Here is a 55,137-nt window from a genome sequence, read left to right as displayed (position 1 = left end):
CCACCAGTGACACCGGCAAGCCCATCGCCGGCAGCACGATCAGCGCCGCGAACGTCGCGCCGCCACCCACACCGGCAACACCCGCCGAACTCAAGGTCACAATCGCCACCAGCGTCGCAATCCACAGCGGATCCAGCGGGTTGATACCAACTGTCGGCGCAACCATCACCGCCAACATCGCCGGGTACAAACCGGCGCAACCGTTCTGGCCAATCGTCGCGCCGAACGATGCAGCAAAACTCGCCACCGACTGCGGAATCCCCAGACGCCGGGTCTGCGCTTCAATGCTCAGCGGAATGCTCGCCGCGCTGGAGCGGCTGGTGAACGCGAACGTCAGCACCGGCCAGATCTTGCGGAAGAAACGCAGCGGGTTGATCCCGGCCGCCGATACCAGCAAACCGTGCACGACAAACATCAGGCCCAGACCGAGGTACGAGACTACGACGAAACTGCCGAGTTTGATGATGTCTTGCAGGTTGGAACCGGCGACCACTTTGGTCATCAGCGCCAGCACGCCGTACGGGGTCAGTTTCATCACCAGACGCACCAGACGCATCACCCAGGCTTGCAGGGTGTCGATGGCGTTGATCACTTTCTGACCTTTCTCGACGTCATCCTTGAGCAGTTGCAGCGCTGCGACCCCGAGGAACGCGGCGAAAATCACCACGCTGATGATCGAGGTTGGCTTGGCCCGCGCCAGGTCGGCAAACGGGTTTTGCGGGATGAACGACAGCAGCAGTTGCGGCACATTCAGGTCGGCGACCTTGCCGGCGTAGTCGGTCTGAATGGTTTGCAGACGGGCCATTTCCTGGGTGCCGGCGACCAGACCTTCAGCGGTGAGGCCGAACAGGTTGGTCAGACCGATGCCGATCAGCGCCGCGATCGCAGTGGTGAACAGCAGGGTGCCGATGGTCAGGAAGCTGATCTTGCCCAGCGACGAAGCATTGTGCAGGCGTGCCACGGCGCTGAGGATCGAGGCGAACACCAACGGGATGACGATCATTTGCAGCAACTGCACGTAGCCGTTGCCGACCAGATCGAACCAGCCGATCGACGCTTTCAGCACCGGGTTGCCGGCACCGTAAACGGTGTGCAGGGCCACGCCGAACGCAACACCCAGCACCAGCGCGAGCAGGACTTTTTTCGCCAGGCTCCACGTGGTGTGGCGGGTTTGTGCCAGACCGAAGAGCAGGGCGAGGAACACCAGCAGGTTGAGAATCAACGGTAGATTCATGAGATCTCCAGGAAAGACTGTGCCAACAGCCTTCCGGGGCTGCTGCGAACCGGCAAGCCTAACAGCTTGATTTGCAATGATTTAATACCGAAATCTTAGGGCGTCCGTCGTTTTTGGAATAAGCCCGTGTCGCTCTCGGCAATGCATCTGGCGCAAACAGGGACGAGGGCGGTCGCTGACAGACGAGGACTGTCACACATATTTGTTAGCGTCGATCTCTTTGAATCAGGGAGAAGAGGCTTATGAAGTTCGCACCGAAATTTCTGGCTGTCGCACTGGCTGTGGGCATGGGCCTGGCCACTCAGGCGTTCGCCACCGACCTGAAACACTGGCCGGCCGATCAGGCCAAGGCGCTGGACGCGATGATCGCCGCCAACGCCAACAAGGGTAACTACGCGGTGTTCGACATGGACAACACCAGTTACCGCTACGACCTCGAAGAATCCTTGTTGCCGTTCATGGAAAACAAGGGCCTGATCACCCGCGACAAGCTTGATCCTTCCCTGAAACTGATGCCGTTCAAGGACACCGCCGACCACAAGGAAAGCCTGTTCAGTTACTACTACCGCCTCTGCGAAGTCGACGACATGGTCTGCTACCCGTGGGTGGCGCAGGTGTTCTCCGGTTTCACCCTCAAGGAACTCAAAGGCTACGTCGATGAGCTGATGGCTTCGGGCAAGCCGGTGCCAGCGACTTACTACGAAGGCGATGTGGTCAAGAAACTCGACGTCAATCCGCCGAAGATCTTCACCGGCCAGCAAGAGCTGTACAACAAGCTGATGGAGAACGGCATTGAGGTCTACGTGATGACCGCCGCCTCTGAAGAGCTGGTGCGCATGGTCGCGGCGGATCCGAAGTACGGCTACAACGTCAAACCGCAAAACGTCATCGGCGTGACCACCCTGCTGAAGAACCGCGAGACCAACGAACTGACCACGGCACGCAAGCAGATTACCGCCGGCAAATATGACGAGAAGGCCAACCTCGGCCTCGAACTGACCCCGTATCTGTGGACCCCGGCAACGTGGATGGCCGGCAAGCACGCGGYGATCCTCACTTACATCGACGAGTGGAAGAAACCGGTACTGGTTGGCGGCGATACCCCGACCAGCGACGGTTACATGCTGTTCCACGATGTCGATGTGGCCAAGGGCGGGATTCACTTGTGGGTCAACCGCAAGGACAAGTACATGACGCAGTTGAACGGCATGATGGCCAAGCACGCGGCGGCGCAGGCCAAGGAAGGTTTGCCGGTGACAGCGGACAAGAACTGGGTGATCGTCAAACCGGAGGAGATTCAGTAAGCCACACCGATCCAATGTGGGAGCGAGCCTGCTCGCGAAAGCGTAGTGTCAGTCACCTTCTTCGTTTCTGACATACCGCATTCGCGAGCAGGCTCGCACACAGTTTGATCTGCAGTGACTTTGGGATTTCGGCCAGACAAAAAAATGCCCCGCACTTGGCGGGGCATTTTCTTTTCGACAGCTGAGGCTTACAGCCCGTCGAGCATCGCTTTGTTACGCACAGCACCCTTGTCGGCACTGGTCGCCAGCAGGGCGTAGGCCTTGAGGGCGGTGGTCACTTTGCGTGGACGCACCTCGACCGGTTTCCAGCCTTTCTTGTCCTGCTCGGCGCGGCGTGCCGCCAGTTCTTCGTCGCTGACCAACAGGTTGATCGAGCGGTTCGGAATGTCGATCAGCACCTTGTCGCCGTCCTGCACCAGACCGATAGCGCCGCCGGCTGCTGCTTCTGGCGAAGCGTGGCCGATGGACAGACCCGACGTGCCGCCGGAGAAACGGCCGTCGGTGAGCAGCGCACAGGCTTTGCCCAGACCTTTGGATTTCAGGTACGACGTCGGGTAGAGCATTTCCTGCATGCCCGGGCCGCCTTTCGGGCCTTCGTAGCGAATGATGACGATGTCGCCTTCCTTCACTTCGTCAGCGAGGATGCCGCGTACGGCGCTGTCCTGGCTTTCAAAGATCTTCGCGTTGCCTTCGAAGACGTGGATCGACTCGTCAACACCGGCGGTTTTCACCACGCAGCCATCGAGCGCGATGTTGCCGTACAGCACGGCCAAACCACCTTCTTGCGAATAGGCGTGTTCGAAACTGCGGATGCAGCCGTTTTCACGGTCGTCATCGAGGGTTTCCCAACGGGTCGACTGGCTGAACGCCGTCTGCGTCGGAATGCCGGCAGGACCAGCCTTGAAGAAGTGGTGCACCGCTTCATCGTCGGTCTGGGTGATGTCCCACTTGGCGATGGCTTCTTCCATGCTGCGGCTGTGCACAGTCGGCAGGTCGGTGTGCAGCAGACCGCCACGGGCCAGCGAGCCGAGGATGCTGAAGATGCCGCCAGCGCGGTGCACGTCTTCCATGTGGTACTTCTGGATGTTCGGCGCCACTTTGCACAGTTGCGGGACGCTGCGCGAGAGACGATCGATGTCGCGCAGGTCGAAATCGATCTCGGCTTCCTGAGCGGCAGCGAGCAAGTGCAGGATGGTATTGGTCGAACCGCCCATGGCGATGTCGAGCATCATCGCGTTCTCGAACGCCTTGAAGTTGGCGATGTTGCGCGGCAATACCGACTCATCGTTCTCGCCGTAGTAGCGTTTGCACAGCTCGACGATGGTGCGGCCGGCCTGCAGGAACAGTTGTTCGCGGTCGCTGTGGGTGGCGAGGGTCGAACCATTGCCGGGCAATGCCAGACCCAGTGCTTCGGTCAGGCAGTTCATCGAGTTGGCGGTGAACATGCCGGAGCACGAACCGCAGGTCGGACAGGCGCTGCGCTCGTACTCAGCGACTTTCTCGTCAGAAGCGCTGGCGTCGGCGGCGATCACCATGGCATCGACAAGGTCGAGGCCGTGGGAAGCGAGTTTGGTCTTGCCGGCTTCCATCGGGCCGCCGGAAACGAAAATCACCGGAATGTTCAGGCGCAGGGCAGCCATCAGCATGCCCGGGGTGATCTTGTCGCAGTTGGAGATGCAGACGATGGCGTCGGCGCAGTGGGCGTTGACCATGTACTCGACGGAGTCGGCGATGATTTCGCGACTCGGCAGCGAATACAGCATGCCGTCGTGGCCCATGGCGATGCCGTCATCCACGGCGATGGTGTTGAATTCCTTGGCCACGCCACCGGCGCGTTCGATTTCACGGGCGACCAGTTGACCGAGGTCCTTCAGGTGCACGTGGCCCGGTACGAACTGGGTAAACGAGTTGGCAATGGCGATGATCGGCTTTTTGAAGTCGTCATCTTTCATCCCCGTGGCGCGCCACAGTGCGCGGGCACCGGCCATGTTGCGGCCGTGGGTGGATGTTTTCGAGCGGTAATCTGGCATGGAGCACTCCGGGCGGCTAATCACTTACTAATCAGGTGCAAAAGGGGAGTGAGCTTCTATTGACGTCTGGAACACTCAGAAATGGCCGTGTGTCCGTGAAGTTGCCGATGACGTTGCGGGATCGCCGCTGGTCTCAGCCTGAGCTCATAAACCCGCCGGGGGATGAATGGCGATGAATCAGCCGATTCTACACCGCTGGCGTCTGGAGGGAATGGCGCAAAGCGTTGTTCCAGTGCCGACGGCGTGTATGGGATGACGACCGGCGGGTTTAATCACCGCCGGTCTGCGCCATGACGTTGCCTTCAAGGTTTTTCGCGCGACGGCTGAGCCGGTTGTTGAGCACCAGCGCGATCGCGCTCAGCAGCACAAAGCTGTAGCCCAGCGTCAATTGCAGATTGGCCGGACTGAGGCTGATCAATGCGCTGATCAGGCCGCCACAAATAAAGATAATCGTACTGCCCGCCGAGGCCGATGTGCCGGCGTTCTCAGGAAACAGGCCCATGGCCCGAGAGGTGGCGGCAGGGCGGGCAATGGTGGTGCCGGCGGTGCAGATCAGCATCGGGATCAACACCGTGGCCGGCGCCAACACATGATTGGCTGCCAGGTACAGCATTGCCAGTCCCGAAAGCAGTATCAGGCTCAGCCCGGTGAAGATTTGCTGAACCGGCGTGATGCGTCGATTGAGTACCGCGGCGATGATCCCGCCGACAACATACGCCGCACCGTAAACCAGCAGGATCAGCGAAAAGTCGTAAGGCGCGAGTTGCAGTTGGTCCATGAAAATCAGCGGCGAAATCACGATGAACGAGAAGTGGCAGGCGAAGGCGAACGCTGAAACCAGCCAGTAGCCGACAAACTCGAAGTCCCCCAACACGCGTCGGTAGGATTGAATGAAGCCGGTCGGCGAACCACCTGAGGCCGGTCGGCTGCTCGGTAAAAACAGCCAGGCCTTGATCAGCACCGTGGCGGACAGTGCGCAAAAGATCCAGAAGCTGCCGCGCCAACCAAGTGTCGCCTGGAGAAAAGTCCCGGCCAGCGGCGATACCGAAATGAATATCCCGGTCGCCGTGACCATCAGGATCCGTAACCGGTCGCGCTCTTCACCTTCGAACAGATCCTGCACCAGTGCCTGCGACAGCACGAAACATCCACAGCCCAAGGCCTGCATCACCCGAAATATCAGGAATAGCGTGTAATCGGAGGTCATCACGCAACCGAACGCACCCAGCATCGATACGCTCATGCCGGCGAGTAACAGGCCCTTGCGCCCGATCACGTCCGAGAGGGGGCCGATCAAAAGCTGGGCAAACGCGATCCCCACGGCGAACAGGCTGATGGACAGTGCGATGTCTGCCGGTGAACGGAGAAAGTGCGTCGCCATTGCCGGAAAGGAGGGCAGCAGCACGTCCAGTGGAAACACACCCAGCAGCACCATGGCCAGCAACAGGCTGACAGCGGCGCGGCGCTGCCTGGTGGTTGCCACGGATTGTCCTTTATCCATCGATCAGTCCTGCCTTGGCGAAAAGTTTCTGGTTATGGGGAAGTGCGAAAAAACCGGCCTTGCCTAGTGCGTCCAGCGTTGCGATGGCGCCTGATCGTGCACGGGCCCGGTTGGCTTGCACCGTCGCCATGCCGCCGACGATTTGTTTCACGTCACTGTCGGCGATGCCTGCCCCTCGCAGGCTCTGTTGCAGCCAGCGTTCGTCGGCCTCGAAAAAAATCCCGATGATCTCCAGCAGTGTCCGGCTCACAAACGCACGCTGGCGGCTGTTCATCGACAGCCAGAAATAATGGAACACCTCGCTGAAGTAGCGGCTGTGGCGGGCTTCGTCAGTCAGGTGGTCGCGCAGCATGTCGTTGACGCTGGACACCAGGCTGTCGCGGCAGACGTCCAGCAGCTCGCGGGCAATGATGGTTTCCGAGACGAAACCGAGCAGAAACCATGCCAGTGGCCGGTTGTTTTCCGGGGTGCGGGCGATCAGTGCGTTGAGGCGGCTGATGCGCTTCGGAATCGTCGGACGTCCGGTGAACCCGTAAAACGCGGCGATCTGTTCGGCGAGACGATTGGAGAACAGCGCGTGATAACCCTCGTCGGTATAGAGCTGCAGCGCGGCGTGCTTCATCGGCAGAGGCACGTAAAGGGGCAGTTCCCGGTGCACGATGACTTCCACTGCACGATTGACGATGCGGTGTTCAAGCAAGGTGGTGTAATCGAGAAAATGCACCAGATGGTTGGCTGCCAGTCGATGCTGTACGTCGCGCCCCGCCGCCTGGATGGCCGGATGTGCCAGATAAGGCAGAAATGCCGGCGGGAACCAGTGGCGGGTTTGCAGTTGCAGCGGCACATCGGCGGGCAATTGATAGTCATGGGTACTGCTGCGCACCGAGGCCCGGCTTTCCCAGTCTCCCAAGGTAAATTTGAGCGCCCAGGACACCGGCGCTTGATCAGGGTCGGCCATCGACAGGGTCATGCCTGTCCCTCGCGCAACAGCTCGCGCATTTCGTGGCACATCACTTGCCCGTCGCTTTGTCCACAGCCAACAAAGAACAGCGGTTGTTCAGCGCTGCCCTCGAGATTGAGCAGTGCTTCGACCTGCTGGTCGGCAAATGCGCCGGTCAGCCAGGTGTTGAGGCCCAGTGCCGTGGCGACCAGTTGAAAGGTTTGCGACAAGTGGCCCGCTTCAACGAAGGCCATGCGATAGGCCCGCGAGTGTTCGTACTTCCACCAGAGCCGGTCAAAACGGGCGGTGATGAACAACCCCAGCGGCAGGTTGTTGATGAAGTGCTGACCGCCGAGCAATTGGCCCAGCGCTGGTTGAGGCAGCGGATTGATCCGGCTCAGGGTGTGGTCGGCCGGATGATAGGCATAGATGCCCGGTTCCAGGCCATCGACGTTCTGCACCAGGAGGAAGCCTTCGCAAGCGTTCAGGCCCCCCGCGGAAGGACTGCTTCGCCGTGCGCTTAGTCCTTGGGCGATGCTGTCGTCGCGATCATTGTCTCGTTCATGGAGATAACCGAGGGAAAGGTAAAGCAGGGTGCCGACGTCCTTCAGCGTTATCGCTGCACCTGTATAGGAGCGGCAGGTTTTGCGCTGGAGCAGAACATTTCCCAGACGGTCGTTATTCAAAGCGCCCGGCGCAGGCAGGGCGATACGCTGCTCGGGTGCTGGCGTCGGGCGGTCTGCTGCAGGCTGTGGGGTGGCCAGTACTTCGTTGCAGTGCGCCAGATATTGCCTGGACCACTCGTGAATATTCTGTGGGGTATGTTCGCAGGGAATATTTTGTGTGCCGATGTGATAAATCTTCGACAGCTCATCCCAGCCCCATGGCGGATTGTCTATTTTTGAAACGGTAAGAATATCTGCGCTCAATAGTTGTGTGTCTATTATGTTGTGCGCGTCGAACAGTTGAGGGTTGTTTATTAGTTGCGCAAGGCGAGTTGCATAGTTCAGATCAAGTTCGTGTTGTGTATGGTTTTTATAATTCCACACAACTTGTCCGGTCTGGCGCGGCAATATAAACAAGTAAGGATTGATGTGCATATTGATCGTTTCACTATGGAAGAAGTCAAAAGGACGCCGGGTTGCCGGCACTCCCCAGCGTCCTGACTTACTTAGCGGGCTTTAGGGGCAACCAGAAAAGCCAGGTTTGCGATTTTTTTACTTTCCAGAGAAATACTTTTCATGATGTGAACTCCTTGTTCATTGATAGTTGAAGTCACCTCGTGGTGACAACTTCATAATAGTTTGTAATGGATTATTGGCAAGGGGATATTAGGTAGGAAATTTCCAGTAATTTTGTCGGAGTAATCTTTAGCTGGAAATAAACTTGTAGGGCAAGTTTCAGTAATTAAAAGACGTAAGGAAATGTCCTGCATGTCTGCGGGAATATAATTGTAGGAAGTCCAGGAAGATAGTGAAGGGAAGGGCGATGCCAGAAACCAAAACGGGGAGCCTGCTGGCTCCCCGTTATCCGCAAAAAATCAGCTGTTGGGCAGCAGGCGGCAGGTGATGCTCTTGATGTAGCGTGTTTCGGCGATGGCAGGGTGCACCGGGTGATCCGGACCCTGGCCGCCCCGCTCGAGCAACTGGATGTTGCGATCCAGGTGACGGGCGCTGGTCAGCAGGATGTTCTGCAGGTCATCTTCCGGCAGGTGCATCGAGCACGACGCGCTGACCAGGATGCCGTCCTTGTTGAGCAGGCGCATGGCTTGCTCGTTCAGGCGACGGTAGGCGCCTTCGCCGTTTTTCATGTCTTTCTTGCGTTTGATGAACGCTGGCGGGTCGGCCACGATCACGTCGAAGCGCTCTTCGCTGGCTTTCAGCTCTTTCAAGGCTTCGAAGACGTCGCCTTCGATGCAGGTCATCTTGTCGGCGAAACCGTTCAGCGCGGCGTTGCGCTCAACGCCGTCGAGGGCGAAAGCCGAGGCGTCGACGCAGAACACTTCGCTGGCGCCGAACGCAGCAGCCTGCACGCCCCAGCCACCGATGTAGCTATAGAGGTCGAGGACGCGTTTGCCTTTGGCGTAAGGGGCCAGGCGTGCACGGTTCATGCGGTGGTCGTAGAACCAGCCGGTTTTCTGCCCCTGAATGACCGGGGCTTCGAACTTCACGCCGTTCTCTTCCAGCGCCACCCACTCCGGCACCAGGCCGAACACGGTTTCGACGTAGCGGTTGAGGCCTTCGGCATCACGGGCTGCGGAGTCGTTCTTGAACAGGATGCCGCTTGGCTTGAGCACTTGGGTCAGGGCCGCGATCACGTCATCTTTGTGCGCTTCCATGGTCGCCGAGGCGATCTGCACCACAAGGATGTCGCCGAAACGGTCAACGACCAAGCCTGGCAACAGGTCGGAGTCACCGTAGACCAGACGGTAGAACGGTTTGTCGAACAGGCGCTCGCGCAGTGACAGGGCCACGTTCAGACGGTGCACCAGCAGCGACTTGTCCAGCGCAACTTTAATATCGCGCGACAGCAGGCGGGCGCAGATCAGGTTGTTCGGGCTCATCGCCACGATGCCCAACGGCTTGCCGCCAGCGGCTTCGAGGATGGCCTGGTCGCCGGCATTGAAGCCGTGAAGCGGGGTGGCGGCTACATCGATTTCGTTGCTGTAGACCCACAGGTGACCGGCGCGCAGGCGACGGTCGGCGTTGGCTTTGAGGCGCAAGCTAGGCAGGGACATGACGTCGCTCCGGAAAAAAGAGCGGGAGTATAGCGTGTTGCGACTTGTGCCGGGTTTGATGAGCGATGAAACGCTGATGGCCTCTTCGCGAGCAGGCCCGCTCCCACAGGGACCTTGTGTCGATCCAGAATCTACTGTGTGAGCGAGCTTGCTCGCGAGACGGCCTCGAATACTACGCCGACAGCGCGGTGATCAACTCCTTGCTGAACGCCGGAATATCATCCGGCTGACGGCTGCTGATCAGGTGACCATCCTTGACCACTTCTTTATCGACCCAGTTGGCCCCGGCATTCACCAGATCATCCTTGAGTGTCTTGTAACTGGTCATGGTCTTGCCGTTGACCAGCCCGGCGGAAATCAGCAGCCATCCGCCATGGCAGATCACCGCAATCGGTTTGCCGGCAGAGGCGCCGGTCTTGACCAGGTGCTGGGCATCCTGATCGATGCGGATGGTGTCGGAGTTCTGCACGCCGCCCGGCAGGACGATCGCGTCGTACTGCTCGCTGCTGGCGCTCTGGAAAGTCTGGTCGACCTCGAAGTCGTCCGCTGGTTTATCGTGGTTCCAGCCTTTGACCTTGCCGGTCTCGGCGGAGAGGATGTCGACTTGCGCGCCCGCTTGCTCCAGTGCCTGCTTGGGACCGGTCAGTTCGACCTGCTCGAAACCGTCTGTTACCAAAATGGCGACGCGTTTGCCGTTGAGGGAAGTGGCCATCGATAAGCTCCTGAGTCTGTGGGAGTTTGCCGCCGCAATGGGCCGGTGTGACCCGTTGGGCATTACAGATTCCGAAGCCTGGACGTGAATGAAAGTTCCTGACAATTGCCCACTGGTGTGTCGTCGTGCGGTTTTTAGAGGTTAGAATCGCCGCCTGTCCCAGAGTGTGTACTTATGTCCCAAGAGCTGACCACCGAACAGATTCAACAATCGCTGCAAGGCATCAGCGTGCCTGCGCAACCGCAGATCATGGTGGATCTGCAAATGGAGCAGTACATGCCCGACCCGGACCTGGAGGTGATCGCCAAGCTGATCGCCCAGGATCCCGGGCTGTCCGGCTCGTTGCTGAAGATCGTCAACTCGCCGTATTACGGCTTGAGCAACAAAATCACCTCGATTCAGCGCGCGGTGAACCTGCTGGGTAGCCGCTCGATCATCAACCTGATCAACGCGCAGTCGATCAAGGGCGAGATGAACGACGACACCATCGTCACCCTTAACCGCTTCTGGGACACCGCCCAGGATGTGGCGATGACCTGCCTGACGCTGGCCAAGCGTATCGGCACTCAGGCCGGTGACGAGGCTTACGCCTTGGGCCTGTTCCACGATTGTGGTGTGCCGTTGATGCTGCAACGGTTTCCCAATTACATGACGGTGCTGGAAAAGGCTTACGCCAATGCCAGCGCCGAATGTCGGGTGGTCGACACCGAGAACAGCGAGTTCAACACCAACCACGCGGTGGTCGGCTACTACACCGCCAAGTCGTGGCGCCTGCCGGAGCATGTCAGTGCGGCGATCGCCAATCACCACAACGCCCTGGCGATCTTCAGCGATGAATCGTCGCGCAACAGTCAGCTGAAAAACCTCCTGGCGATCCTGAAGATGGCCGAGCATATTTGTGCGTCATACCGTGTGCTGGGCAACCAGACCGAAGATTCCGAATGGAACGCCGTCGGCCCGCTGGTACTCGACTATGTAGGACTGTCGGATTACGACTTCGAAACTCTCAAACAAACAATCCGCGACCTCGGCGCGCATTGATCCGAGAACGCCATGCCTGAACTGCCAGAAGTCGAAACCACCCGTCGCGGGATTGCCCCGCACCTGGAAGGCCAGCGCGTCAGTCGGGTGATCGTGCGTGACCGGCGGTTGCGCTGGCCGATCCCCGAAGACCTCGATGTGCGCCTGTCGGGGCAGCGCATCGTGCTGGTCGAGCGTCGCGCCAAGTATCTGCTGATCAACGCCGAAGTCGGCACGCTGATCAGCCACTTGGGCATGTCGGGTAATTTGCGTCTGGTTGAAGCCGGATTGCCGGCGCTTAAGCACGAACACGTCGATATCGAGCTGGAGTCAGGGCTGGCGCTGCGCTACACCGATCCGCGCCGGTTCGGCGCGATGTTGTGGAGCAACGACCCGCTCAATCATGAACTGCTGATTCGCTTGGGGCCTGAGCCACTGACCGATCTGTTCGACGGCGAGCGCTTGTTTCAGCTATCACGCGGGCGGTCGATGGCGGTCAAGCCGTTCATCATGGACAACGCAGTGGTGGTCGGGGTCGGCAATATTTACGCGACCGAAGCGCTGTTCGCCGCCGGGATTGACCCGCGCCGCGAGGCCGGGGGCATTTCCCGGGGGCGCTATCTGAAGCTGGCGATAGAGATCAAACGCATTCTGGCCGCTGCCATCGAGCGCGGAGGTACGACGCTGCGCGATTTCATTGGCGGCGACGGTCAGCCGGGGTATTTCCAGCAGGAACTGTTTGTCTATGGCCGTGGCGGTGAACACTGCAAGGTCTGCGGTACCGGTTTGCGTGAAGTGAAGCTCGGCCAGCGTGCCAGTGTGTTCTGCCCGCGCTGCCAGACCTGAGACAACAGGCTGAAAAAGTCTTACGGTCTATAGTGAGTGGTCTCACTGTTCAGCCCGAAGGATCGTGCCATGAAATCCTTGCAAACCCTCGTTATTACGCTGCTGCTGTGTTCCAGTCTGGCGGTTCAGGCCACGGAAAACGGCAGCGGTGACCCGCGCTACACCATCCAGAATCCACCGGCCTACGCGATGATCGGCGACTTGCTGATTGCCCGACCTTTATTGGTGGTGGCGACGGTCATCGGTGCGGGGGCGTTCGTCGTGTCGTTGCCGTTCACCGCACTGGGCGGCGGGGTGGGCGATGCCGGGCAGGCGCTGGTAGTTGATCCGGCTAAAGCCGCTTTTGTGCGGTGCCTGGGGTGTATCGGGGAGGGGTTTGAGCAGCGCGAGTAAGCTGAGCAGGGATTTCCTGTGTGGCTGACGGCCCTTTCGCGAGCAAGCTCGCTCCCACATTGGAACGCATTTTAAATGTGGGAGCGAGCTTGCTCGCGAAGAGGCCCGAAAGAGCGCTACAAATCCGGCGGATCAAGCCTTGCCAGTGATCTTGCGGTATTTCTCCATCAACTGTTCTTCAGTCTCCGGATGCGCTTCGTCCAGCGGAATGCAATCCACCGGGCAGACCTGCTGGCATTGTGGTTCGTCGTAGTGGCCGACGCACTGGGTGCACAGGTTCGGGTCGATCACGTAGATCTCTTCGCCTTGGGAGATGGCGGCGTTCGGGCACTCGGGTTCGCAGACGTCGCAGTTGATGCAATCGTCGGTGATGATCAGGGACATGCTAACTCCAGCCGGGGCGGCAGGCCCGGGCGCTATAAATCAATGCGCGCAATTGTGCCGCATTGGCGAGCGCAGTGCACGCGGCTGCGATCAAGGGCACGAGACTGCAATCTTTTAAAAGCAAAAGATCACAGCCTTCGGCAGCTCCTACTTCTTGAAGCGCAGGGTCAACGCATCAGCCACGGCCGGGTGGACGAACTTGCTGATATCGCCGCCCAGCGCGGCAATTTCCCGCACCAGCGTCGAGGAAATGAACGAATAACGCTCGGACGGCGTGAGAAACAGGCTCTCCACATCCGGGGCCAACTGACGGTTCATGTTGGCCAGCTGGAATTCGTATTCGAAGTCCGACACCGCACGCAGGCCGCGCAGGAACACGTTGGCGTTCTGCTCTTTGGCGAAATGCGCCAGCAGTGTCGAGAAACCGACCACTTCCACGTTCGGCAGGTGTTTGGTCACTTCGCGAGCCAGTTCTACCCGTTGTTCCAGCGGGAACAGCGGGTTTTTCTTCGGGCTGGCAGCGACTGCAATAATCACGTGGTCGAACAGGCGCGAGGCGCGTTCGACCAGATCGCCATGGCCCTTGGTAATAGGGTCGAAGGTACCTGGGTACAACACTCGGTTCATCGCGTCGTCCTGGCGGGAGTCCGTTGGGGAGTCGGATGGTATCGCAGCCGTCCCGGTCGGCCAAGTCGCCTGTTGGGTAAGAAAGCACTATAGACGAGGCGATTAATCGGTTTTTTCACGGGTTTCTCAGCCGATCGGCGAGGGAAGTCGCCAGTTGCGCGGTCAGGCCATACACCGATAGCTGCGGGTTGGCGCCGATGCTGGTAGGGAACAGCGAGCCGTCGTGAATCGACAGATTAGCCAGTTGATGATGCCGGCCGAGACTGTCGGTGACTGCGCTTTTCGGCTCTTCGCCCATCGCGCAACCGCCCATGACGTGCGCGCTGCCCAGACGCGTGCGGTACAGCTCAAGGCTCAAACCATCGATCAACGTGCGGGCCTCGGCCAGGGTTTTCACGTAACGGGCGTCGGCGTGCATCGGCATCACCGCTTTCGCGCCGCCGGCGAACTGGATTTCGGCCATGACGTGAAAAGCCCGGCGCAAGCCTTCCCAGGCGTAGGGTGACACCTGATAGTCGAGCACCGGCGAACCATCGCCACGCAGCTCGACGGTGCCGCCCGTGCTGTCCGGGTGAAAACCGTCACGCAGCAAGGCCAGCATGGCGTGGGTGTGCGGCAGGTCCGCCATGTGTTGCGCGCTCTCTGCGCCAAAGCCGCCGAGCAGGGTGGCAGCCAAGGCCGGATGCAACGGCGGCACTTCGAGTTTGAAGGCCATCGGCCCGCTGGTGCCGTCCTTCCACTGGAAATGGTCGGAGTAGATCGACTGCGGCGCCCCGTAAAACGGGTTGATGACTTCGTCGAAGCGCGCTGCGGACATGTTCACCGGGTGCAGGAAGGTACGTTTTCCCAGGGTTTTATGTGGGTCCGCAGCATCCGAACGCAGCAGCAGCGCCGGGCTGTTGATGCCGCCGCCGGCGAGCACGTAATGCCGCGCCTTGACCGTGATCTTGCGCCCGGTCGGCGTGACGCAACGTTCGTCCATCGCCACGCATTGCAGGCCAGTGACCTTGTCGCCGTTGATCAGCAGCTTCTCCGCGCGGGCCAGATAAAGCAGTTCGCCGCCCTTTTCCAGAGTCGCCGGAATGGTCGTGACCATCATCGATTGTTTGGCATTGGTCGGACAGCCCATGCCGCAATAGCCGAGGTTCCAGCAGCCGCGCACGTTACGTGGGATCACGTGCCAGCTATAGCCAAGTTGCTCGCAGCCTTTACGGATCACGTCGTTGTTGGCATTGGGTGGCACCCTCCACGGGGCGACGCCGAGGCGCTGCTCCATTTTCTCGAACCACGGCGCCATCTCGGCAGGGCTGTGACCTTTGACGTTGTGTTCCTTGGCCCAGTGCTCGAGGGTCGGCTCCGGGGTGCGAAAGCTCGAGGTCCAGTTGATCAGCGTCGTGCCGCCGACCGCGCGGCCCTGAAGAATGGTGATCGCGCCGTCCTTGCTCATGCGCCCGATGCCTTCCTGATAAAGGCTGCTGTAGGCCTTGTCTTCGAGCATTTTGAAATCTGAACTGGTTTTCAGCGGGCCTTCTTCGATCAGCAGAACTTTGTAGCCGGCAGCGCTGAGGATTTCTGCCGTGGTGCCGCCACCGGCGCCGCTGCCGATGATGGCCACGTCGGCTTCAAGGCTGAGATCGTCGCTCAGTTGTGCGCCGTTGTAGGTTTTCCAGCCTCGGGCGAGGCCTTCGCGGAACGGGTCGGGTACGGGCATCGATCAGGTTCTCTTGTTTTTGTTGTTCTGGCGGGCCTCATCGCGAGCAGGCTCACTCCTACAGGGAATGCATTTCAAATGTGGGAGCGAGCTTGCTCGCGAAGGGAGCGACACGGTTTCAGACGCTAGGCGGCCCTGGATAACCGCAATGCACCCACGATTCTGCGCGGGTATACCAGGCCATCATCACCATCTGCTGCAACGAGCTACGCCCCATGCGCAGTAGGTTCAGCGAACTGTTTTCCCAGCGATCAAGGAAATGCCGCATGGCCTCGGCACTGGCGTTCTCCCAACTGCCCCAGATCCCGGTGAGTGGCCCGCGCGTCACGGCCATGCCGAGTACGTCGAACAGTTGCCGGGTGAGCTTGAGCATTTCCGGCGACAGGTGATCAAGGCTGTAGTCCAGCGACTTGAGCGTGCCATCAACCGCGCTCGGCATCTTCTCGGCTGCCACTGCGCCGTCGAGCATCACCGGAATCAGCGCGCGCAGAAACAGCAGGTCGCCGTCACGCAACGAGACAAAACCGTTGGCCGCGACGCTCGATGAACAGCCACTGAGGCTGGCGCCGAGTCCGGCGGTGGCGAGAAACGCCGTGGCGCCGAGGCTGAATTTCAGCAGGCCACGGCGCGACAGTGCAGGTGTTTCGGTCAGGCTTGGGTGCATTGTTTTTATTACCCGGCGGTGACAAAGGTTTAGCGAATGAACAGCTTCTGGATCAGTTTCTGAATCGATGTGCCGTAGGGCGGGTAAATCAGTCGGGCTGCGTTGAAGCGCTGTTTAATCAGCACGCCCTTGGCTTTGCTGAAGGTCAGGAAGCCTTCGTGACCGTGGTAGTGGCCCATGCCCGAAGCGCCGATGCCACCGAATGGCATATCGTCCTGAGCCACATGCAGCAAGGTGTCGTTCAGGCACACACCGCCGGAATGAGTTTCGTGTAGCACCCGGTTCTGTTCGCGTTTGTCGTAGCCAAAGTAGTAAAGAGCCAGAGGACGTGGCCGCTGATTGATGTAAGCAAATGCCTGCTCCAGGTCCTGATACGGCACGATCGGCAGCAGCGGGCCGAAGATTTCGTCCTGCATCACCGTCATCTCATCGCTGACATTCAGCAGCACACTGTGTGGCATGCGTCGGCCCTGGCCCTGCTCGAACAGCGGAATCAACAGCGCGCCCTTGCTGGTGGCGTCGCTTACATAACCGTTGAGCCGCGCCAGTTGGCGTTCGTTGATGATCGCCGTGTAGTCCGGATTGTCGGTGAGTGTCGGGTAAAAACCCTGCACCGCCTGGCGATAGGCTTCGACAAAAGCACCGACCCGGTCTTCCGGCACCAGCACGTAATCCGGGGCAACGCAGGTCTGGCCGGCGTTGAGGGTTTTACCGAAGGCTATGCGCTCGGCGGCATCTTTGAGCGGTACATCGCGGGAGACGATGGCCGGCGACTTGCCGCCCAGTTCCAGGGTGACCGGGGTGAGGTTTTCGGCGGCGGCGCGCATCACGTGTTTGCCGATGCTGGTGGCGCCGGTAAACAGCAAGTGGTCGAAGCGCAAGCGCGAGAACGCCACGCCGATGTCGGCTTCACCGAGCACCACGCAGACCAGGTCTTCGGGGAAGATCCGCGCCAGCAATTCCTTGAGCAATAGGCCGGTGGCGGGGGTTGATTCACTGAGTTTGAGCATCACCCGGTTACCCGCCGCCAAGGCGCCAACCAGCGGGCCAACCGCCAGATACAACGGGTAATTCCACGGCACAATGACGCCGACTACGCCCAGAGGCTGATACACCACTTTTGCCGAAGCGGGCTGAAACGCGATGCCGACCTTGCGCCGCGAAGCTTTCATCCAGCCTTTGAGATGGCGGCTGGCGTAATGAATGCCGTGCAGGCTCGGCATCAGTTCGGCGAGCAAGGTTTCGTCGCCACTGCGATGGCTGAAATCGGAGCTGATCGCCTCGATCAAGGCCTGACGCTCGTTGCTGAGCAAATCACTCAGGGCCTTGAGCCATTGCTGGCGCTGGGCGGCGGGCGGCATCGGATTGGCGGCATACGCAGCCCGCTGCGCCTCGAACAACCGGTCCAGTTCGGCCAGCGGTTGTTGCAGCGTTTGCAGGTAAGCAACGTCGGCAGTCATGGTCTGCTCCGGATTTATTGTAGTGATGAACTTTTTAGAGTCTATGCTCTAGAAAGTCAAATGACTTCCTTGCACGGCAGTGTTTTATCCATTTCCGGTTAGGTCGTAAGATGCTCCCCAACGCACTCTGAATTAAAGCTCAAGCCATGGCCCCACGAATAAAAACCAGCGAGCGTATCGTGCTGAACAGCCTTGAACTGTTCAATCAGCAGGGTGAGCGCAGCATCAGCACCAATCATATTGCCGCCCACATGGAGATTTCTCCGGGCAACCTGTACTACCACTTCCCCAACAAGCAGGCGATCATCGCCGTGTTGTTCAGTGAGTACGAAAGCCTCGTGGACAGCTTTCTGCGTCCGCCGCAGGGGCGCGCGGCGACGGTCGAGGACAAGCGTTTCTATCTCAAGGAATTGCTCTCGGCGATGTGGCGCTACCGCTTTCTGCACCGCGATCTGGAGCATCTGCTCGACAGCGATCCGGAACTGGCCGCCCGCTATCGGCGCTTTTCCCAGCGCTGCGTGATTCAGGGCGCGGCGATCTACGAAGGTTTTGTTTCCGCCGGGATCCTTGATATGGATCGCGTGCAGATCGAATCCCTGACCCTCAATGCCTGGATCATCCTGACGTCCTGGGTGCGCTTCCTGTGCACTACGCGCGAAAACTCCAACCACCTCAGTGAACAAGCTATTAAACGTGGCGTGTATCAGGTACTGGTGCTTGAAGCCGGGTTTGTCACCGAGCAGGCGCGTGACGAGGTCAATGCGTTGTTCGAGGAGTTCTACGTGCCGCTGGCCCAGGCCCTCGAAGACGTGAAATAAACCGTTCTGTTGAAATCCCTCAGGGAGCCCGTTATGCCGATTGCGCAACTGATCAGCCCCGAAGCACTGGACGCCCGCAAGGTGCAGCCGGGACTGGTGATTCTCGATTGTCGTTTTGCCCTCGAAGACCCGGACTACGGTCAGCGCAGCTATGCCGAAGGGCACATTGCCGGGGCGAGCTTTGCCGACCTTGAGCGTGACCTCAGCGGTAAAGTGGTCAAAGGCGTGACTGGCCGTCACCCGTTGCCCGAGCCGGCGGCGTTGATCGAGCGGCTGCAGGCGTGGGGCATCAACAAGGACAGCGACGTGGTTTTGTACGACGACGGTCCCGGTGCCTACGCGGCACGGGCGTGGTGGTTGCTGGCGTGGCTGGGCAAGCGCGATGGCGTGTTCATTCTCGATGGCGGGCTCAAGGCGTGGCATGCGGCGGGGCTCCCGCTGAGCCTGGATGCGCCGACGGTTACCCGTGGCAATTTCAGTGGCCAGCCGGACACCCGCCTGCTGCTCAGCGCCGAGCAACTGCAACAGCGCCTTGGTCAACCGGCGCTGACGTTGATCGATGCCCGGGCTTTGCCGCGTTTCAAAGGTGAGGTCGAGCCGATTGATCCGGTTGCCGGGCATATTCCCGGTGCGCAATGCGCGGCGTTCACCGACAACCTCGGCAGCGATGGACAATTCCTGCCGGCGGATCAACTCAAGCAGCGTTTTGCCGCGAAGCTCGGTGAGCGTTCGCCAGCGGATCTGGTTGCGTATTGCGGGTCCGGCGTGACGGCGTGTCACAACCTGTTTGCCTTGTGTCTGGCGGGTTATCCGTTGGGATCGTTGTATGCCGGATCGTGGAGTGAGTGGATCAACGAGCCTTCGCGCGGTATCACCACCGGCGAATAACCAACACCTGTGGGAGCGAGCCTGCTCGCGAAGGCGTCGGATCAGTCGACATTAATGTTGAATGAACAACCGCTTTCGAGAGCAGGCTCGCTCCCACTTTGGTTATTCGTTGTCTGAAGGAAGCTGTCGGGCGCTGCGGTAAGCGGCGGGCCCGACACCATAAGCCTGCTTGAACTGTCGACTCAGATGGCTCTGGTCGGCAAAGCCCAGTTGCGTGGCGACTTCAACCGGCAAGCAGCCGTGCTGCAGGAGTGCGCGGGCCTGTGCGATGCGCTGCTGCATCAGCCAGGTGTGCGGCGGCATGCCGGTGGCGCGACGGAATACTCGGGCGAAATGGAAGGGTGACAGATTGACCGCCGCCGCGAGCTCTTCCAGCGATGGCGGCGCCGCCAGTTGCGCGCGCAGCAGTTCTTTGCCCAACAGCACCGCGCGGTGTTCCTTGCCGGCTCGGCCGGGCACGGGCACTGCCGCATGGCGCTGCAACAGCCGCAACATCATCTCGCGCCACACCGTCTGCTGTTGCAGCGCGGTGGTCGGGCTTTCGAGCAGACGGTGCAACTGCGCAAAGCCGTTGACCAGATCCGCATCGCGATACAACGTGGCGCCGAACGCCGGCAGGTTGCTGGTGGACAGCTCCAGCTCATCCAGCAGCGAAACGATTTGCGCGGTATCGGGATAAAACGCCCGGTACAGCCAGCCGTCCTCGGTGCCCTTGTGCCCGGTATGCAGCTCGTCCGGATTGATCAGTACCAGCGTGCCGCTGCCCGCCAGATGCTCGGCGCCGCGATAGCGATAACGCTGGGCGCCGGCCATGATCATGCCGATCACATAGCCGTCATGCACATGCGGGGCGAAGCGATGCTCGATGTAGCGCGCCGACAGCAACTCGACCCCGGCCAGCGGCGCGGTTTGCCAGAAGCGGATCGACTCGCCCTGATCGCTCATGCGGACACGCGAGCCAGCCACTGCGGGATGCGCCGCTCCAGGTAGTAACCGGGCTGACGCAGCGAGCCTTCGACAAAGCCGACATGCCCACCGCGTGCCTGCAATTCGAAGACGGTTGACGCCGATAGCTCATTGGCCTGCGGCAAACTGTGCGGGAACACGAAAGGATCGTCCGCCGCCTGAATGATCAGGGTCGGCGTGCGGATCTCGCCGAGGAAATAGCGGCTAGAAGCGCGGCGATAGTAATCCTCGGCATCCTCGAACCCGTGCAACGGCGCGGTTACCCGGCCATCGAAATCCCAGAAGGTGCGCATGTTTTCCAGCGAGCCGAGGGCGGCCAGCGCGGCGAGTCCTTCTTCACGCCCGTCGTGTTGAAACTGCCGCTGCTTGTTCTTGATATAGGCGACCATCTCGCGCATGAAGTGCGCCTGATAGACCTTGGAAAACCCCTGGCCGATGCGGTCGGCGCATTGGTCGAGGCGAAACGGCACTGATACCGCTACGGCGCCGAGCACGCCGCTGGCGCTGCCGGTTTCCCCGAGGTGTTTGAGCAGCACGTTGCCGCCCAGGGAGTAGCCGACGGCATACAGCGGTGCCAGCGGTCGTTTGGCGCGCAGATGTCTGATGGTTTCGGCGAGGTCTTCGCTGGCGCCGGAGTGATAGCTGCGCGGCAGCAGATTCGGTTCGCCAGAGCAGCCGCGCCAGTTCAACGCAACACTGGCCCAGCCTTGATCAGCCAGTGACTTCTGGATGCCCGCTACATAAGGTGAATTGGAGGAGCCGGTCAGGCCGTGCAATACCAGCACCAGTGGTGCATCGGCGGTGTGCGGGCCGTGCCAGTCGAGATCGAGAAAGTCGCCATCCTCAAGCCACAGGCGTTCGCGGTCACGCTCGATATGTACGGTTTTGCGCCACAGCGGCCCCCACAATGTTTGCAGGTGCGGATTGCCGAGGCCGAAGGCGGGGTTGAAGCGTTCTGAAGAGGCGGACACGATGGTTCTCGATGCAGAGCGGCGACCCTGTTGGAAGGGGCGCCGCTTATTCAGACCGGTCGGTTAACCGGCGATCTCTGCCGTACGTTGCCACAACGCGTAATAAACCCGGCCGGATTTCTGCTCGCGATGCAGGCGCCAGTTGCCCGGCAGGCCCAGCGTCGATGGCGCCGTTTCGCTTTCAGTGTAGATCCACGAGTCCGGCGCCAGCCACTGGCGCTCTTCGAGCAAGGTGCAGACGGCAGGCAGCAGGTTCTGGTTGAACGGCGGGTCGAGGAATACCAGATCGAACGGAGTTGCGGTCTGGGTTTCCAGATAACGCAGGGCGTCGGCGGTCTGTACCTGGCCGTTGGTGCAGCGCAGCGTGCCGAGGTGTTCTTTCAGGCTGGACACTGCAATGTTGCTGGCATCCAGCGCCTGACCCATGGCCGCGCCACGGGACAGCGCTTCGAGAAACAGCGCGCCACTGCCGGCGAACGGATCAAGCACCTTGGCCCCTTCAACGTACGGTGCGAGCCAGTTGAACAAGGTTTCACGCACGCGATCCGGCGTCGGGCGCAGGCCCGGTGCGTCGGGGAAGCTCAGCTTGCGGCTGCGCCATTGGCCGCCAATGATGCGCAACTGGTTCACACCGTTGTGAACATTTTGCGCAGGTTTCTTGGGTGCTCGAGTCGCCATTAATGCTCCGGAACCCCGAGCGGTTGCTCGGCAGGTTTATCAGATGGGGCCGGTAACGGCTTTTGCGGCACGGTCGGGCCAGCGGTGACGATGACCATTTTGTCCGTGCTCAGGTGTTTGTTCAGAGCGTCGCGGACTTGCTCCACGGTCAGGCTTTGCGACTGACGCATGAAGTCATCCAGGTAGCTCAGCGGCAGATTATAGAAGCCCATCGCGCCGAGTTGGCCGACGATATCGGCATTGCTCGCGGTGGACAGCGGGAAGCTGCCGGCCAGTTCGCGTTTGGCGTCGTCGAGTTCCTTCTGCGTCGGCCCGGTTTTCAGGTAGTCAGCGAGCACGTCCTGCACCAGTTTCAGGGTGCCCTCGCTCATTTCTGCGCGGGTTTGCAGGTTGATCATGAACGGGCCACGTACCTGCATCGGGCTGAACGCCGAGTACACGCCGTAGGTCAGGCCGCGCTTCTCGCGCACTTCACTCATCAGGCGCGTGCCGAAACCGCCGCCACCGAGGATCTGGTTGCCCATCGACAGCGCGGCGTAATCCGGATCGTCACGGTCGATACCCAGTTGCGCGATCATCAGATTGGTCTGCTTCGACGGGAACTCGATATGGCCTGTGCTGGCCTTCGGTTCCTGTGGCTGGGCGATCTTCGCCAGCGCCGGGCCTTTCGGCAGGGCAGAAGAGACCTGATTGGCAATTGCTTCGGCGTCCGCCCGCGACAGGTCGCCGACCAGCGCGATCACCACGTTGCCAGCGGCGTAGGCCTTGGCGTGGAACTCACGCAACTGCGCGAGGGTGATCTTCGGCACGCTCTGCGGGTTACCGTCACTCGAATGCGCGTACGGATGATCGCCGTACAAGCGCTTCATCAGCTCAAGGCTGGCGAGTTTGCCGGGGTTCTGTTTCTGGTATTCGAAACCGGCGAGCAGCTGGTTCTTGATGCGTGCGAACGAATCGGCCGGGAAGGTCGGTTTGCCAACCACTTCCGCAAACAGCTTCAGCGCCGGTTCACGCTTGTCGGTGGCACTCAAGCTGCGTAGCGAAGCCAGCGCCATGTCCTTGAAAGCACCGTTGCCGAAATCCGCACCGAGGCCTTCGAAGCCTTGCGCGATGGCGCCGACGTCTTTACCGGCGACACCTTCGTTGAGCATTGCGTTGGTCAGCACCGCCAGACCCGACGCGCTGCCGTCCTGGCTGCTGCCGGCGGCGAAGATCAGGCGCATGTCGAACATCGGCAGCTCATGGGCTTCGACGAACAATACTTTGGCGCCTTCGGCGGTGTTCCAGGTTTGCACGTCGAGTTTGCGGCTGGCCGGGGCCTTGCCGTCGAGTTCGGTCAGTGATTGCAGCTTCTGGCTGGTCTTGGCGTTGTCGAGGGCTTCGCTGGCATTGCTGTCAGCGCCAGGCGACAGGTACAGCGCGGCAGAGCCGATCACCGCCACGGCGATCAGGCCGAGCAGCAGGCGTGGGGATTTGCGCTTACTCATGAGTCGTCTCCAGTGGCAGGACGTGGGCGACGCTGAGACGTTCGCGGGTGAAATACAGCTTGGCGGCGTTCTGGATGTCTTGCGGGGTCACGCTTTCCAGATCGGCGAGTTCGGTGTCCATCAGTTTCCACGACAGACCGACGGTTTCCAGTTGGCCAATAGCGGTGGCCTGGCTGGTGATCGAATCACGTTCGAAGACCAGACCGGCAATCACTTGTGCTCGCACGCGCTCCAGTTCTTCAGCGGACGGCGCGGTGGTTTTCAGCTGTTCCAACAGCTTCCACAGACCTGCCTCGGCTTGCGCGATGGTCTTTTTCTTCTGGGTGTTCGGGGTTGCCGCCAGGGTGAACAGACTGTCGCCACGGGTATAGGCGTCGTAGCTCGACGAACCGCCGGAGACCAGCTCTTCGCCGCGCTCCAGTTGCGTCGGGATGCGCCCGCTGTAACCGCCGTCGAGCAGGGCCGAGATCAGGCGCAGGGCGTTGACCGAGCGCTTGTCTTCAGCCGTGGCGATGCTTGGCACGTTGAAACCGAGCATCAGGCTAGGCAATTGCGTCTGCACGTGCAGGGTGATCTGGCGTTCGCCGGGTTCGGCCAGCTCCAGCGGTTTTTTCGCTGGCGGCACGTCGCGTTTGGCGATTGGGCCGAAGTAGCGTTGAGCGAGGGTTTTCACTTCGTCCGGAGTAACGTCACCGACTACGACCAGCGTGGCGTTGTTCGGCACGTACCAGGATTGGTACCAGTGGCGCAGCTCCTCGACTTTCATCCGGTCGAGGTCGGCCATCCAGCCGATGGTCGGCGTATGGTAACCGCTGGCCGGGTAGGCCATGGCCTTGTAGCGCTCGTAAGCCTTGGACATCGGCTTGTCATCGGTGCGCAAACGGCGCTCTTCCTTGATGACTTCGATTTCCTTGGCGAACTCGTCGGCCGGCAGGCGCAGATTGGCCATGCGGTCGGCTTCCAGTTCGAACGCTACACCCAGACGGTCGCGGGCCAGCACCTGGTAATAGGCAGTGAAGTCGTCGCTGGTGAAGGCGTTCTCTTCGGCGCCGAGGTCACGCAGGATCAGCGAGGCTTCGCCGGGACCGACTTTTTCACTGCCCTTGAACATCATGTGCTCAAGCGCGTGGGACAGACCGGTCTGGCCCGGGGTTTCGTAGCTGGAGCCGACCTTGTACCAGACCTGCGAGACCACCACCGGCGCGCGATGGTCTTCGCGCACGACGACCTTGAGGCCGTTGTCGAGGGTGAATTCGTGAGTCGGTTGCGGGTCGGCCGCCAGGGCCGAAAGGGGCAGGCAGACTGTGCTGAGCAGCAGGCCTGCAGCGCGGCGGGCTAGAGCATTCATTCGTTTTTTAACCTGTTGGGCTGCCCGCTTGGTCTTAGCGTCGGCGGGCGAGAGGGTGCTAGGATACTGATCCGTTTTACCGGCGACCACGCCTATCAGGTTTTCAGACCTGATCTGGCTGAATGGGTTTGCGGCAGAAAGCTACGGTTTATCGACTAAACTTCGCTTTTTCGCCGAATTTGCCGGTTTAGTCCTTCGTTTATACGATTCTTTGAGGTGCCGCTGGCGCCTCGACAAAATGTTGCGCGTGAACAAGCTGGATGAAACACAGTCTGTTCTGCATCGAATATTTATTTGCCGGGGCGCCCTTATGGCGCGTCGCTACCGTGAGATAGCCGTCCTCCATGTTTGGTTCCAACGACGACAAGAAGACCCCAGCTGCGGCTGGCGAGAAGAAAAGCCTGTTCGGATGGCTGCGTAAGAAACCGCAGGAACCCGTCGTCGAACAGCCGCCGGTGACTCCTGAGCCAGCGCCTGCGCCGGCGCCAGTCATAGAAGAAGAGCCGGCACCGATTGTGCTGCCGATTGCCGAGCCGGTGTTGCAACCGGTTGAGCCTGAGCCTGAAGCGCCTGTGGCGGCTGAGCTACCACTGACTCCTGCGGCTGAACCGTGGCTGACCTTGCCGGTGGCGGAAGAGCCGGTGGCGTTGGTTGAAGAGGCTGCGCCGCATATCACCCCGATGATTCCTGCGCCTGCTGCGTTCGTTCCAGAGGTTGCTCCGGCGCCGGTGGTTGAGCCGGTTGTCGAGCCTGTTGCGCCCGTGTTTGTTGCGCCAGTTGTTCAACAGCCTGCACCTGCACCTGCACCGGTCGTCGCTGCTCCAGTTGTGCCGGTTGAAGTGGTTACCGAGGCCCCAGTCGAAGCCCCGCGCACCGAAGAAGCCAAAGCCGGTTTCTTCGCCCGCCTCAAGCAAGGCCTGTCGAAAACCAGCGCCAGCATCGGCGAGGGCATGGCCAGCCTGTTCCTCGGCCGCAAAACCATCGATGACGATCTGCTCGATGACCTCGAAACCCGTCTGCTCACCGCCGACGTCGGCGTCGAAGCCACCACGCAGATCATCCAGCGCCTGACCCAGAAGGTCGCCCGCAAAGAGCTGGCCGACGCCGACGCGCTGTACAAATCCCTGCAGGCCGAACTGGCGGCGATGCTCAAGCCGGTCGAACAACCGCTGAAAATCGTTTCGCAGAACAAGCCGTTCGTGATTCTGGTGGTGGGCGTCAACGGCGCCGGCAAAACCACCACCATCGGCAAACTGGCGAAGAAGCTGCAACTGGAAGGCAAGAAAGTCATGCTCGCCGCCGGTGACACCTTCCGCGCCGCTGCCGTGGAACAGCTGCAAGTCTGGGGCGAGCGCAACAAGATCCCGGTCATCGCCCAGCACACCGGCGCCGACTCGGCTTCGGTGATCTTCGACGCCGTGCAGGCCGCCAAGGCCCGTGGTATCGATGTATTGATCGCCGACACCGCCGGTCGCCTGCACACCAAAGACAACCTGATGGAAGAACTGAAAAAAGTTCGCCGGGTGATCGGCAAGCTCGACGCCGACGCGCCGCACGAAGTGCTGCTGGTGCTCGACGCCGGCACCGGCCAGAACGCCATCAACCAGGCCAAGCAATTCAACCAGACCGTCGAACTGACCGGCCTGGCGCTGACCAAGCTCGACGGTACCGCCAAGGGCGGGGTGATTTTCGCCCTGGCCAAGCAGTTCGGCTTACCGATCCGCTACATCGGCGTCGGTGAAGGCATCGACGATTTGCGTACCTTTGAAGCCGAACCCTTTGTCCAGGCACTGTTTGCCGAGCGGGAGCGTTCATGATTCGTTTCGAACAGGTCGGTAAACGCTACCCGAACGGTCACGTCGGCTTGCATGAGCTGAGCTTTCGAGTCCGTCGTGGCGAGTTCTTGTTTGTCACCGGCCACTCCGGCGCCGGTAAATCCACGTTGTTGCGCCTGTTGCTGGCGATGGAGCGTCCGACCAGCGGCAAACTGCTGCTGGCCGGGCAAGACCTGAGCACCATCAGCAACGCGCAGATTCCGTTCCTGCGTCGGCAGATCGGCGTGGTGTTCCAGAATCACCAACTGCTGTTCGATCGCACGGTGTTCAACAACGTCGCCTTGCCGCTGCAGATTCTTGGCTTGTCCAAGGCCGAAATCGCCAAGCGTGTCGACTCGGCGCTGGAGCGCGTGGCGCTGTCGGATAAAACCGATCTGTACCCGGGCGACCTGTCCACCGGTCAGCAACAGCGCGTCGGCATCGCCCGCGCCATCGTGCACCGCCCGGCCTTGCTGCTGGCGGACGAACCGACCGGTAACCTCGACCCGCGTCTGGCGGCGGAAATCATGGGCGTATTCGAAGACATCAACCGTCTGGGCACCAGCGTGCTGATCGCCAGTCACGACCTGGCACTGATCGCGCGCATGCGTCACCGCATGCTGACCCTCCAACGCGGCCGATTGATTGGCGACGGGGAGGCCGGAGAATGAGTGCCACACGCAGTCCGAAGGTTTCCGAACGCGTGGCCCCGAAAGCCGCCGATCCGCAGCCACCGAAGAAGAAAAAACACGACGAAGACGATGGCCCGGACTTCGCCACGCTGTTCCGTGCCTGGGTCGAAAGCCATCGCGCCAGTCTGCTCGACAGCCTGCGTCGTCTCGGCAAGCAGCCGATCGGCAGCTTCTTCACCTGCATGGTGATGGCGGTCGCGCTGAGTCTGCCAATGGGCTTGTCCCTGTTGCTCAACAACGTCGAGCGTCTTGGCGGTTCGTGGCAGCGTGCGGCGCAGATTTCGCTGTATCTGCAACTCGACGCCAGCCCGGAGCAGGGCGAGTCGTTGCGCGAGCAGATCAAAGGCATGCCCGGCGTAGCGGATGCTGAATATGTCGGCCGCGATCAGGCGCTGGAAGAGTTTCAGCAGCAATCCGGGTTGGGCGAAGCCCTGCGCGAGCTGCCGGAGAACCCGTTGCCGGGCGTGGTGCTGGTCACCCCGAACGAGGTCGACAAGCCGACGCTGGAAGCATTAAGACAAAAACTTTCCGAATTGCCCAAGGTACAACAGGCGCAACTTGATCTAGTCTGGGTCGAGCGTTTGGCCGCGATCCTCAAGCTTGGCGATCGTTTTGTCTTCGGTCTGACGGTGCTGCTGGTTTCTGCATTACTTTTGGTGATAGGCAATACCATTCGTCTTCATATTGAAAACCGCCGCACCGAGATAGAAGTGATTAAACTCGTCGGCGGCACTGACAGTTATGTGCGTCGCCCTTTCCTTTATATGGGCGCGTTGTATGGCTTCGGTGCGGGGCTACTGTCCTGGGGTGTATTGGCGTTCGGCCTGAACTGGCTGAACGATGCGGTGGTTGGACTGGCCGGCTTGTACGGCAGTGATTTCGCGCTGGCCGGAGTGCCAGTTGCCGACGGTCTGTCGCTCTTGCTTGGCGCGGTGCTGTTGGGTTATATCGGTGCATGGATTGCAGTCGCACGCCATCTCAGGGAGCTGGCGCCGAAGTAGAATCTTTTTTGCGCGTGATTGACCTCGCGGTTTTTTTGGGAACTTGCACTTGAATTCCCGGTCAATTTTTCGCAGTGCCGAGAGGCACGAGTATGTAAGTGGGAGGTTTTTTCGTATGACCAATTCTTTGCAACCTGCGTATGCGTTGGTTCCGGGTGCGAACCTGGAAGCCTACGTGCACACCGTCAACAGCATTCCATTGCTGACGCCGGAGCAGGAGCGTGAACTGGCCGAGAGTCTCTACTATGAGCAGGATTTGGGGGCGGCTCGGCAGATGGTGCTCGCCCACCTGCGTTTTGTCGTACACATTGCCCGTAGCTATTCCGGCTACGGTCTGGCTCAGGCTGACCTGATCCAGGAAGGTAACGTCGGCCTGATGAAGGCTGTGAAGCGCTTCAACCCGGAAATGGGCGTGCGTCTGGTGTCGTTCGCCGTGCACTGGATCAAGGCGGAAATTCACGAGTTCATCCTGCGCAACTGGCGCATTGTGAAAGTCGCGACCACCAAGGCCCAGCGCAAGCTGTTCTTCAACCTGCGCAGCCAGAAAAAACGTCTGGCGTGGCTGAACAACGAGGAAGTCCACCGTGTGGCGGAAAGCCTCGGCGTCGAGCCGCGTGAAGTGCGCGAAATGGAAAGTCGCCTGACCGGCCATGACATGGCTTTCGACCCGGCTGCTGAAGCCGACGACGACAGCGCTTTCCAGTCGCCGGCCAACTACCTGGAAGACCACCGGTACGACCCGGCGCGTCAACTGGAAGATGCCGATTGGAGCGACAACTCCAACCACAACCTGCACGAAGCGCTGGAAGTGCTGGACGAACGTAGCCGCGACATCCTTTACCAGCGCTGGCTGGCCGAAGAGAAAGCCACGCTGCACGACCTGGCGCAGAAGTACAACGTGTCGGCCGAGCGGATCCGTCAGCTCGAGAAGAGCGCGATGAACAAGCTCAAGTTGTCGATCGCCGCATAACCGGCGAGCAGGCAATAAAAAAACGCCCCGATCAGCGATGATCGGGGCGTTTTCATTTCAGGCTTCACACAAAATCCATATGGGAGCGAGCTTGCTCGCGAAAGCGGAGAGTCAGTCACCGCCACTGCTGAATGATCCACCGCATTCGCGAGCAAGCTCGCTCCCACAGGGGATCTTCAGCGTTATTCAGACCAAGGTGCGCGGCGCGAATCGTTGAGCCCCAACAGATAACTATCCCCACCCAGTTGACTCATCTGCTGACGAATCCACCCGGCCCGGCGCGAGACATAAGCGGTCGGATGGCTAGCGCTCCACACCCGAGGGTTGGGCAGAACAGCCGCCAGATAACTCGCCTGCTGCCGCGACAACGACTTTGCGCTCACACCAAAGTGATGGCGGGCTGCGGCTTCGGCGCCAAACACCCCGTCATCCCACTCGACGCTGTTGAGATACACCTCAAGAATCCGCTGCTTGGGCCAGAACACCTCGATCAGCGCGGTAAACCACGCCTCCAGGCCTTTACGCAGATAGCTGCGGCCGGCCCACAGAAACAGGTTTTTCGACACCTGCTGGCTCAAGGTGCTGGCGCCGCGAATCGACCCGCCAAGCTCGTTGTGGGCCAACGCTGCCTGGATCGCACTGAAATCAAAGCCCCAATGCTCGGGAAACTTCTGATCCTCACCGGCCATGACCGCGACTTTGAGGTCATCGGAGATCTCGTCCCATGGCTTCCAGGTACGTTGCAGGTCAATCGGCTCGCCATCGACCCAGGATTCGACTTTGCGCTCGACCATCAACGCCGTGCCCGGCGGTGGCACGAAGCGAAACACCAGCACCAGCAAAATGCTGCCGCCCGCGAACCAGAGCAGGGCCTTCGTGAGACGACGGAAAATAGTACGCAGCATAGAGATGGCTTGGCCGAACCGGTGGAGCGGGCCATTATACAGACCCTGCCGATCGCGTCTGACTGGAGTTCCCAATGCTGCGTGGCTTTTTGATGCTGGCCGCTTTTTTCGGTTTCACCGGGGTCGCCTTGGGTGCATTCGCCGCCCATGGCCTGAAAAACCGCCTGACACCCGAGTATCTGGCGATCTTCCATACCGGCGTCACCTATCAATTGGTGCACACCTTGGCGCTGTTTGGTGTGGCGCTGTTGGCCACGCGGATTCAGGGCCGACTGGTCACTTGGGCCGGCGTGTCATTCACCATTGGCATCCTGTTGTTCTCTGGCAGTCTGTATGTGCTGACCATGACCGGCATCAGCAAGCTCGGCATCATCACCCCATTTGGTGGCCTGGCGTTCCTGATTGGCTGGCTATGCCTGGGCCTCGCCGCCTGGCGCTTGCAACCAACCGCTTGACGCTTGGTGCTGACCTTTAGGTCATGATCGGGCTAGAATGCCAGCCCCTAAAAATGATGGCGGCGTTACGCATGCGCATTCAGTTGAACGGCGAATCCCTTGAACTGCCCGACGGCGAGACCGTTGCGGCCCTGATCACTCGTCTGGAACTGACCGGACGTCGAGTGGCAGTCGAACTCAATCTGGATATCGTCCCGCGCAGCCAGCATGCCGACACCACCCTCAATGATGGTGACAACGTCGAAGTGGTGCACGCCATCGGCGGCGGCTGATCGCCAGGTCTGCAAGGGCACAGAATTCTGCAAGACCCTCACTCCTAAAGAGGATTCCCCATGAGCATCGTTCGTAGCGACAAGCCTTTTGTGCTGGCCGGTCGTACTTACCAGTCGCGTTTGCTGGTCGGTACCGGCAAGTACCGTGACATGGAAGAAACCCGTCAGGCCATCGAAGCCTCGGGTGCCGAGATCGTCACCTTCGCCGTGCGCCGCACCAACCTGGGCCAGATCGAAGGCGAACCGAACCTGCTCGACGTGCTGTCGCCGGAGCGCTACACCTTCCTGCCGAACACCGCTGGATGCTACGACGCCATCGAAGCCGTGCGCACCTGCCGCCTGGCCCGTGAGCTGCTCGATGGCCACAATCTGGTGAAGCTGGAAGTGCTGGCCGACCAGAAGACCCTGTTCCCTAACGTCATCGAAACCCTTAAGGCCGCAGAAACGCTGGTCAAGGAAGGCTTCGACGTGATGGTGTACACCAGCGATGACCCGATCATCGCCCGCCAACTGGCGGAAATCGGCTGCATCGCGGTCATGCCGCTGGCCGGTTTGATTGGTTCCGGTCTGGGGATCTGCAACCCGTACAACCTGCAGATCATCCTCGAAGAAGCCAAAATCCCTGTGCTGGTCGATGCCGGTGTCGGCACTGCGTCCGATGCGACCATCGCCATGGAACTGGGTTGCGATGCGGTGCTGATGAACTCGGCCATCGCCCACGCCCAGCAGCCGGTGATGATGGCTGAAGCCATGAAACACGCCATCGTTGCAGGCCGTCTGGCCTACCTCGCTGGCCGTATGCCGAAAAAACTCTATGCCAGCGCCTCCTCGCCGCTGGATGGTCTGATCAAGTAAGAGCCATTGATGACTGAATCGAACGACACGCCTATCCAGACGGAAGAAGGCGACGAGCGCCAACACCGCCGCATCAAGAGTTTCGTGATGCGCGCCGGGCGCATGACCGAAGGCCAGCAGAAAGGTCTGGATCAAGGCACGCCGCTGTACGTGCTGCCGCTGGCCGACGCGCCGGTGGATTACGATCAAGTGTTCGGCCGTTCGGCACCGCGCTCGCTGGAGATCGGTTTCGGCATGGGCCACTCGCTGCTGGAAATGGCAGCGGCCGCACCAGATCAGGATTTCATCGGCGTTGAAGTGCACCGTCCGGGTGTCGGTGCGCTGCTCAATGGCGTGCTGACGCAAGGCCTGACCAACCTGCGCGTCTACGATTGCGACGCGATCGAAGTGCTCAACCGCTGCATCGCCGACAACAGCCTCGATCGCCTGATGCTGTTCTTCCCGGATCCGTGGCACAAGAGCCGTCACCACAAGCGTCGCATCGTTCAGGCCTCGTTCGCTGAACTGGTGCGCAGCAAGTTGAAGGTTGGCGGCATTCTGCACATGGCCACCGACTGGGAACCGTACGCCGAGTACATGCTGGAAGTGATGAACGTCGCCCCGGGCTACCGCAATCTCGCCGAAGACGGCAAGTGCGTACCACGCCCGGCCGAACGCCCGATCACCAAGTTCGAACGCCGCGGCGAACGACTGGGCCATGGCGTGTGGGACCTGAAGTTCGAAAAACAGTCCTGAGCATCACGCGGTAAAAATGTAGGAGTGAGCCTRCTCGCGATTGCGGGCTGACAGTCACCGAAGAGGTTGAATGTCAGACCGCAATCGCGAGCAGGCTCACTCCTACAGTCGTTTTGGGTGTGCTGAAAGATCAGCGGCGGTCGGCGACGACGCCGATCAGCACCAGCACCACCAGCAGGACTGGCGCCAGGCTGTAGTTGTTGAACTGGCTCAAACCCTTGATAACCCAAGGCGTTGCATAGATCAGCGCCGCACCGCTGCCGATCACGCAGAGCAGCGCCATCAATGGCACGCGCAGGGCGCCGGCGATGCTGCCCAGGCGTTGCTCAACCCAGCCTTTGAAGTCGGCGCCGAACAGCACCAGCAGGCAGCCGACCAGCGCCAGGGCGATTTCCGAGAGGTTGCTGCGGCTCCAGCGGGAGACGGTGGCGAGCAGGTCGAGTATCAAATCCATGCGTTTTCCCTTGGGACTGAAGTCAGGTCAGAAATTGTTGCAGCAAGTCGTTGAGAAACAGCTGTCCGCGCTCGGTGGCCGCCAGACGTGACGGTTCGACCTGCAACAGACCGCTTTGTTCTGCCGCTGCCCGGCCTTCAGCGAGGCTTTCCAGCGACAGCCCGGTGCGCTCAGGATACAGGCGCGATTCGACGCCTGCGGTCAGGCGCAAAGCGTTCATCAGAAACTCGAACGGCATCTCGTCGTTGGTCAGTGCTTTCTCGCCGGCCTGAAAGCTTTTTGCCGGATTGAGATAGTCCTTCGGCAGACGCGTCTTCCAGGTACGGACGATGCGTCCGTCCGGATGACTCAGCTTGCCGTGGGCTCCCGCGCCAATGCCGATGAAGTCGCCGAAACTCCAGTAATTGAGGTTGTGCCGCGCGGGCCGACCCGCCTGGGCATAAGCCGACACTTCGTATTGCGCATAACCGTGTTCCGCCAGCAGCGCTTGCCCGGCCTCTTGAATGTCCCACAGCGTGTCATCTTCCGGCAGCACCGGCGGCTGGTTCCAGAACACGGTGTTCGGCTCCAGCGTCAGCTGATACCAGGAAATGTGCGTTGGATTCAGCGCGATGGCCTGGCGCAGATCGCTGAGGGCATCGTCCAGCGACTGATCGGGCAAACCGTGCATCAAGTCGAGGTTGAAGTTATCGAACCCGGCCTGCCGCGCCATACCGGCCGCGCGTACCGCTTCGTCACCGTTGTGAATCCGCCCCAGCGCTTTGAGCTTTTCCTGCTGGAAGCTCTGGATACCGATCGACAGGCGATTGATCCCCAACTTGCGATAGGCGACGAACTTCTCTTGCTCGAAGGTGCCGGGATTGGCTTCCAGAGTGATTTCGATGTCGTGGGCAAACGGAATCCGCTGTTCGACGCCTTCCAGCAGCCGCCCGAGGGCTTCGGCGCTGAACAGGCTCGGCGTGCCGCCACCAAAGAAGATCGAACTGATTTCACGACCGTACACGGCGTGCAGATCCTGATCGAGATCGGCCAGCAGCGCATCAACGTATTCCTGCTCAGGCAACACCGGGCTGGCAGTGTGCGAGTTGAAGTCGCAATACGGGCATTTGCGCACACACCACGGGATGTGGATGTACAGCGCCAGGGGCGGCAGCGTTGGCAACGGTGCCCGAGGCGAAGAAGCGGCGCCGCCGACAATCAGCGACGGCGCAGAAGAGTCACGGGTCATTTCAGGCCCAGACGCTGGCGCAGCAGATCCATTGCACGGGCGCGGTGGCTGATCTGGTTCTTGTCGGCCGGACTCAGTTCGGCGCTGGACACATCACGCTCCGGCACCCAGAACAGCGGGTCATAACCGAAACCGTGCTCGCCGCTGGCGGCCGTCAGGATGCGTCCGTGCCACAGGCCTTCGCAGAGGATCGGCAACGGATCATCGGCGTGACGCACCAATGCCAGCACGCAGACGAACTGCGCACCGCGCTCGGCTTCCGGCACATCTTTCAGTGCATCGAGCAATTTGGCATTGTTCGCCGCATCGCCCTTGCCGTCGGCATAACGCGCCGAATAGATGCCCGGTGCACCGCCAAGGAAATCCACCGCCAGACCGGAGTCGTCGGCCAGTGCCGGCAACCCGGAAATGCGTGCGGCGTTGCGTGCCTTGAGGATCGCATTCTCGACGAACGACAGACCGGTTTCTTCCGGCTCGACCTTGCTCCACTCGCCAATCGAGCGCAGTTGCACCGATTCGCCGAGCATGGCCTGGAGTTCTTTGAGTTTGCCGGCGTTATGGCTGGCCAGTACGAGCTGCTTGATGTTCATCATTCGCCGGGAAAGAGTTCTTGGTTGAAATTGATGGTGTTGATCTTGTCGCCGTTCTGCACCTTGATCTCAAAGGTGCGGGTTTCCTGCTGAGGCACCGGGTATTGGGCGATGTAATAGATCGCGCCCTGTTCGGTGATCTGGCGGAAATTCAGCGGCACGCTCTGGCTGGTCAGGTCTTTGACCATGCCGGTGACGTTGGCGATCAGTGGTTTGCCGTCCTTGATCACCGAGACATTGATCACGCCCTGATTTTTGCTGCGGATCAGCTCCGCTGCCTTGGCGATGTCCGGCGTCAGAAACGTCGAGTTGAAAGTGTTGTAGTGCACCGTGACGTCGCCAAAGGTTTCCTTGCGCTCGCCCTTGATGACGTCGGCCGCCATGGCGCTGGCGCTCAGGCAGGCAGTCAATAACAACAACGCTAAACGACCCATGATCGTGCTCCTCGAAATGACGGGATTCAGACCGCGACTTTGTGGTCTGCAAGCTGCGGGCTGCTGACGCGGTAGATACCGATCTCACCTAACAGATTAGGCCATAGCTTACTGGCCCACCCGTGACGGTGCTGTTGATCCACGGCAAGCCGATCAATGACCTTCGCATCACGTTCGCGGCAAAGTTCTTCAAAGTCTTCGAAGGTGCAGAAGTGAATGTTCGGTGTGTTGTACCAGGTGTACGGCAGAAATTCCGACACCGGCATGCGCCCCTTGCTTGCCAGGTACCAGCGGCAGCGCCAGTGACCGAAATTCGGGAAGGTGATGATGCATTGGCGACCGACCCGGAGCATTTCGTCGAGGATCTTGTCCGGGTAGTGCACGGCTTGCAGGGCCTGGGTCATGACGACGATGTCGAAACTGTTGCTGGCGAAGTTGCCCAGCCCCTTGTCCAGATCCTGCTCGATGACGTTGATGCCCTTGGCCAAGCACTCGGCGATGTTGTCGGCGTCGTTTTCCAGGCCATAACCGGTGACATTCTTGTTGTCGCGCAGCCAGGTCAGCAGCTCGCCGTCACCGCAACCGAGGTCGAGGACGCGGCTGCCGGCGGGGATCCATTCCTGGATGATTTCCAGATCAGCTCTCATGGCTTTCTCACAACGTGATGCGGTTCATGTAATTGCCGAACGCCTGCAAGTAGCGCGGGATCGGAATCAGGAAGGCGTCGTGGCCCTGCGGTGCGTCGATTTCCAGATAACTGACGTCTTTGCGTGCCGCCATCAGCGCATCCACCAGTTCCCGCGAGCGGGCCGGGGAGAAGCGCCAGTCGGTGGTGAACGACATTACGCAGAACTTGGCCGTGGCGTTTTCAAAGGTTTTCGCCAGGTTATCGTCGAAGTTCGCCGCCGGATCGAAGTAATCCAGTGCCTTGGTCATCAACAGATAGGTGTTGGCGTCGAAGCGTCCGGAGAACTCTTCGCCCTGATAACGCAGGTAGCTTTCGACCTGAAACTCGACGCTGTGGAAGTCGTAGTTGAGCTTCTCGCTCTTCAGGCCGCGGCCGAATTTCTCGCCCATCGAATCGTCGGACAGGTAAGTAATGTGGCCGACCATCCGCGCCAGCATCAGCCCGCGCTTGGGGATTACACCTGCTTCCTGGAACGAACCGCCGTGGAATTCCGGGTCGGTGAGGATCGCCTGACGCGCCACTTCGTTGAAGGCGATGTTCTGCGCCGACAGCTTCGGTGCCGAGGCGATGGCCAGGCAGTGACGCACACGATCCGGGTAAGTGATGGTCCATTGCAGCGCCTGCATGCCGCCGAGGCTGCCGCCGATCACGGCTGCCCACTGGCCGATGCCGAGCAGGTCGGCCAGCCGCGCCTGGCTGTGCACCCAGTCTTCCACGGTGAGCACCGGGAAATCGGCACCGAACGGTTTGCCGGTCTCCGGGTTGATGCTGCTCGGGCCGGTGGAGCCGTTGCAGCCGCCGAGGTTATTCAGGCTGACCACGAAGAACTTGTTGGTGTCGATCGGCTTGCCCGGGCCGATGCAGCTGTCCCACCAACCGGGTTTGCGGTCGTCGACGCTGTGATAGCCGGCAGCGTGGTGATGGCCGGACAAGGCATGGCAAATCAGCACGGCGTTGCTCGCCTGCGCGTTCAGCGTGCCGTAGGTTTCGTAGATCAGGTCATAGGCGGCCAGCGAACGGCCACAGGCCAGCGCCAGCGGATCGCTGAAGTGCGCGGTTTGCGGCGTCACCAGACCAACAGAATCGGGGGGAAAGGCAGTTGGCATCGACCCTGCTCTCGTTGAAATGAGGCGTAAGTCTAAAGACCGGGGGGGTTAGCGGCAAGCAGCCCTCACCCTAGCCCTCTCCCAGAGGGAGAGGGGACTGACCGAGGTGTTCTTTTGAGCTGCACCGACCTGATCTATCGAGTCGAACTCAGGCCTTGAAAACCACCAAAATCGGCTCCCTCTCCTGGAGGGAGAGGGGACTGACCGAGGTGTTCTTTTGAACTACGCCGACCTGAGCTATGGAGTCGAACTCAAGTTTTGAAAACACCATAGATCGGCTCCCTCTCCAGGGGGAGAGGGCTGGGGTGAGGGGTACAGACGCCGCGAAACTCAAGACAAGCGCCCAACCAACCCAGGCAAATCCGGCAACTTCTTCGGCGAGCAGATCTTCACCCGCTTCTGCCGGTTCAGCTCACCACTGAGCAAACTGACCTGGCTCTTGGAAACGCCAAACGCCTTGGCTAGAAAGCCCATCAGATAAGCATTGGCCTTACCCTCGACCGGCGGCGCAGTCAGGCGAATCTTCAAACGATCACCGTGCAGCCCGGCGAAGTCATCGCTGCGGGCTGCCGGTTGCAGGTGACACTCGAGGATCAAGTCGTCACCGTCCCAACGGAACCAGCTCACATCAGCAAGCGCAGGATTTCCGGCATCATCGTCATCGCCGCCAGATTGTTGATCACCAGCATGTCGATCAGTTTCAGCGCGAGGAAGGCGAAGATCGGCGACAGGTCCAGACCGCCAAGATTCGGCAGGAACTTGCGGAACGGCGCCAGCGCCGGCTCGCAGATCTGGTTGACCAGTTCAGCGCCGGGATTGTGGCTGCCCGGCGCAACCCACGACAGAATCACGCTGATGATCAGGGCGAAGAAGAAGATCTTCAGGAACAGTGCGGTCACGCCGATGATCGACCAGATAAACAGTTGCAGCGGGTTGCCGGTGGTGCCGTAAGTCAGCAGCAGGGTCAACGCCATCAGCGCCAGTTGCACCAGAATCGCCAGCACCAGCGACGACATGTCCAGACCAAACAGGCTCGGAATGATCCGGCGCAGTGGCTTGAGCAGCGGCTGGGTCGCCTTGACCACGAACTGGCACAGCGGGTTGTAGAAGTTCGCCCGTACCAGTTGCAGGACGAAGCGCAGCAGCACGATCAGCAGGTACAGACTGCCGAGGGTTTGCAGCACGTAAACCGCTGCGGTGTTCAATCCAATCATGTAAGGCTCCTTATTTGCCCAGTTGTTCGGCCATTTCGGCCGAGCGGTGCGCGGCGGCGCCGAGTGCGGTTTCGACCAGGGCTTCGAAGCCATTGGCCTGGAATGATTTGATTGCAGCTTCCGTAGTGCCATTTGGCGAGGTCACACGGCGGCGCAGTTCAGCAGCGTCAACGTCGCTGGAGACGGCCATGTGTGCGGCGCCGAGTGCGGTCTGCAGAGTCAGTTGTTCAGCGATGTCCTTCGGCAAGCCGAGTTTGACGCCAGCAGCAGTCATGGCTTCGATCAGCAGGAAGAAGTACGCCGGGCCGGAGCCGGAGACGGCGGTGACCGCATCGAGTTGCTGCTCTTCGTTCAGCCACAGGGCAATGCCGACGGCGGACAGCAGCTCTTCGGCTTGCTGACGCTGCTCGGCGGTCACTTCGCTGGTCGCGTACAAACCGCTGACGCCCTGTCGCAGCAGTGCCGGGGTGTTGGGCATGCAGCGCACGATTGGCTGCTCGCCAAGCCAGGCGGTCATGCTGGCGCAAGTGATGCCAGCGGCAATGGAGACCACCAGTTGATTCGGTTTCAGGCTTGGGCGAATCGCCTCGCACACGGCTTTCATCGCCTGTGGCTTGACTGCCAGCACAATCACATCGACGCCGTCGATGGCCTGGGCGTTGTCGGCGAAAGTTTCGATGCCGTGTTCGGCACTGACTTTGGCGCGGGTTTCTTCACCCGGGTCGCTGGCGCGGATCTGTGCGGCTTCCAGGCCCTTGGCGCGCAGGCCGCCGATCAGGCTGGCCGCCATGTTGCCCGCACCGATAAACGCAATACGTGTGTTGCTCATGTGTGGTCCTTATCTGGAATCGTTCAAGACTGGGAATAATCTCTGGCACCAAACAGGGCCGTACCGATACGCACCCAAGTGGCGCCTTGGGCAATGGCCGACTCGAGGTCGTGGCTCATGCCCATGGACAGTGTGTCGAGCGGCAGATCGAGGCTGGCCTGCAATTTCTGCACGGCGGCGAAGGCCGCGTCTTGCTCGGCGCGATCTTCGGTCGGCTCGGGAATTGCCATCAAGCCGCGCAGTTTCAAGCGTGGCAAGGCGTTGATGGCCGCGGCCAATGCCGGCAGGTCGGCCGGGGTGCAGCCGGACTTGCTCGCCTCGCCGCTGACGTTGACCTGAATGCAGATGTTCAGCGGCGGCAACTCGGCCGGGCGCTGTTCGGACAGGCGTTGAGCGATTTTCAGGCGATCCACGGAGTGCACCCAGTCGAAATGCTCGGCGATGGCGCGAGTCTTGTTCGATTGAATGGGGCCGATGAAGTGCCAGATCAAGGGCAGGTCGGCCAGTTCGAGCTGTTTGCCCAGGGCTTCCTGCAGGTAGTTCTCGCCAAAGTCGCGCAGGCCGGCGGCATATGCTTCGCGCAGGGCCTGGGCGGGTTTGGTCTTGCTGACCGCGAGCAGCTGGACGCTGTTTTCAGCGCGGTTTGCAGCTGTTACCGCTGCCTGGATGCGCGAACTAACCAGTTGGATGTTGTCTGCTATCGTGGACATCAAGAGGCGCCAGCGGTCGGAAGGTTCGCGGCATTCTACTGGAATTGAGGAGCGCTATGGATATCACTGAACTGCTGGCCTTCAGCGCCAAACAGGGAGCTTCCGACCTGCACCTGTCGGCCGGTCTGCCGCCGATGATCCGCGTCGATGGCGACGTGCGGCGGATCAATCTGCCGGCGCTGGATCACAAGCAAGTGCACGAACTGATCTACGACATCATGAACGACACCCAGCGGGTCGACTTCGAGAAACATCTGGAAACCGACTTTTCTTTCGAAGTGCCGGGTGTGGCGCGTTTCCGGGTTAACGCCTTTAACCAGAACCGTGGCGCCGGCGCCGTATTCCGTACGATTCCGTCGAAAGTGCTGAGCATGGAAGACCTCGCCATGGGCGACGTCTTCCGCAAGATCACCGATGCGCCGCGCGGTCTGGTGCTGGTCACCGGGCCGACCGGTTCCGGCAAATCGACCACGCTGGCGGCGATGATCGATTACCTCAATACCCACCGGCATCACCACATCCTGACTATCGAAGATCCGATCGAGTTTGTTCACGAATCGCGCAAATGCCTGATCAATCAGCGTGAAGTCCACCGTGATACCCGCAGTTTCGCCACTGCGTTGCGCTCGGCACTGCGTGAAGACCCGGATGTAATTTTGGTCGGTGAGATGCGTGACCTGGAAACCATTCGCCTGGCGCTGACCGCAGCCGAAACCGGGCACTTGGTGTTCGGCACGCTGCACACCACCTCGGCGGCGAAAACCATCGACCGCGTGGTCGACGTGTTCCCCGGTGACGAGAAGTCGATGGTGCGCTCGATGCTTTCCGAGTCGCTGCTGGCGGTGGTCTCGCAGACGTTGATCAAGAAGATCGGCGGCGGGCGGGTGGCGGCGCACGAGATTATGTTGGGGACGTCGGCGATCCGTAACCTGATCCGCGAGGACAAGGTCGCGCAAATGTATTCGGCGATTCAGACGGGTGGGTCGTTGGGCATGCAGACACTGGACATGTGCCTGAAGGAACTGGTGACCAAGGGCTTGATCAGCCGCGAACATGCGCGGGAGAAGGCGCGCACGCCGGATAATTTCTGAGGGAGTGATCGTTCCCACGCTCTGCGTGGGAATGCAGCCCGGGACGCTCTGCGTCCCTGCCGAAGCGGACGCGGAGCGTCCATTGAGGCATTCCCACGCGGAGCATGGGAACGATCGGTATGGTGTTAGCGCTGAACCACGCGCATCTGGTTTTGCTCTTTCGGCAACACACGCTTGGCAACCACGTAATGCTGCTGCCAATACGGCTTGTTCAACGTATCGATGCTCACCGCTTTGCCACGACGCGGAGCGTGGATGAAGCGATCGTTGCCCAGGTAGATGGCAACGTGGTTGACCCGACGGCTCTTGATGTTGAAGAAAATCAGGTCGCCCGGCTTCAGATCCTTGCGCTCGACTTTCTCGCCGTGACCGCTGGCCATGGCGTTGGAGGTGCGTGGCAGGTCGAACGTAGCGTCGTTGAACGCGTATTTCACCAGACCGCTGCAATCGAAGCCTTTACTTGGGCTGCTGCCGCCCCAACGATAAGGGGTACCGAGGACGTTCACCGCACGGCTCAGCACATTGCTGCTTTCCTTGCTCGCCATCGGTGGCACCAGCTTGCTGTGGCTTTTGCTGCTCAGCGTGGTGGTTCTGCTTTTGCTGCTTTTGCTCGAAGGAGCCGAAGCATGGGATTTAGGGGTAAAGCCGTTAACGTTAGGAAGACGTTGCTCACGATTGGTGGCGTGGGCGGCCAGTGGCATTAATAGGCAGATGGTTAGCCATGTCTTGAAAAATGGTCGCATTAGGCGTGGCTCTTTAGTGATAGCGCGCAACTTTATAACAGAGTTTTTTTTCATTCCGAGTCCGTTGGTCGATTCAGTTGGAGGCCAACGGAACCAAATAAGCGGCAAATGGACGCAATTGTCGGACAGAAGTCAGGTGCTATAAGGCTTTGACGGTAGCAACGGTAACATTTGCCGTACGTCGGCTACCTGTAAAAAAGTCACAAAGAATTCAAGAATATTTATCTATCGTGTGAATCGAGGTCTTCATGAACCCCTATCAACAATTTGTTCAGCAGCAAGATACGCACAGCAAAATCATTGGCTATTTGCTGTGGATTTTCGGTTTTACCGGTGCTCACCGCTTCTATTACGGCAAACCGGTGACCGGGACGATCTGGTTCTTCACCTTCGGTTTGCTGGGTATTGGCTGGCTGATCGACCTGTTTCTGATCCCGGCGATGGATCGCGAGGCGGATCTGCGTTTTACCGCAGGGCCGATCGAGTACAACGTGGCGTGGATTCTGCTGACGTTCCTTGGCGCACTCGGCGTGCACCGGATGTACCAAGGCAAGTGGATCAGTGGGCTGATCTATCTGCTGACAGGCGGGTTGTTCTTTCTGGGGGTGCTGTATGACTTCTGGACGCTGAATGATCAGGTCTCGGTGCGTAACGCCGAAGGCAGAGGCGCCTTCCAGTAAAGCTTCGCGAGCAGGCTCGCTCCCACAGGGGATTTGTGTCGTTCACAGATCCAATGTGGGAGCGAGCCTGCTCGCGAATGGGGCGACGCGGTATCAAGCCTGGTGACTGATCCGCCCATCCACCAGCGTATAGCGAACCACACCCGGCAAAGTGTGCCCAATGAACGGGCAGTTCTCACCCTTCGACAACCAGCCTTCACCGGCCACCGTCGAAGCCTGCGGATCGAACAGCACGATATCCGCCGCACCACCCACTGCCAGTTTGCCCGCCGGCAGACGCAGCGCTTCAGCCGGGCCAGCGCTCAAACGCGCCAGCAAGGTAGGCAGATCCAGCAACCCATCCTCAACCAACGTCATCGCCAGCGGCAACAGCAACTCAACACTGCTGATGCCCGGCTCGGTCGCGCCGAATGGCGCCAGTTTGGCGTCGCGTTCGTGCGGCTGGTGATGGCTGGAAATCGCCGTGACCACACCGGATTTCACTGCCTCACGCAGACCATCGCGATCCGCACGGGTGCGCAGCGGCGGTTGCACGTGGTACAGGCTGCTGAAGTCGATCAGCGCTTCGTCGGTCAGAATCAGCTGATACAACGCCACGTCCGCCGTCACCTTCAGGCCACGGGCCTGAGCCTGAGCAATCAGGGCAACACCGCGAGCGCTGGTCAATTGGCTGAAGTGCGCACGTACGCCGGTCTGCTCGACCAGCAGCAGGTCACGGGCAAGGGCCACGGTTTCAGCGGTTTCCGGAATCCCCGGTAAGCCGAGGAAACTGGCCACCGCGCCTTCGTGAGCCAAGCCACCTTCAGCCAAGTCGTGATCCTGCGAGTTGAAGATCACCGTCAGATCGAAGGTCGCCGCGTATTCCAGCGCCCGGCACAGGGTGCGGGTGTTGCGGAAGCTCTCCAGACCGTTGCCGAACGCCACACAACCGGCGTCGCGCAGCGCCACCAGTTCGGCCAGTTGCTCGCCGTCCAGACCTTTGCTCAAGGCGCCAATCGGGAAGACTTTGGTGTTGCCGGCCTCGCGGGCACGATCGAGGATCAGCTCGGCCACGGCGGAGGTGTCGAGCACCGGTTTGGTTTTCGGCGGGCAGCACAGGCTGGTCACGCCACCGGCGGCGGCCGCGCGGGTTTCGCTGATGATCGAGCCTTTACGGCTGTAACCCGGCTCGCGCAGGGCAACGTTGAGGTCGACGAGGCCCGGAGCAGCGACAAGGCCTTGGGCGTCGATGGTTTCTACTGCCGTGAAACCCGCTGGAGCGGCGCCGAGGGCGACGATCTTGCAGGCTTCAACGTGAATGTCGGTGACTTGATCCAGGCCGCTGCTTGGGTCGATGACGCGTGCGCCGAGAATGCTGAGCTTCACTGGGCGTTCTCCTGCTCGAATTGACGCTGCGCGGTTTGCCCGCTCATGGCCATGGACAACACGGCCATACGAATGGCGATGCCGTAGGTGACCTGGTTGAGGATCACCGAGTGCGGGCCGTCGGCCACTGCGGACTCGATCTCCACCCCCCGGTTGATCGGCCCCGGGTGCATGACGATGCAATCCGGTTTCGCCCCGGCCAGACGCGCAGTGGTCAGGCCGAACAGGCGGTAGAACTCGCCTTCGCTCGGCAGCAGGCCGCCGGTCATGCGTTCACGCTGCAGGCGCAGCATGATCACCACGTCGACGTCTTTCAGGCCTTCGGTCATGTCGGTGTAAACCTTCACGCCGTATTGCTCGATGCCGATCGGCAGCAGGGTTTTCGGCGCGATCACGCGGATATCCGGGCAGCCGAGGGTTTTCAGCGCGAGCATGTTCGAACGTGCAACCCGCGAGTGCAGGATGTCGCCGACGATGGCCACCGAGAGGTTTTCGAAACCGCCCTTGTGCCGACGAATGGTGAGCATGTCGAGCATGCCCTGCGTCGGGTGGGCGTGACGGCCATCGCCGCCGTTGATGATTGCCACTTGCGGGCAGACATGTTCGGCGATGAAGTGCGCGGCGCCGGAATCACCGTGGCGCACGACAAACATATCGGCGGCCATGGCTTCGAGGTTGCGCAGGGTGTCGAGCAGCGTTTCGCCCTTGCTTGCCGACGAGGTCGACACGTTCAGGGTGATCACGTCCGCCGACAATCGCTGGGCCGCCAGTTCGAAGGTGGTGCGGGTGCGCGTGGAGTTTTCGAAGAACACGTTGCACACGGTTTTGCCGCGCAGCAACGGGACTTTCTTCACCGCCCGGGCACCGACTTCGAGGAACGAGTCGGCGGTGTCGAGGATTTCCGTCAGCAACTCACGGCGCAGGCCGTCGAGCGAGAGGAAGTGGCGCAGCTGGCCCTGATCATTGAGCTGCAGCGGGCGCTTGGTATCTAGAGGCGTCATCGCGAAGGGGACTCTCAATAGGGCGGATTAAAGGTTGAAGTCTTGCAGTTCGAGCGTCAGCGGCTCGGGGCCGGACAGCTTCACCCGTTCATGTGCGGCCAGCGACAGCGTCGCGCCAACCACGTTCGGGCGGATCGGCAGCTCACCGGCGTCGAGGTCCAGCAGGCAGACCAGGGTCACGCTGGCCGGGCGGCCGTAGTCGAACAATTCGTTCATGGCGGCACGGATGGTACGGCCGCTCATCAGTACGTCGTCGATCAGCACCAGATGCTGGCCTTCGATCTCAAAGGGCAGGGCGGACGGGCGCACTTGCGGGTGCAGGCCGTTCTGGCTGAAGTCGTCGCGGTAAAAGGACACATCCAGCGTGCCCAGTGGCGCATCGCTGCCCAGTTCCTTGAGCAAGGCCTGCGCGACCCAGATGCCGCCGGTGCGGATGCCGATGTAACGCGGTTCAGTGATTTCACGCTGGGCAAGGTGCGCCTTGAGGCGGGTCGCCATCTGGCTGATCAGATCGGCGGGATTTGGCAGGCTCATGGTTGCTCCTTGTTGGGGGCGAGTCGGATCCTTGGACGCGACTCGGTTTTTCACTCAAAAGAAAAGCGCCGAAGCGCTTGTCAGGACTCAAACAATGCAGTGTTTTCATCGAGCCAGCCCTGCAACAGCAGAGCGGCGGCGATGGCGTCCACCGGGTTGTCGCGGTAACTGCCTTTTTGACCGCCACGGGCCAGTCGCTCGCCTTTGGCTTCAAACGTGGTCAGGCGTTCGTCGTGGGTATAGAAGGGCAGATTGAAGCGGCCATTGAGGCGGCGGGCAAACTTTTCCGCGCGTACGCACATGTCGCTCGGGGTGCCGTCCATGTTCAGCGGCAGTCCGACAACAACGGCGTCGGGTTTCCATTCTTTTATAAGGGCTTCGACCTGGTTCCAGTCCGGCACGCCGTTCTGTGCCTTCAAGGTGCACAGTTCACGAGCCTGGCCGGTAATCACCTGGCCGACCGCGACGCCGATCTGTTTGGTGCCGTAGTCGAAGCCGAGAATCAGGCGCAGGGCCATCAGGCGTGACCTGCCTGGCTGGTCAGCAGGCTGAGGTTGATCCCCAAGTGCCGGGCCGCCGCTTCCAGACGCAGTTCGCTGCTGGTGTTGAACAGGATGTCGGCGTCGTACGGGCAGTTCAGCCAGGCGTTGTCGGCGAGTTCGGCTTCCAGTTGCCCGGCTTCCCAACCGGCGTAACCGAGGGCAATCAGGCTTTTTGCCGGGCCGACGCCGTCAGCGATGGCGAACAGCACGTCCTGCGAGGTCGAGAGGGCCAGATCACCGTCCAATTGCGCGGTGGCCTGGAAGGTCTTGCCCGCCGGATGCAGAACAAAACCGCGATCGGTCTGCACCGGGCCGCCAATGAAGATCGGCACATGCTGGCAGAGTGCTGGCGGGTCGATGTCCGGACGTAATTGCTCAAGGATGTCGGCCAGATTCAGCTCTTGCGGCCGGTTGACCACAATCCCCATAGCGCCATTGGCCGTGTGCTCGACGATGTAGGTCAAGGTGTGGGCAAAGTTCGGGTCGGCCATGTGTGGCATGGCGATCAGGAATTGATGCTTGAGGTAGCTGGGGCTGACGTTTTTCATGTGCGCTAGTGTGGCGTCGAAGGGGCAAACTGACAAGCTGAGGATCAGAGAACAACGCAGATCAAATGTGGGAGCGAGCTTGCTCGCGAAGGCGCCAGGTCAGGCAATATCAATGGTGCATGTCCCGGCCTCTTCGCGAGCAAGCTCGCTCCCACAAGGTTTCTGTGGTGTGTCAGTTGCTCGAGAGTTTGTCGCCGCGAGCAAATTTCCAGGTGCGAATGATTTCCAGACGATCGATATCCGACAAGTCCCCGGTAAACGGCGCAAACGGTGCTGCCAACCGGACGATGCGCTGCGCCGCCTGATCCAGCAGCGGCTGGCCGGACGATTCCAGCACCAGCACTTCATACAGCGAGCCGTCGCGGTTGATCGAGACCATCAGGCGCAAATTGCCGTAGATCTGCTTGCGCCGTGCTTCTTCGGGATAATTGAGGTTGCCGATGCGCTCGACCTTCTTGCGCCAGTCGTCTTTGTACCAGGCACCCTTGTCGCGCATGGTCGACGCCGCGCTCAAACGGTGGATGCGTGGGCGTTTGGCGTACAACTGCTGTTCCTTGGCCAGTTCGGCTTCGAGGCTGGCGATGTCGCTGGACAGCTGTGAGCTGTCGAATTCTGGCGCGTCGACTGTCGGTTTGACTTCGGTTTTGGCTTCTTCTTTCTTGGTCGGCGCTTTTTTAGGTTTCGGCGCGACGGTGGTCACCGCAGCTTTGGGTGCGGCTTCCTGCACTTGCGGTTTGGCGGCCGGTGGCGGGGTGACTTTTCTGACCTGATTGTCCTGGAACGGCGCCACCTCAGTGGTCTTCGGAATCGCCTTCTTGTCCAGCGTGCCGCTGCCTTCCTGATGCTGTTGAGCGAGAAAGTCAGCCTTCTCCGGCTTCTTTTCGCTCTTGAAGGTGGCGAGGGTGATTTCCAGGGTTTTGCTGATTTGCTTGGGCTCGACCATCGTGAAGCCGACGCCGAGCAGCAGCGCCAAATGGATCAGCGCCGCGAGAAACAGGGTAAAACCGAGGCGATCGGCCGGGCGCACGCCACGGTGGGCGAGTTCTGCGGGCAGATCGGACGGGAGGGTCATGACAAGAAAACCAACATCGCGTTTTTCAGAGGCTGCGCATGATAACGCAATGTTGGTTTCACGCCTTGGGCTTCACGCTTCAAGCGACAGACTGCATGTGACGTGCATCAAGCTTGTGGCATTTTGCCGGCGGCTTGCAGCTTCTTGGCGATGGCATCCATCAACATGCCGCCGATATCGGTGCCGAAAGCATTGTCGATTTCACGGATGCAGGTCGGGCTGGTGACGTTGATTTCGGTGAGGTTTTCGCCGATCACATCGAGGCCAACGAACAGCAGGCCTTTCTCACGCAGGGTCGGGCCGACTTGGGCGGCGATCCAGCGATCCTTTTCAGTCAGCGGGCGCGCCTCACCACGACCACCGGCCGCGAGGTTGCCACGGGTTTCGCCCTGCGCCGGAATCCGCGCCAGGCAGTAATCCACCGGCTCGCCGTCGATCATCAGAATGCGTTTGTCGCCGTCCTTGATCGCCGGCAGGTAAGCCTGGCCCATGATCTGCTGGCCACCGAGGGCGGTCAGGGTTTCGAGAATCACCGACAGGTTCGGATCACCGGCACGGTGACGGAAAATCGAAGTACCGCCCATGCCGTCCAGCGGCTTGAGGATCACGTCACCGTGTTTCGCGGCAAATTCACGCAGCACATCGGCGCGACGGCTGACGATGGTGGGCGGGGTGCACTGCGGGAACAGCGTGGCGAACAGTTTTTCATTGCAGTCGCGCAGGCTCTGCGGTTTGTTCACCACCAGCACGCCAGCGGTTTCAGCCTGTTCGAGCAGGTAGGTGGAGTAAACGAACTCCATGTCGAACGGTGGATCCTTGCGCATCAGGATCACGTCGAGATCGCTCAGCAGGTTGTCCTGCTCGGCGTCCAGTTCGAACCATTTTTCCGGGTTGGCGAAGACTTTCAGCGGCTTCATGCGCGCCCGGGCCTGACCTTCACCCTGATACAGGTCGCGCTGTTCCATATAGAACAGTTCCCAGCCACGCTTCTGCGCGGCCAGCAGCATGGCCAGCGAGCTATCCTTTTTATAGGAGATGCTGGCGATAGGGTCCATGACAATCCCGACGCGAACGCTCATTGGGTTTTCCTCGAAAATTGGCTACCGGATCGGTATTGAAAAAGTGCCGCCAGAGTGGCGCCGGGCGGGTTTTCGGTCAAGGAAAAACCCGTCGATAGATTGCATCTGGAGACTGTGCTAAAAAGGCTGCCAAGCAGTGCTGGCCCTTGAACATCAAGGGTTTCCGGCCATCAGTCATCGCAAAACGGACAAATTGATTCGCAAAGGCGACGGTAGAGCCCTCTTATGGAACAGCAGTCCAGCGCCTTGAAGGTCATGGTGATCGACGACTCGAAAACGATTCGTCGCACCGCCGAAACATTGTTGAAGAATGTCGGTTGCGAAGTGATCACGGCGATCGACGGTTTCGATGCGTTGGCAAAGATCGCCGACAACCATCCCGGGATCATTTTTGTCGACATCATGATGCCGCGTCTGGATGGTTATCAGACCTGCGCTTTAATCAAGAACAACAGCGCGTTCAAGGCCACACCGGTGATCATGCTGTCATCGCGCGACGGGCTGTTCGACAAGGCCAAGGGGCGGATTGTCGGTTCTGATCAATTTTTGACCAAGCCTTTCAGCAAGGAAGAACTGCTCAACGCGATTCAGGCCCATGTTCCGGGCTTCGCCGCCGTTTTGCCGCAGTAAGACACGTACAGTGACGCTCGGCCAGCGGGCCGCGCGTCGACAAGAAAAATGGGGAAAACCATGGCACGCATCCTGATCGTTGATGATTCGCCGACTGAAATGTACAAACTCACCGGCATGCTCGAAAAGCACGGCCATGAAGTGCTGAAGGCCGAAAACGGCGCCGACGGCGTGGCCCTGGCCCGTCAGGAAAAACCTGACGCGGTATTGATGGACATCGTCATGCCCGGCCTCAATGGTTTTCAGGCAACCCGTCAGTTGACCAAAGACCCGGAAACCGGACATATCCCGGTGATCATCATCACCACCAAGGATCAGGAAACCGACAAGGTCTGGGGCACCCGTCAGGGCGCCAAGGATTACCTGACCAAACCGGTCGACGAAGACACCCTGATCAAGACCCTGAACAACGTGCTCAAAGGCTGATCGCGCAACCATGAGCGAATCGCTGACCGCGTTCGAACTGCTCTGGCAGATCGACCAGCGCTGCCGCTTGCTGGCGGCGGACCTGCCGTCGCAAGCGGCGCGCCAGGATCGCTGGAGCGGCATCGGCTTTCGCCTTGGCGAGCATTGGTATGTGGCGCCGATGGGCGAAGTCAGCGAAGTGCTGCATGAACCGCGATTCACCCAGTTGCCCGGGGTCAAACCATGGGTCAAAGGCGTGGCTAACCTGCGCGGGCGGCTGCTGCCGATCATGGATCTGTGCGGTTTCTTCGGGCATGAGCTGTCGCCGTTGCGTAAACAGAGACGGGTATTGGTGGTCGAGCATGGCGATGTGTTTGCCGGGCTGATGGTCGATGAAGTCATCGGCCTGCAGCACTTTGAGCAGAACAGTTTTGAACCGCTGTCGATCAGCAAACGCCAGGGCTCGAAGGCCGAGTTCGTCAAAGGCTATTTCCGCCGCGAGCAGAACTGGCGGGTGTTCAGTTTGTTTGCGCTGGCCAAATCCCCGGTGTTCATGAGTGTCGCGATATAACAGATTCAACACTGTCCCCTGTGGGAGCGAGCCTGCTCGCGAAGAGGGCGTGTCAGGCAAGATAAATATTGGCTGACCCAGCGCTTTCGCGAGCAAGCTCGCTCCCACAGGGATTGCAGCAGGCCTCAAAGGTGTGGGTTAAGGGCGAGGACCGATGACAAAAGCAAAAACAGGCAAGCCGGCGGAAGGCTCGCGCAGTCGCTCGCAGATCATCGTGCTGTTCATCGCACTGATCGTGTTCATCATGCTGCTGTTCGCCAACTTCGCTTACCTCAACACCCAGGCGAACTACGACAAACAGTACATCGGCCACGCCGGTGAGCTGCGCGTGCTCTCGCAACGCATCGCCAAGAACGCCACCGAAGCCGCCGCCGGCAAGGCTGCCGCGTTCAAATTGCTCAGCGACGCGCGCAACGATTTCGCCCAGCGCTGGGGTTACTTGAAGAAGGGTGACCCGGCCACCGGCCTGCCTCCCGCCCCGGCTACTGTGCGCCCGGAAATGCGCGCCGTGCAGCTCGACTGGGAACGCCTGCTGAAAAACACCGACGCGATTCTTTCCAGCGAACAGACCGTGCTGTCGCTGCATCAGGTCGCCGCAACCCTGGCCGAAACCGTGCCGCAGTTGCAGATCGAATACGAAAAAGTCGTCGAAATCCTCCTCCAGCGCGGTGCCCCAGCCGCGCAAGTGGCGATGGCCCAACGTCAATCGCTGCTCGCCGAACGCATCCTCGGCGCGGTCAATACGGTGCTCGCCGGCGACGAAAACTCGCAGCAAGCCGCCGACGCCTTTGGCCGTGACGCCACGCGTTTCGGCCAAGTGCTCAACGGCATGCTGCAAGGCAACCCGACGCTGAAAATCAGCCAGGTCGAAGATCGCGACGCCCGTGCTCGTTTGAGCGAAATCTCCGAGCTGTTCCAGTTTGTCTCCGGCTCCGTCGATGAAATCCTCGAAACCTCGCCGGAGCTGTTCAAGGTTCGTGAATCGGCGAGCAATATCTTCAGCCTCTCGCAAACCCTGCTCGACGAAGCCTCGCACTTGGCCACTCGCTTCGAGAACCTTGCCGGTGGGCGCAACACTGACACCATCGGCGGCTACGTCCTCGGTTTGCTGGCGCTGGCCTCGATCATCCTCATCGGCATGGTCATGGTCCGCGAAACCAATCGCCAGTTGCGTGAAACCGCCGAGAAGAACGAGCGCAACCAGAACGCGATCATGCGTCTGCTCGATGAAATCGAAGACCTCGCCGACGGCGACCTCACCGTGACCGCTTCGGTGACCGAAGACTTCACCGGCACCATCGCCGACTCGATCAACTACTCCGTCGACCAATTGCGCGATCTGGTCGCGACGATCAACCTCACCGCCGGCCAGGTTGCCGCCGCCGTGCAGGAAACCCAGGCCACCGCCATGCACCTGGCCCAGGCCTCGGAGCATCAGGCTCAGCAGATTTCCGAAGCCTCGACGGCGATCAGCGACATGGCCGAATCCATCGACCAGGTTTCGGCCAACGCCGCTGAGTCTTCAGCGGTAGCCGAGCGGTCCGTGGAGATCGCCAACAAGGGCAACGAGGTGGTGCACAACACCATCCACGGCATGGACAACATTCGCGAACAGATTCAGGACACCGCCAAACGCATCAAGCGTCTGGGCGAGTCGTCGCAGGAAATCGGCGACATCGTCAGCCTGATCGACGACATTGCCGACCAGACCAACATCCTCGCCCTCAATGCGGCGATTCAGGCGTCGATGGCTGGTGATGCCGGGCGCGGGTTTGCCGTGGTCGCCGATGAAGTGCAGCGACTGGCTGAACGCTCGTCCGCCGCGACCCGGCAGATCGAAACCCTGGTGCGGGCCATTCAGACCGACACCAACGAAGCGGTCATCTCGATGGAGCAAACCACCACCGAAGTGGTGCGCGGCGCACGACTGGCGCAGGATGCCGGTGTGGCCCTGGAAGAAATCGAAGGCGTGTCGAAGACCCTTGCGGCGCTGATTCAAAGCATCTCCAACGCAGCGCAGCAGCAGACGACTTCGGCCGGGCAGATCTCGCTGACGATGAACGTGATCCAGCAGATCACCTCGCAGACCTCGTCCGGCTCCACGGCCACCGCCGAGAGCATCGGCAACTTGACGAAAATGGCCAGTCAGCTACGACGTTCGGTGTCCGGCTTCACCTTGCCGGCGGCGACAGATAAAGCGTGAGTGGAGTGGTTATGGGTGATCGGCACGACTACGTGGCCCTCGAATGGGTCAAAGGTGAAATTGCCGAAACGCTGAAACAGGCGCATCAGGCGATAGAAGCCGTGCTCGATGATCCGCAGGCCTTTCCCGGACTGGAGGAGTGCCTGGATTACATCCATCAGGTCCACGGCAGTCTGCAGATGGTCGAGTTCTACGGCGCAGCCTTGCTCGCCGAGGAAATGGAGCATCTGGTCGAAGCCCTGCAGCACGAGCGCGTCAGCCATCGCGACGAAGCCCTGCACCTGTTGCTGCAAGCCCTTGGGCAATTGCCGATCTACCTCGACCGCGTGCAGAGCGCCCGGAGAGATTTGCCGTTGGTGGTGCTGCCGCTGATCAACGATCTGCGCAGCGCCCGTGGCGAAAGCCTGTTGTCTGAAACCAGCCTGTTCAGCCCGCAACTGCCCGAACTGGCACAGCTAAACGCAGAAGCGCTGGCACTGCTGGAGCCGGCAGAACTGCCGAACGTGCTGCGCAAATTGCGCCAGATGCTGCAAATGGCTTTGGTCGGTTTGCTGCGCGAGCAGGATGACCAGACCCACCTCGGTTATCTGGCCAAAGTATTCACTCGCCTCGAAGCGCTGAGCGGTGATTCGCCGCTGAGTCCGCTGTGGCAAGTCGCCTCGGCGCTGGTCGAGGGCATGCGCGCAGGCGTCATCGCCAACAGCCCGGCGCTGCGCAGCCTGTTCAAGGATGCCGACAAAGAGCTCAAGCGTCTGCTCGAGCAAGGTATGTCCGGCCTCAATCAGCCGCCTCCGGCTGAGCTACTGAAAAGCCTGTTGTTCTATATTGCCAAAGCCGAACATCCCACCGGGCAGATGCTGACCATGAAAGATCGCTACTCCCTGGACGACGCGTTGCCCGACAGCGCGATGGTCGACGAAGAACGCGCGCGCCTGGCCGGCCCCGATCGCGATGCGATGCGCTCGGTGTTGGCGGCGTTGTGTGAAGAACTGGTGCGGGTCAAGGAGCGCCTCGACCTGTTCGTGCGCAGCGACCGCCAGCACACCTCGGATCTGGAAAACCTGCTCGCACCCCTGCGGCAGATCGCCGACACCCTCGCGGTGCTCGGTTTCGGCCAGCCGCGCAAAGTGATCATTGATCAATTGGCCGTGGTGCTCAGCCTCGCTCAGGGCCAGCGCGAACCGAACGACGCGATCCTGATGGACGTTGCCGGCGCGCTGCTCTACGTCGAAGCGACGCTGGCCGGAATGGTCGGCACCGTCGAGCCGGAAAGCCCGGAAGACACGCGCCTGCCAACCACCGACCTGACGCAGATCCATCAGATCGTCATCAAGGAAGCGCGCATCTGCCTGCAACAAGCCAAGGACATGATCGTCGACTACATCGACGCCGATTGGGATCGCCAGCACCTGCAACCGTTGCCGGCGCTGCTGACTCAGGTGCGCGGGGCACTGGCGATGATTCCGTTGAACCGCGCGGCAAGTCTGGTCGAGGCGTGCAACGGGTTTATCCGCGAACATCTGTTGCTTGATCCGCACGAGCCGGGTTGGGAAGAGCTGGATCATCTGGCCGATGTCATCAGCAGCCTCGAGTATTACCTCGAACGTCTGAGCGACGACCCGCAGGCGCCGAGCGAGCAGTTGCTGGATGTCGCGCAGAAGTCCCTTGCGAGTCTGGGGTTCTTTCCAAATGAGCCGCATGTGCCCGTGCTCGACGACGTGCTCAGCCCCAGCGAAGCGCTGGTGATGCAGGACATGCAAGCGCTTGATGACCCGGAAACCGTGCAGTCGCTGGCCGATGTTCTGGCCAGCCCGGTTTCAGCGCTCAACCCGCCAGCGCTGATCACCCCCGGCAGCCTGATGCCGCCGCCGGCCGATGAAGAACCGGTCGACGATGAGCTGCGCGAAGTGTTCCTCGAAGAGACCGACGAGGTCCTCGAAGTCCTCCACGAATACCTGCCGCGCTGGATTGCCAATCCGCAGGACCGCGATGCGCTGACCGAACTGCGTCGCGCCTTCCACACGCTCAAGGGCAGCGGGCGCATGGTCCGCGCGCTGATTCTCGGTGAGCTGGCATGGTCGGTGGAAAACCTGCTCAACCGCGTGCTCGAACAAAGTGTCGAACCGGGCTCGGTGGTGCAGCAAGTGCTGAGCGACACCGTGCTGTTGCTGCCCGAGTTGATCAGCGAATTCGCCACTAGTAACCAGCGCCAGCGCGGCGATGTCGATCAACTCGCGGCCCGTGCTCACGCCTTGGCCAAAGGTGACGAGCCATTGGCCGCCGAAGACGTCGACGATGTCGCGGCGCTCGATCCGCTGTTGCTGGAAATCTTCCGCAAAGAAGCCGAGACCCACCTCGCCAGCCTCAACCGCTTTCTCGATCAGGCCGCCGAGCATGTGCCGCTGCAGGCCAGCGACGAACTGCAGCGCGCCTTGCACACGCTCAAGGGCAGCGCCTCGATGGCTGGCGTATTGCCGATTGCCGAACTCGCTGCGCCGCTCGATCAACTGGCCCGCGAGTTCAAGGCGCACCAGTTGCCGCTGGACCTCGACGAAGTGGAGTTGCTGCTGGAAGCCGAGGGTCTGTTCCGCGTCGGCCTGCGTCAACTCAGGCATGATCCGCTGGCGCCGATTGTCGGTGCACAGTCGCTGATCAAACGCTCGGAAACCCTGCTTGCCGAGCGTCTGGAATCGATCCTCGATGCGCCGCACACCGGCCTGCGGATCAAGCGTGATCCGCAACTGATCAACAACTTCCTCGCTCAGGGCATGGACATCCTGCTCGACGCTGAAAGCCTGTTGCAGCGCTGGCAACAACACCCCGGCGAGCGTCAGGAACTCAGCGCCTTGCTGGATGAGCTGACCACCCTTGGCGAAGGCGCGCATTTGGCGGATCTGCTGCCGGTGGATGTGCTGTGCGAAGCCTTGCTCGACCTGTATGGCGCGGTGGAAGAAAGCAGCCTGGCGGTCAGTGAACAGTTTTTCCGCGAAGCGCAGAACGCT

Annotated in this window: 57 protein-coding genes (2 of these 57 only partly in view); 21 read left to right on the top strand and 36 right to left on the bottom strand. The window is 60.5% G+C overall.

The window, feature by feature from the left end; genetic code table 11:
• Positions 1-1,234: the 5' portion of an L-cystine transporter gene (locus AC1DVF_RS01270; RefSeq protein WP_095049438.1), read on the bottom strand. It extends 158 nt beyond the left edge of the window; 1,234 of the gene's 1,392 nt are visible here — the first part of the coding sequence; its start codon is at positions 1,232-1,234; its stop codon lies beyond the left edge, outside the window.
• A 242-nt stretch (positions 1,235-1,476) separates the two neighbouring features.
• Here AC1DVF_RS01270 and AC1DVF_RS01265 point away from each other — a divergent pair, with 242 nt between their 5' ends.
• The gene (locus tag AC1DVF_RS01265) at positions 1,477-2,538 is read left to right on the top strand and encodes an HAD family hydrolase (RefSeq protein WP_477781899.1); all 1,062 of its coding nucleotides are present in this window, start codon (positions 1,477-1,479) and stop codon (positions 2,536-2,538) included.
• A gap of 188 nt (positions 2,539-2,726) precedes the next feature.
• On the opposite strand, the gene ilvD is transcribed toward AC1DVF_RS01265, so the two are convergent.
• From ilvD to AC1DVF_RS01235, 6 genes are all read right to left on the bottom strand, one after another.
• Positions 2,727-4,568 carry a dihydroxy-acid dehydratase gene (gene ilvD / locus AC1DVF_RS01260; protein WP_099757433.1) on the bottom strand — a complete coding sequence of 614 codons (1,842 nt, stop codon included), beginning with the start codon at positions 4,566-4,568 and terminating at the stop codon, positions 2,727-2,729.
• 268 nt (positions 4,569-4,836) lie between these two features.
• On the bottom strand, positions 4,837-6,069 hold the full coding sequence (locus tag AC1DVF_RS01255; RefSeq protein WP_477781898.1) for a multidrug effflux MFS transporter: 1,233 nt from the start codon (positions 6,067-6,069) through the stop codon (positions 4,837-4,839).
• Positions 6,062-7,039: a diiron oxygenase gene (locus AC1DVF_RS01250; RefSeq protein WP_477781897.1), complete on the bottom strand. Its 978-nt coding sequence runs from the start codon at positions 7,037-7,039 to the stop codon at positions 6,062-6,064. The genes AC1DVF_RS01255 and AC1DVF_RS01250 overlap by 8 nt, the downstream gene beginning before the upstream one ends.
• Positions 7,036-8,109 (bottom strand): SagB family peptide dehydrogenase, encoded by a 1,074-nt coding sequence (locus AC1DVF_RS01245; protein ID WP_257358654.1) that lies wholly within the window; start codon positions 8,107-8,109, stop codon positions 7,036-7,038. Before AC1DVF_RS01245 ends, AC1DVF_RS01250 begins: the two co-directional genes overlap by 4 nt.
• Positions 8,110-8,549: 440 nt before the next feature.
• The gene (locus AC1DVF_RS01240) at positions 8,550-9,746 is read right to left on the bottom strand and encodes a class I SAM-dependent rRNA methyltransferase (RefSeq protein WP_093429813.1); all 1,197 of its coding nucleotides are present in this window, start codon (positions 9,744-9,746) and stop codon (positions 8,550-8,552) included.
• 172 nt (positions 9,747-9,918) lie between these two features.
• Positions 9,919-10,458, bottom strand: a complete 540-nt coding sequence (locus AC1DVF_RS01235) for a type 1 glutamine amidotransferase domain-containing protein (RefSeq protein WP_477781896.1) — start codon at positions 10,456-10,458, stop codon at positions 9,919-9,921.
• Between the two features lie 228 nt (positions 10,459-10,686).
• Between AC1DVF_RS01235 and AC1DVF_RS01230 the strand changes: the two genes are divergently transcribed.
• From AC1DVF_RS01230 to AC1DVF_RS01220, 3 genes are all read left to right on the top strand, one after another.
• Positions 10,687-11,499, top strand: a complete 813-nt coding sequence (locus AC1DVF_RS01230) for an HDOD domain-containing protein (protein WP_175559546.1) — start codon at positions 10,687-10,689, stop codon at positions 11,497-11,499.
• A gap of 12 nt (positions 11,500-11,511) precedes the next feature.
• A complete protein-coding gene (mutM, locus tag AC1DVF_RS01225; RefSeq protein WP_095125836.1) occupies positions 11,512-12,324 on the top strand; it encodes a bifunctional DNA-formamidopyrimidine glycosylase/DNA-(apurinic or apyrimidinic site) lyase in 813 nt (270 codons plus the stop codon).
• 69 nt (positions 12,325-12,393) lie between these two features.
• On the top strand, positions 12,394-12,717 hold the full coding sequence (locus AC1DVF_RS01220) for a multidrug transporter (protein ID WP_095049443.1): 324 nt from the start codon (positions 12,394-12,396) through the stop codon (positions 12,715-12,717).
• Positions 12,718-12,849: 132 nt separating this feature from the next.
• On the opposite strand, the gene AC1DVF_RS01215 is transcribed toward AC1DVF_RS01220, so the two are convergent.
• The 5 genes from AC1DVF_RS01215 to AC1DVF_RS01195 form a co-directional block, all read right to left on the bottom strand.
• On the bottom strand, positions 12,850-13,101 hold the full coding sequence (locus AC1DVF_RS01215) for a YfhL family 4Fe-4S dicluster ferredoxin (protein WP_003195146.1): 252 nt from the start codon (positions 13,099-13,101) through the stop codon (positions 12,850-12,852).
• A 147-nt stretch (positions 13,102-13,248) separates the two neighbouring features.
• Positions 13,249-13,728 carry a pantetheine-phosphate adenylyltransferase gene (coaD, locus tag AC1DVF_RS01210; RefSeq protein ID WP_003229157.1) on the bottom strand — a complete coding sequence of 160 codons (480 nt, stop codon included), beginning with the start codon at positions 13,726-13,728 and terminating at the stop codon, positions 13,249-13,251.
• 115 nt (positions 13,729-13,843) lie between these two features.
• Positions 13,844-15,439 (bottom strand): GMC family oxidoreductase, encoded by a 1,596-nt coding sequence (locus AC1DVF_RS01205; RefSeq protein WP_093429817.1) that lies wholly within the window; start codon positions 15,437-15,439, stop codon positions 13,844-13,846.
• 118 nt (positions 15,440-15,557) lie between these two features.
• The gene (locus AC1DVF_RS01200) at positions 15,558-16,103 is read right to left on the bottom strand and encodes a twin-arginine translocation pathway signal protein (protein ID WP_460130365.1); all 546 of its coding nucleotides are present in this window, start codon (positions 16,101-16,103) and stop codon (positions 15,558-15,560) included.
• A gap of 29 nt (positions 16,104-16,132) precedes the next feature.
• Entirely contained in the window at positions 16,133-17,581 is a 1,449-nt protein-coding gene (locus AC1DVF_RS01195) for a coniferyl aldehyde dehydrogenase (protein WP_477781905.1), read from the bottom strand.
• 128 nt (positions 17,582-17,709) lie between these two features.
• On the opposite strand from AC1DVF_RS01195, the gene AC1DVF_RS01190 reads away from it, so the two are divergent.
• Both AC1DVF_RS01190 and AC1DVF_RS01185 read left to right on the top strand, forming a co-directional pair.
• Entirely contained in the window at positions 17,710-18,381 is a 672-nt protein-coding gene (locus AC1DVF_RS01190) for a TetR/AcrR family transcriptional regulator (RefSeq protein WP_099757428.1), read from the top strand.
• A gap of 33 nt (positions 18,382-18,414) precedes the next feature.
• Complete coding sequence (locus AC1DVF_RS01185) at positions 18,415-19,269, top strand: sulfurtransferase (protein WP_477781895.1); 855 nt, start codon at positions 18,415-18,417, stop codon at positions 19,267-19,269.
• A 102-nt stretch (positions 19,270-19,371) separates the two neighbouring features.
• On the opposite strand, the gene AC1DVF_RS01180 is transcribed toward AC1DVF_RS01185, so the two are convergent.
• The 5 genes from AC1DVF_RS01180 to AC1DVF_RS01160 form a co-directional block, all read right to left on the bottom strand.
• Entirely contained in the window at positions 19,372-20,214 is an 843-nt protein-coding gene (locus AC1DVF_RS01180; protein WP_427119131.1) for an AraC family transcriptional regulator, read from the bottom strand.
• Positions 20,211-21,206 carry a hydrolase gene (locus AC1DVF_RS01175; RefSeq protein ID WP_477781894.1) on the bottom strand — a complete coding sequence of 332 codons (996 nt, stop codon included), beginning with the start codon at positions 21,204-21,206 and terminating at the stop codon, positions 20,211-20,213. Before AC1DVF_RS01175 ends, AC1DVF_RS01180 begins: the two co-directional genes overlap by 4 nt.
• Before the next feature lie 63 nt (positions 21,207-21,269).
• A complete protein-coding gene (gene rsmD / locus AC1DVF_RS01170) occupies positions 21,270-21,884 on the bottom strand; it encodes a 16S rRNA (guanine(966)-N(2))-methyltransferase RsmD (RefSeq protein WP_093429823.1) in 615 nt (204 codons plus the stop codon).
• A complete protein-coding gene (locus tag AC1DVF_RS01165; protein WP_186620041.1) occupies positions 21,884-23,371 on the bottom strand; it encodes a M16 family metallopeptidase in 1,488 nt (495 codons plus the stop codon). Before AC1DVF_RS01165 ends, rsmD begins: the two co-directional genes overlap by 1 nt.
• Entirely contained in the window at positions 23,364-24,719 is a 1,356-nt protein-coding gene (locus tag AC1DVF_RS01160; RefSeq protein ID WP_477781893.1) for a M16 family metallopeptidase, read from the bottom strand. The genes AC1DVF_RS01165 and AC1DVF_RS01160 overlap by 8 nt, the downstream gene beginning before the upstream one ends.
• 344 nt (positions 24,720-25,063) lie before the next feature.
• On the opposite strand from AC1DVF_RS01160, the gene ftsY reads away from it, so the two are divergent.
• From ftsY to rpoH, 4 genes are all read left to right on the top strand, one after another.
• On the top strand, positions 25,064-26,536 hold the full coding sequence (gene ftsY, locus AC1DVF_RS01155; RefSeq protein ID WP_477781892.1) for a signal recognition particle-docking protein FtsY: 1,473 nt from the start codon (positions 25,064-25,066) through the stop codon (positions 26,534-26,536).
• The gene (ftsE, locus tag AC1DVF_RS01150; protein WP_008065082.1) at positions 26,533-27,204 is read left to right on the top strand and encodes a cell division ATP-binding protein FtsE; all 672 of its coding nucleotides are present in this window, start codon (positions 26,533-26,535) and stop codon (positions 27,202-27,204) included. Before ftsY ends, ftsE begins: the two co-directional genes overlap by 4 nt.
• Positions 27,201-28,226 carry a permease-like cell division protein FtsX gene (gene ftsX, locus AC1DVF_RS01145; RefSeq protein WP_077574909.1) on the top strand — a complete coding sequence of 342 codons (1,026 nt, stop codon included), beginning with the start codon at positions 27,201-27,203 and terminating at the stop codon, positions 28,224-28,226. Before ftsE ends, ftsX begins: the two co-directional genes overlap by 4 nt.
• A 115-nt stretch (positions 28,227-28,341) precedes the next feature.
• Complete coding sequence (gene rpoH, locus AC1DVF_RS01140; RefSeq protein ID WP_003229146.1) at positions 28,342-29,196, top strand: RNA polymerase sigma factor RpoH; 855 nt, start codon at positions 28,342-28,344, stop codon at positions 29,194-29,196.
• 182 nt (positions 29,197-29,378) lie between these two features.
• Here the strand turns inward: rpoH and mtgA are convergent, their stop codons facing one another.
• On the bottom strand, positions 29,379-30,101 hold the full coding sequence (mtgA, locus tag AC1DVF_RS01135) for a monofunctional biosynthetic peptidoglycan transglycosylase (RefSeq protein ID WP_422610240.1): 723 nt from the start codon (positions 30,099-30,101) through the stop codon (positions 29,379-29,381).
• Between the two features lie 74 nt (positions 30,102-30,175).
• Between mtgA and AC1DVF_RS01130 the strand changes: the two genes are divergently transcribed.
• The 4 genes from AC1DVF_RS01130 (at position 30,176) to trmB (ending at position 32,418) form a co-directional block, all read left to right on the top strand.
• Positions 30,176-30,556 (top strand): DUF423 domain-containing protein, encoded by a 381-nt coding sequence (locus AC1DVF_RS01130; RefSeq protein ID WP_477781891.1) that lies wholly within the window; start codon positions 30,176-30,178, stop codon positions 30,554-30,556.
• 71 nt (positions 30,557-30,627) lie between these two features.
• Positions 30,628-30,828 (top strand): sulfur carrier protein ThiS, encoded by a 201-nt coding sequence (gene thiS, locus AC1DVF_RS01125; protein ID WP_122604433.1) that lies wholly within the window; start codon positions 30,628-30,630, stop codon positions 30,826-30,828.
• 60 nt (positions 30,829-30,888) lie between these two features.
• Positions 30,889-31,683 (top strand): thiazole synthase, encoded by a 795-nt coding sequence (locus AC1DVF_RS01120; protein ID WP_007913621.1) that lies wholly within the window; start codon positions 30,889-30,891, stop codon positions 31,681-31,683.
• Between the two features lie 9 nt (positions 31,684-31,692).
• Complete coding sequence (gene trmB / locus AC1DVF_RS01115) at positions 31,693-32,418, top strand: tRNA (guanosine(46)-N7)-methyltransferase TrmB (protein WP_186620036.1); 726 nt, start codon at positions 31,693-31,695, stop codon at positions 32,416-32,418.
• Between the two features lie 130 nt (positions 32,419-32,548).
• Here the strand turns inward: trmB and AC1DVF_RS01110 are convergent, their stop codons facing one another.
• From AC1DVF_RS01110 to AC1DVF_RS01065, 10 genes are all read right to left on the bottom strand, one after another.
• Positions 32,549-32,872, bottom strand: coding sequence for a DUF3392 domain-containing protein (locus tag AC1DVF_RS01110; protein WP_007913629.1), 324 nt, complete (start codon positions 32,870-32,872; stop codon positions 32,549-32,551).
• A 22-nt stretch (positions 32,873-32,894) separates the two neighbouring features.
• A complete protein-coding gene (hemW, locus tag AC1DVF_RS01105) occupies positions 32,895-34,100 on the bottom strand; it encodes a radical SAM family heme chaperone HemW (RefSeq protein WP_257356540.1) in 1,206 nt (401 codons plus the stop codon).
• Positions 34,097-34,693 (bottom strand): RdgB/HAM1 family non-canonical purine NTP pyrophosphatase, encoded by a 597-nt coding sequence (gene rdgB / locus AC1DVF_RS01100; protein ID WP_008083802.1) that lies wholly within the window; start codon positions 34,691-34,693, stop codon positions 34,097-34,099. The genes hemW and rdgB overlap by 4 nt, the downstream gene beginning before the upstream one ends.
• A complete protein-coding gene (locus AC1DVF_RS01095; protein WP_477781890.1) occupies positions 34,690-35,124 on the bottom strand; it encodes a DUF4426 domain-containing protein in 435 nt (144 codons plus the stop codon). The genes rdgB and AC1DVF_RS01095 overlap by 4 nt, the downstream gene beginning before the upstream one ends.
• A 26-nt stretch (positions 35,125-35,150) precedes the next feature.
• Positions 35,151-35,771, bottom strand: coding sequence for a methionine biosynthesis protein MetW (gene metW, locus AC1DVF_RS01090; RefSeq protein WP_257356538.1), 621 nt, complete (start codon positions 35,769-35,771; stop codon positions 35,151-35,153).
• Between the two features lie 7 nt (positions 35,772-35,778).
• Complete coding sequence (metX, locus tag AC1DVF_RS01085; protein WP_093429832.1) at positions 35,779-36,918, bottom strand: homoserine O-succinyltransferase MetX; 1,140 nt, start codon at positions 36,916-36,918, stop codon at positions 35,779-35,781.
• 330 nt (positions 36,919-37,248) lie between these two features.
• Complete coding sequence (locus AC1DVF_RS01080; RefSeq protein WP_007913642.1) at positions 37,249-37,545, bottom strand: DUF167 domain-containing protein; 297 nt, start codon at positions 37,543-37,545, stop codon at positions 37,249-37,251.
• The gene (locus AC1DVF_RS01075) at positions 37,542-38,132 is read right to left on the bottom strand and encodes a YggT family protein (RefSeq protein ID WP_099757419.1); all 591 of its coding nucleotides are present in this window, start codon (positions 38,130-38,132) and stop codon (positions 37,542-37,544) included. Before AC1DVF_RS01075 ends, AC1DVF_RS01080 begins: the two co-directional genes overlap by 4 nt.
• A 10-nt stretch (positions 38,133-38,142) precedes the next feature.
• Entirely contained in the window at positions 38,143-38,961 is an 819-nt protein-coding gene (proC, locus tag AC1DVF_RS01070; protein WP_093429835.1) for a pyrroline-5-carboxylate reductase, read from the bottom strand.
• 23 nt (positions 38,962-38,984) lie between these two features.
• Entirely contained in the window at positions 38,985-39,671 is a 687-nt protein-coding gene (locus tag AC1DVF_RS01065) for a YggS family pyridoxal phosphate-dependent enzyme (RefSeq protein WP_460089161.1), read from the bottom strand.
• 56 nt (positions 39,672-39,727) lie between these two features.
• Between AC1DVF_RS01065 and AC1DVF_RS01060 the strand changes: the two genes are divergently transcribed.
• Positions 39,728-40,762, top strand: a complete 1,035-nt coding sequence (locus tag AC1DVF_RS01060; RefSeq protein ID WP_041063525.1) for a type IV pilus twitching motility protein PilT — start codon at positions 39,728-39,730, stop codon at positions 40,760-40,762.
• Between the two features lie 125 nt (positions 40,763-40,887).
• Here AC1DVF_RS01060 and AC1DVF_RS01055 read toward each other — a convergent pair whose 3' ends face one another.
• Positions 40,888-41,505, bottom strand: coding sequence for a C40 family peptidase (locus AC1DVF_RS01055; RefSeq protein WP_477781889.1), 618 nt, complete (start codon positions 41,503-41,505; stop codon positions 40,888-40,890).
• A gap of 248 nt (positions 41,506-41,753) precedes the next feature.
• On the opposite strand from AC1DVF_RS01055, the gene AC1DVF_RS01050 reads away from it, so the two are divergent.
• A complete protein-coding gene (locus AC1DVF_RS01050) occupies positions 41,754-42,185 on the top strand; it encodes an NINE protein (protein WP_007913651.1) in 432 nt (143 codons plus the stop codon).
• Between the two features lie 93 nt (positions 42,186-42,278).
• Here the strand turns inward: AC1DVF_RS01050 and AC1DVF_RS01045 are convergent, their stop codons facing one another.
• The 7 genes from AC1DVF_RS01045 to gshB all read right to left on the bottom strand — a co-directional run bounded on the left by AC1DVF_RS01045 (position 42,279) and on the right by gshB (position 48,326).
• The gene (locus tag AC1DVF_RS01045; protein WP_093429839.1) at positions 42,279-43,550 is read right to left on the bottom strand and encodes a dihydroorotase; all 1,272 of its coding nucleotides are present in this window, start codon (positions 43,548-43,550) and stop codon (positions 42,279-42,281) included.
• Positions 43,547-44,551 (bottom strand): aspartate carbamoyltransferase catalytic subunit, encoded by a 1,005-nt coding sequence (locus AC1DVF_RS01040; RefSeq protein ID WP_007913665.1) that lies wholly within the window; start codon positions 44,549-44,551, stop codon positions 43,547-43,549. The genes AC1DVF_RS01045 and AC1DVF_RS01040 overlap by 4 nt, the downstream gene beginning before the upstream one ends.
• A 27-nt stretch (positions 44,552-44,578) precedes the next feature.
• Entirely contained in the window at positions 44,579-45,085 is a 507-nt protein-coding gene (gene pyrR, locus AC1DVF_RS01035; RefSeq protein ID WP_034153653.1) for a bifunctional pyr operon transcriptional regulator/uracil phosphoribosyltransferase PyrR, read from the bottom strand.
• A gap of 80 nt (positions 45,086-45,165) precedes the next feature.
• A complete protein-coding gene (gene ruvX, locus AC1DVF_RS01030) occupies positions 45,166-45,603 on the bottom strand; it encodes a Holliday junction resolvase RuvX (protein WP_064589634.1) in 438 nt (145 codons plus the stop codon).
• A complete protein-coding gene (locus AC1DVF_RS01025; protein ID WP_016985971.1) occupies positions 45,603-46,175 on the bottom strand; it encodes a YqgE/AlgH family protein in 573 nt (190 codons plus the stop codon). The genes ruvX and AC1DVF_RS01025 overlap by 1 nt, the downstream gene beginning before the upstream one ends.
• 172 nt (positions 46,176-46,347) lie before the next feature.
• On the bottom strand, positions 46,348-47,247 hold the full coding sequence (locus AC1DVF_RS01020) for an energy transducer TonB (RefSeq protein WP_477781888.1): 900 nt from the start codon (positions 47,245-47,247) through the stop codon (positions 46,348-46,350).
• Between the two features lie 107 nt (positions 47,248-47,354).
• Positions 47,355-48,326 (bottom strand): glutathione synthase, encoded by a 972-nt coding sequence (gene gshB / locus AC1DVF_RS01015; RefSeq protein WP_093429841.1) that lies wholly within the window; start codon positions 48,324-48,326, stop codon positions 47,355-47,357.
• Between the two features lie 225 nt (positions 48,327-48,551).
• On the opposite strand from gshB, the gene pilG reads away from it, so the two are divergent.
• The 5 genes from pilG to AC1DVF_RS00990 all read left to right on the top strand — a co-directional run.
• Entirely contained in the window at positions 48,552-48,956 is a 405-nt protein-coding gene (gene pilG / locus AC1DVF_RS01010; RefSeq protein ID WP_007913673.1) for a twitching motility response regulator PilG, read from the top strand.
• A 60-nt stretch (positions 48,957-49,016) separates the two neighbouring features.
• Positions 49,017-49,382 (top strand): twitching motility response regulator PilH, encoded by a 366-nt coding sequence (gene pilH, locus AC1DVF_RS01005; RefSeq protein ID WP_026000666.1) that lies wholly within the window; start codon positions 49,017-49,019, stop codon positions 49,380-49,382.
• Between the two features lie 10 nt (positions 49,383-49,392).
• A complete protein-coding gene (locus AC1DVF_RS01000) occupies positions 49,393-49,932 on the top strand; it encodes a chemotaxis protein CheW (protein ID WP_186620027.1) in 540 nt (179 codons plus the stop codon).
• A 154-nt stretch (positions 49,933-50,086) separates the two neighbouring features.
• The gene (locus AC1DVF_RS00995; protein ID WP_093429842.1) at positions 50,087-52,135 is read left to right on the top strand and encodes a methyl-accepting chemotaxis protein; all 2,049 of its coding nucleotides are present in this window, start codon (positions 50,087-50,089) and stop codon (positions 52,133-52,135) included.
• Between the two features lie 11 nt (positions 52,136-52,146).
• On the top strand, positions 52,147-55,137 hold the 5' portion of the coding sequence (locus tag AC1DVF_RS00990) for a hybrid sensor histidine kinase/response regulator (RefSeq protein WP_477781887.1). Its footprint extends 2,907 nt past the window's final position; 2,991 of the gene's 5,898 nt are visible here — the first part of the coding sequence; the start codon lies at positions 52,147-52,149; its stop codon lies beyond the right edge, outside the window.

It is taken from the genome of Pseudomonas sp. P4_D7 (assembly GCF_056401755.1).
The sequence above is the reverse complement of the archived record's forward strand: the minus strand, read 5'-3'. Positions and strand labels throughout refer to the sequence as shown.

Coding starts and splice junctions, on each gene's coding strand:
- ilvD (WP_099757433.1), bottom strand. CDS start 4,568: ATGCCAGATTACCGCTCGAAAACATCCACCCACGGCCGCAACATGGCC.
- AC1DVF_RS01255 (WP_477781898.1), bottom strand. CDS start 6,069: ATGGATAAAGGACAATCCGTGGCAACCACCAGGCAGCGCCGCGCCGCT.
- AC1DVF_RS01250 (WP_477781897.1), bottom strand. CDS start 7,039: ATGACCCTGTCGATGGCCGACCCTGATCAAGCGCCGGTGTCCTGGGCG.
- AC1DVF_RS01245 (WP_257358654.1), bottom strand. CDS start 8,109: ATGCACATCAATCCTTACTTGTTTATATTGCCGCGCCAGACCGGACAA.
- AC1DVF_RS01240 (WP_093429813.1), bottom strand. CDS start 9,746: ATGTCCCTGCCTAGCTTGCGCCTCAAAGCCAACGCCGACCGTCGCCTG.
- AC1DVF_RS01235 (WP_477781896.1), bottom strand. CDS start 10,458: ATGGCCACTTCCCTCAACGGCAAACGCGTCGCCATTTTGGTAACAGAC.
- mutM (WP_095125836.1), top strand. CDS start 11,512: ATGCCTGAACTGCCAGAAGTCGAAACCACCCGTCGCGGGATTGCCCCG.
- AC1DVF_RS01220 (WP_095049443.1), top strand. CDS start 12,394: ATGAAATCCTTGCAAACCCTCGTTATTACGCTGCTGCTGTGTTCCAGT.
- AC1DVF_RS01215 (WP_003195146.1), bottom strand. CDS start 13,101: ATGTCCCTGATCATCACCGACGATTGCATCAACTGCGACGTCTGCGAA.
- coaD (WP_003229157.1), bottom strand. CDS start 13,728: ATGAACCGAGTGTTGTACCCAGGTACCTTCGACCCTATTACCAAGGGC.
- AC1DVF_RS01205 (WP_093429817.1), bottom strand. CDS start 15,439: ATGCCCGTACCCGACCCGTTCCGCGAAGGCCTCGCCCGAGGCTGGAAA.
- AC1DVF_RS01200 (WP_460130365.1), bottom strand. CDS start 16,103: ATGCACCCAAGCCTGACCGAAACACCTGCACTGTCGCGCCGTGGCCTG.
- AC1DVF_RS01190 (WP_099757428.1), top strand. CDS start 17,710: ATGGCCCCACGAATAAAAACCAGCGAGCGTATCGTGCTGAACAGCCTT.
- AC1DVF_RS01185 (WP_477781895.1), top strand. CDS start 18,415: ATGCCGATTGCGCAACTGATCAGCCCCGAAGCACTGGACGCCCGCAAG.
- AC1DVF_RS01180 (WP_427119131.1), bottom strand. CDS start 20,214: ATGAGCGATCAGGGCGAGTCGATCCGCTTCTGGCAAACCGCGCCGCTG.
- rsmD (WP_093429823.1), bottom strand. CDS start 21,884: ATGGCGACTCGAGCACCCAAGAAACCTGCGCAAAATGTTCACAACGGT.
- AC1DVF_RS01165 (WP_186620041.1), bottom strand. CDS start 23,371: ATGAGTAAGCGCAAATCCCCACGCCTGCTGCTCGGCCTGATCGCCGTG.
- AC1DVF_RS01160 (WP_477781893.1), bottom strand. CDS start 24,719: ATGAATGCTCTAGCCCGCCGCGCTGCAGGCCTGCTGCTCAGCACAGTC.
- ftsY (WP_477781892.1), top strand. CDS start 25,064: ATGTTTGGTTCCAACGACGACAAGAAGACCCCAGCTGCGGCTGGCGAG.
- ftsE (WP_008065082.1), top strand. CDS start 26,533: ATGATTCGTTTCGAACAGGTCGGTAAACGCTACCCGAACGGTCACGTC.
- ftsX (WP_077574909.1), top strand. CDS start 27,201: ATGAGTGCCACACGCAGTCCGAAGGTTTCCGAACGCGTGGCCCCGAAA.
- rpoH (WP_003229146.1), top strand. CDS start 28,342: ATGACCAATTCTTTGCAACCTGCGTATGCGTTGGTTCCGGGTGCGAAC.
- mtgA (WP_422610240.1), bottom strand. CDS start 30,101: ATGCTGCGTACTATTTTCCGTCGTCTCACGAAGGCCCTGCTCTGGTTC.
- AC1DVF_RS01130 (WP_477781891.1), top strand. CDS start 30,176: ATGCTGCGTGGCTTTTTGATGCTGGCCGCTTTTTTCGGTTTCACCGGG.
- thiS (WP_122604433.1), top strand. CDS start 30,628: ATGCGCATTCAGTTGAACGGCGAATCCCTTGAACTGCCCGACGGCGAG.
- AC1DVF_RS01120 (WP_007913621.1), top strand. CDS start 30,889: ATGAGCATCGTTCGTAGCGACAAGCCTTTTGTGCTGGCCGGTCGTACT.
- trmB (WP_186620036.1), top strand. CDS start 31,693: ATGACTGAATCGAACGACACGCCTATCCAGACGGAAGAAGGCGACGAG.
- AC1DVF_RS01110 (WP_007913629.1), bottom strand. CDS start 32,872: ATGGATTTGATACTCGACCTGCTCGCCACCGTCTCCCGCTGGAGCCGC.
- hemW (WP_257356540.1), bottom strand. CDS start 34,100: ATGACCCGTGACTCTTCTGCGCCGTCGCTGATTGTCGGCGGCGCCGCT.
- rdgB (WP_008083802.1), bottom strand. CDS start 34,693: ATGATGAACATCAAGCAGCTCGTACTGGCCAGCCATAACGCCGGCAAA.
- AC1DVF_RS01095 (WP_477781890.1), bottom strand. CDS start 35,124: ATGGGTCGTTTAGCGTTGTTGTTATTGACTGCCTGCCTGAGCGCCAGC.
- metW (WP_257356538.1), bottom strand. CDS start 35,771: ATGAGAGCTGATCTGGAAATCATCCAGGAATGGATCCCCGCCGGCAGC.
- metX (WP_093429832.1), bottom strand. CDS start 36,918: ATGCCAACTGCCTTTCCCCCCGATTCTGTTGGTCTGGTGACGCCGCAA.
- AC1DVF_RS01075 (WP_099757419.1), bottom strand. CDS start 38,132: ATGATTGGATTGAACACCGCAGCGGTTTACGTGCTGCAAACCCTCGGC.
- proC (WP_093429835.1), bottom strand. CDS start 38,961: ATGAGCAACACACGTATTGCGTTTATCGGTGCGGGCAACATGGCGGCC.
- AC1DVF_RS01065 (WP_460089161.1), bottom strand. CDS start 39,671: ATGTCCACGATAGCAGACAACATCCAACTGGTTAGTTCGCGCATCCAG.
- AC1DVF_RS01060 (WP_041063525.1), top strand. CDS start 39,728: ATGGATATCACTGAACTGCTGGCCTTCAGCGCCAAACAGGGAGCTTCC.
- AC1DVF_RS01055 (WP_477781889.1), bottom strand. CDS start 41,505: ATGCGACCATTTTTCAAGACATGGCTAACCATCTGCCTATTAATGCCA.
- AC1DVF_RS01050 (WP_007913651.1), top strand. CDS start 41,754: ATGAACCCCTATCAACAATTTGTTCAGCAGCAAGATACGCACAGCAAA.
- AC1DVF_RS01040 (WP_007913665.1), bottom strand. CDS start 44,551: ATGACGCCTCTAGATACCAAGCGCCCGCTGCAGCTCAATGATCAGGGC.
- pyrR (WP_034153653.1), bottom strand. CDS start 45,085: ATGAGCCTGCCAAATCCCGCCGATCTGATCAGCCAGATGGCGACCCGC.
- ruvX (WP_064589634.1), bottom strand. CDS start 45,603: ATGGCCCTGCGCCTGATTCTCGGCTTCGACTACGGCACCAAACAGATC.
- AC1DVF_RS01025 (WP_016985971.1), bottom strand. CDS start 46,175: ATGAAAAACGTCAGCCCCAGCTACCTCAAGCATCAATTCCTGATCGCC.
- AC1DVF_RS01020 (WP_477781888.1), bottom strand. CDS start 47,247: ATGACCCTCCCGTCCGATCTGCCCGCAGAACTCGCCCACCGTGGCGTG.
- gshB (WP_093429841.1), bottom strand. CDS start 48,326: ATGAGCGTTCGCGTCGGGATTGTCATGGACCCTATCGCCAGCATCTCC.
- pilG (WP_007913673.1), top strand. CDS start 48,552: ATGGAACAGCAGTCCAGCGCCTTGAAGGTCATGGTGATCGACGACTCG.
- pilH (WP_026000666.1), top strand. CDS start 49,017: ATGGCACGCATCCTGATCGTTGATGATTCGCCGACTGAAATGTACAAA.
- AC1DVF_RS01000 (WP_186620027.1), top strand. CDS start 49,393: ATGAGCGAATCGCTGACCGCGTTCGAACTGCTCTGGCAGATCGACCAG.
- AC1DVF_RS00995 (WP_093429842.1), top strand. CDS start 50,087: ATGACAAAAGCAAAAACAGGCAAGCCGGCGGAAGGCTCGCGCAGTCGC.